The 57,671-nt window shown below is 55.1% G+C and carries 55 protein-coding genes, 1 tRNA gene and 1 riboswitch (2 of these 57 only partly in view); of the genes, 30 read left to right on the top strand and 26 right to left on the bottom strand.

The genetic code is table 11. The annotated features are described in order from the left end of the window. From arc to HMPREF1627_RS09340, 22 genes are all read left to right on the top strand, one after another. Positions 1–1,346, top strand: the 3' portion of a protein-coding gene (gene arc / locus HMPREF1627_RS09235; RefSeq protein ID WP_034503232.1) for a proteasome ATPase. It extends 169 nt beyond the left edge of the window; 1,346 of the gene's 1,515 nt are visible here — the last part of the coding sequence; its start codon lies off the left edge, out of view; it ends in the stop codon at positions 1,344–1,346. After that, positions 1,346–2,911, top strand: coding sequence for a depupylase/deamidase Dop (gene dop, locus HMPREF1627_RS09240; RefSeq protein ID WP_420705315.1), 1,566 nt, complete (start codon positions 1,346–1,348; stop codon positions 2,909–2,911). The genes arc and dop overlap by 1 nt, the downstream gene beginning before the upstream one ends. Beyond that, on the top strand, positions 2,908–3,093 hold the full coding sequence (locus HMPREF1627_RS09245; RefSeq protein ID WP_034503238.1) for a ubiquitin-like protein Pup: 186 nt from the start codon (positions 2,908–2,910) through the stop codon (positions 3,091–3,093). Before dop ends, HMPREF1627_RS09245 begins: the two co-directional genes overlap by 4 nt. Before the next feature lies 1 nt (position 3,094). Continuing rightward, the gene (locus HMPREF1627_RS09250) at positions 3,095–4,495 is read left to right on the top strand and encodes a proteasome accessory factor PafA2 family protein (protein WP_034503242.1); all 1,401 of its coding nucleotides are present in this window, start codon (positions 3,095–3,097) and stop codon (positions 4,493–4,495) included. Next, positions 4,492–5,484, top strand: a complete 993-nt coding sequence (locus tag HMPREF1627_RS09255; RefSeq protein ID WP_034503246.1) for an FKBP-type peptidyl-prolyl cis-trans isomerase — start codon at positions 4,492–4,494, stop codon at positions 5,482–5,484. The genes HMPREF1627_RS09250 and HMPREF1627_RS09255 overlap by 4 nt, the downstream gene beginning before the upstream one ends. A gap of 47 nt (positions 5,485–5,531) precedes the next feature. Beyond that, positions 5,532–6,755, top strand: coding sequence for a chorismate synthase (aroC, locus tag HMPREF1627_RS09260; protein ID WP_034503251.1), 1,224 nt, complete (start codon positions 5,532–5,534; stop codon positions 6,753–6,755). Beyond that, the gene (aroB, locus tag HMPREF1627_RS09265; protein ID WP_034503255.1) at positions 6,752–8,335 is read left to right on the top strand and encodes a 3-dehydroquinate synthase; all 1,584 of its coding nucleotides are present in this window, start codon (positions 6,752–6,754) and stop codon (positions 8,333–8,335) included. Before aroC ends, aroB begins: the two co-directional genes overlap by 4 nt. After that, positions 8,332–8,868 carry a shikimate kinase gene (locus tag HMPREF1627_RS09270; RefSeq protein WP_034503260.1) on the top strand — a complete coding sequence of 179 codons (537 nt, stop codon included), beginning with the start codon at positions 8,332–8,334 and terminating at the stop codon, positions 8,866–8,868. The genes aroB and HMPREF1627_RS09270 overlap by 4 nt, the downstream gene beginning before the upstream one ends. Positions 8,869–8,896: 28 nt before the next feature. Then, positions 8,897–9,460 (top strand): elongation factor P, encoded by a 564-nt coding sequence (efp, locus tag HMPREF1627_RS09275; protein ID WP_034503263.1) that lies wholly within the window; start codon positions 8,897–8,899, stop codon positions 9,458–9,460. Between the two features lie 2 nt (positions 9,461–9,462). Continuing rightward, complete coding sequence (nusB, locus tag HMPREF1627_RS09280) at positions 9,463–10,008, top strand: transcription antitermination factor NusB (protein WP_034503265.1); 546 nt, start codon at positions 9,463–9,465, stop codon at positions 10,006–10,008. Positions 10,009–10,440: 432 nt separating this feature from the next. Further along, the gene (gene mihF, locus HMPREF1627_RS09285) at positions 10,441–10,752 is read left to right on the top strand and encodes an integration host factor, actinobacterial type (protein ID WP_034503267.1); all 312 of its coding nucleotides are present in this window, start codon (positions 10,441–10,443) and stop codon (positions 10,750–10,752) included. Between the two features lie 31 nt (positions 10,753–10,783). After that, positions 10,784–11,341, top strand: a complete 558-nt coding sequence (gene gmk / locus HMPREF1627_RS09290) for a guanylate kinase (RefSeq protein WP_034503270.1) — start codon at positions 10,784–10,786, stop codon at positions 11,339–11,341. Between the two features lie 37 nt (positions 11,342–11,378). Then, complete coding sequence (gene rpoZ, locus HMPREF1627_RS09295) at positions 11,379–11,645, top strand: DNA-directed RNA polymerase subunit omega (RefSeq protein WP_034503272.1); 267 nt, start codon at positions 11,379–11,381, stop codon at positions 11,643–11,645. Beyond that, positions 11,623–12,861: a bifunctional phosphopantothenoylcysteine decarboxylase/phosphopantothenate--cysteine ligase CoaBC gene (gene coaBC, locus HMPREF1627_RS09300; RefSeq protein ID WP_034503274.1), complete on the top strand. Its 1,239-nt coding sequence runs from the start codon at positions 11,623–11,625 to the stop codon at positions 12,859–12,861. The genes rpoZ and coaBC overlap by 23 nt, the downstream gene beginning before the upstream one ends. Positions 12,862–12,866: 5 nt before the next feature. After that, a complete protein-coding gene (metK, locus tag HMPREF1627_RS09305; protein WP_034503276.1) occupies positions 12,867–14,054 on the top strand; it encodes a methionine adenosyltransferase in 1,188 nt (395 codons plus the stop codon). Beyond that, positions 14,051–14,650, top strand: coding sequence for a vitamin K epoxide reductase family protein (locus HMPREF1627_RS09310; RefSeq protein WP_052040918.1), 600 nt, complete (start codon positions 14,051–14,053; stop codon positions 14,648–14,650). The genes metK and HMPREF1627_RS09310 overlap by 4 nt, the downstream gene beginning before the upstream one ends. Before the next feature lie 56 nt (positions 14,651–14,706). Continuing rightward, the gene (locus HMPREF1627_RS09315) at positions 14,707–16,677 is read left to right on the top strand and encodes a primosomal protein (RefSeq protein ID WP_034503279.1); all 1,971 of its coding nucleotides are present in this window, start codon (positions 14,707–14,709) and stop codon (positions 16,675–16,677) included. A gap of 20 nt (positions 16,678–16,697) precedes the next feature. Beyond that, entirely contained in the window at positions 16,698–17,642 is a 945-nt protein-coding gene (locus HMPREF1627_RS09320; RefSeq protein WP_034503731.1) for a methionyl-tRNA formyltransferase, read from the top strand. Beyond that, positions 17,642–19,096 (top strand): transcription antitermination factor NusB, encoded by a 1,455-nt coding sequence (locus HMPREF1627_RS09325; protein ID WP_034503282.1) that lies wholly within the window; start codon positions 17,642–17,644, stop codon positions 19,094–19,096. The genes HMPREF1627_RS09320 and HMPREF1627_RS09325 overlap by 1 nt, the downstream gene beginning before the upstream one ends. Positions 19,097–19,113: 17 nt before the next feature. Beyond that, entirely contained in the window at positions 19,114–19,779 is a 666-nt protein-coding gene (rpe, locus tag HMPREF1627_RS09330; protein ID WP_034503285.1) for a ribulose-phosphate 3-epimerase, read from the top strand. A 34-nt stretch (positions 19,780–19,813) separates the two neighbouring features. Continuing rightward, a riboswitch (FMN riboswitch) is annotated at positions 19,814–19,938 on the top strand. Positions 19,939–19,994: 56 nt separating this feature from the next. Next, positions 19,995–20,765, top strand: coding sequence for an ABC transporter permease (locus tag HMPREF1627_RS09335; protein WP_034503289.1), 771 nt, complete (start codon positions 19,995–19,997; stop codon positions 20,763–20,765). 22 nt (positions 20,766–20,787) lie between these two features. Further along, complete coding sequence (locus tag HMPREF1627_RS09340; protein WP_234305308.1) at positions 20,788–21,786, top strand: ABC transporter substrate-binding protein; 999 nt, start codon at positions 20,788–20,790, stop codon at positions 21,784–21,786. Positions 21,787–21,837: 51 nt separating this feature from the next. On the opposite strand, the gene HMPREF1627_RS09345 is transcribed toward HMPREF1627_RS09340, so the two are convergent. Beyond that, complete coding sequence (locus HMPREF1627_RS09345) at positions 21,838–22,986, bottom strand: glycosyltransferase (protein WP_034503295.1); 1,149 nt, start codon at positions 22,984–22,986, stop codon at positions 21,838–21,840. A gap of 98 nt (positions 22,987–23,084) precedes the next feature. Here HMPREF1627_RS09345 and HMPREF1627_RS09350 point away from each other — a divergent pair, with 98 nt between their 5' ends. The 5 genes from HMPREF1627_RS09350 to HMPREF1627_RS09370 are packed head-to-tail and all read left to right on the top strand — an operon-like array spanning position 23,085 to position 30,009. Continuing rightward, positions 23,085–24,002, top strand: a complete 918-nt coding sequence (locus tag HMPREF1627_RS09350; protein ID WP_034503299.1) for a helix-turn-helix transcriptional regulator — start codon at positions 23,085–23,087, stop codon at positions 24,000–24,002. Further along, on the top strand, positions 23,995–24,960 hold the full coding sequence (locus HMPREF1627_RS09355; protein WP_034503302.1) for a helix-turn-helix transcriptional regulator: 966 nt from the start codon (positions 23,995–23,997) through the stop codon (positions 24,958–24,960). The genes HMPREF1627_RS09350 and HMPREF1627_RS09355 overlap by 8 nt, the downstream gene beginning before the upstream one ends. 29 nt (positions 24,961–24,989) lie before the next feature. Further along, positions 24,990–27,695, top strand: a complete 2,706-nt coding sequence (locus HMPREF1627_RS09360; RefSeq protein ID WP_034503305.1) for a DEAD/DEAH box helicase — start codon at positions 24,990–24,992, stop codon at positions 27,693–27,695. After that, complete coding sequence (gene lnt, locus HMPREF1627_RS09365; RefSeq protein ID WP_034503308.1) at positions 27,680–29,248, top strand: apolipoprotein N-acyltransferase; 1,569 nt, start codon at positions 27,680–27,682, stop codon at positions 29,246–29,248. The genes HMPREF1627_RS09360 and lnt overlap by 16 nt, the downstream gene beginning before the upstream one ends. Then, the gene (locus tag HMPREF1627_RS09370) at positions 29,245–30,009 is read left to right on the top strand and encodes a polyprenol monophosphomannose synthase (protein ID WP_034503311.1); all 765 of its coding nucleotides are present in this window, start codon (positions 29,245–29,247) and stop codon (positions 30,007–30,009) included. The genes lnt and HMPREF1627_RS09370 overlap by 4 nt, the downstream gene beginning before the upstream one ends. 66 nt (positions 30,010–30,075) lie before the next feature. Here the strand turns inward: HMPREF1627_RS09370 and HMPREF1627_RS09375 are convergent, their stop codons facing one another. The 8 genes from HMPREF1627_RS09375 to pepN all read right to left on the bottom strand — a co-directional run bounded on the left by HMPREF1627_RS09375 (position 30,076) and on the right by pepN (position 37,088). Beyond that, the gene (locus HMPREF1627_RS09375; protein ID WP_034503314.1) at positions 30,076–30,441 is read right to left on the bottom strand and encodes an RNA polymerase-binding protein RbpA; all 366 of its coding nucleotides are present in this window, start codon (positions 30,439–30,441) and stop codon (positions 30,076–30,078) included. Between the two features lie 225 nt (positions 30,442–30,666). Continuing rightward, a complete protein-coding gene (locus tag HMPREF1627_RS09380; RefSeq protein WP_034503733.1) occupies positions 30,667–31,203 on the bottom strand; it encodes a MerR family transcriptional regulator in 537 nt (178 codons plus the stop codon). 129 nt (positions 31,204–31,332) lie between these two features. After that, positions 31,333–32,091 (bottom strand): MerR family transcriptional regulator, encoded by a 759-nt coding sequence (locus HMPREF1627_RS09385; RefSeq protein WP_034503317.1) that lies wholly within the window; start codon positions 32,089–32,091, stop codon positions 31,333–31,335. After that, positions 32,088–32,522 (bottom strand): FHA domain-containing protein, encoded by a 435-nt coding sequence (locus HMPREF1627_RS09390; RefSeq protein WP_034503319.1) that lies wholly within the window; start codon positions 32,520–32,522, stop codon positions 32,088–32,090. Before HMPREF1627_RS09390 ends, HMPREF1627_RS09385 begins: the two co-directional genes overlap by 4 nt. A 66-nt stretch (positions 32,523–32,588) precedes the next feature. Continuing rightward, positions 32,589–33,350, bottom strand: coding sequence for a DUF881 domain-containing protein (locus HMPREF1627_RS09395; protein ID WP_034503323.1), 762 nt, complete (start codon positions 33,348–33,350; stop codon positions 32,589–32,591). 3 nt (positions 33,351–33,353) lie between these two features. Next, positions 33,354–33,686, bottom strand: a complete 333-nt coding sequence (locus HMPREF1627_RS09400; protein WP_034503327.1) for a small basic family protein — start codon at positions 33,684–33,686, stop codon at positions 33,354–33,356. 1 nt (position 33,687) lies between these two features. Continuing rightward, positions 33,688–34,527, bottom strand: a complete 840-nt coding sequence (locus HMPREF1627_RS09405; protein ID WP_234305310.1) for a DUF881 domain-containing protein — start codon at positions 34,525–34,527, stop codon at positions 33,688–33,690. Beyond that, the gene (gene pepN, locus HMPREF1627_RS09410; RefSeq protein ID WP_034503330.1) at positions 34,524–37,088 is read right to left on the bottom strand and encodes an aminopeptidase N; all 2,565 of its coding nucleotides are present in this window, start codon (positions 37,086–37,088) and stop codon (positions 34,524–34,526) included. The genes HMPREF1627_RS09405 and pepN overlap by 4 nt, the downstream gene beginning before the upstream one ends. A gap of 77 nt (positions 37,089–37,165) precedes the next feature. On the opposite strand from pepN, the gene HMPREF1627_RS09415 reads away from it, so the two are divergent. Together HMPREF1627_RS09415 and der are read left to right on the top strand one after the other, a co-directional pair. Beyond that, the gene (locus HMPREF1627_RS09415) at positions 37,166–38,725 is read left to right on the top strand and encodes a UDP-N-acetylmuramoyl-L-alanyl-D-glutamate--2,6-diaminopimelate ligase (protein WP_034503333.1); all 1,560 of its coding nucleotides are present in this window, start codon (positions 37,166–37,168) and stop codon (positions 38,723–38,725) included. 26 nt (positions 38,726–38,751) lie between these two features. Next, on the top strand, positions 38,752–40,233 hold the full coding sequence (gene der / locus HMPREF1627_RS09420) for a ribosome biogenesis GTPase Der (protein WP_034503336.1): 1,482 nt from the start codon (positions 38,752–38,754) through the stop codon (positions 40,231–40,233). A gap of 81 nt (positions 40,234–40,314) precedes the next feature. Here der and HMPREF1627_RS09425 read toward each other — a convergent pair whose 3' ends face one another. The 11 genes from HMPREF1627_RS09425 to xerD all read right to left on the bottom strand — a co-directional run bounded on the left by HMPREF1627_RS09425 (position 40,315) and on the right by xerD (position 50,061). Beyond that, on the bottom strand, positions 40,315–40,755 hold the full coding sequence (locus HMPREF1627_RS09425) for a hypothetical protein (RefSeq protein ID WP_034503339.1): 441 nt from the start codon (positions 40,753–40,755) through the stop codon (positions 40,315–40,317). A gap of 30 nt (positions 40,756–40,785) precedes the next feature. After that, complete coding sequence (locus tag HMPREF1627_RS09430) at positions 40,786–43,578, bottom strand: N-acetylmuramoyl-L-alanine amidase (protein WP_034503343.1); 2,793 nt, start codon at positions 43,576–43,578, stop codon at positions 40,786–40,788. Positions 43,579–43,697: 119 nt separating this feature from the next. Then, complete coding sequence (locus HMPREF1627_RS10960) at positions 43,698–43,817, bottom strand: LPXTG cell wall anchor domain-containing protein (protein WP_158705818.1); 120 nt, start codon at positions 43,815–43,817, stop codon at positions 43,698–43,700. A gap of 225 nt (positions 43,818–44,042) precedes the next feature. Beyond that, positions 44,043–44,116, bottom strand: a tRNA-Pro gene (locus HMPREF1627_RS09435). 81 nt (positions 44,117–44,197) lie between these two features. Continuing rightward, the gene (gene cmk, locus HMPREF1627_RS09440) at positions 44,198–44,920 is read right to left on the bottom strand and encodes a (d)CMP kinase (protein WP_034503346.1); all 723 of its coding nucleotides are present in this window, start codon (positions 44,918–44,920) and stop codon (positions 44,198–44,200) included. After that, positions 44,920–46,053 carry a prephenate dehydrogenase gene (locus HMPREF1627_RS09445; protein ID WP_034503350.1) on the bottom strand — a complete coding sequence of 378 codons (1,134 nt, stop codon included), beginning with the start codon at positions 46,051–46,053 and terminating at the stop codon, positions 44,920–44,922. The genes cmk and HMPREF1627_RS09445 overlap by 1 nt, the downstream gene beginning before the upstream one ends. An 8-nt stretch (positions 46,054–46,061) precedes the next feature. Further along, positions 46,062–46,811, bottom strand: coding sequence for a pseudouridine synthase (locus tag HMPREF1627_RS09450; RefSeq protein ID WP_034503353.1), 750 nt, complete (start codon positions 46,809–46,811; stop codon positions 46,062–46,064). Next, positions 46,808–47,389 (bottom strand): SMC-Scp complex subunit ScpB, encoded by a 582-nt coding sequence (gene scpB / locus HMPREF1627_RS09455; RefSeq protein ID WP_034503356.1) that lies wholly within the window; start codon positions 47,387–47,389, stop codon positions 46,808–46,810. Before scpB ends, HMPREF1627_RS09450 begins: the two co-directional genes overlap by 4 nt. Further along, positions 47,386–48,180, bottom strand: coding sequence for a segregation and condensation protein A (locus HMPREF1627_RS09460; protein ID WP_034503359.1), 795 nt, complete (start codon positions 48,178–48,180; stop codon positions 47,386–47,388). The genes scpB and HMPREF1627_RS09460 overlap by 4 nt, the downstream gene beginning before the upstream one ends. Further along, on the bottom strand, positions 48,164–49,030 hold the full coding sequence (locus HMPREF1627_RS09465; protein ID WP_034503363.1) for a ParA family protein: 867 nt from the start codon (positions 49,028–49,030) through the stop codon (positions 48,164–48,166). Before HMPREF1627_RS09465 ends, HMPREF1627_RS09460 begins: the two co-directional genes overlap by 17 nt. 56 nt (positions 49,031–49,086) lie before the next feature. Continuing rightward, positions 49,087–50,061: a site-specific tyrosine recombinase XerD gene (gene xerD / locus HMPREF1627_RS09470; protein WP_034503366.1), complete on the bottom strand. Its 975-nt coding sequence runs from the start codon at positions 50,059–50,061 to the stop codon at positions 49,087–49,089. 113 nt (positions 50,062–50,174) lie between these two features. Between xerD and tkt the strand changes: the two genes are divergently transcribed. Continuing rightward, the gene (gene tkt / locus HMPREF1627_RS09475; protein WP_034503369.1) at positions 50,175–52,256 is read left to right on the top strand and encodes a transketolase; all 2,082 of its coding nucleotides are present in this window, start codon (positions 50,175–50,177) and stop codon (positions 52,254–52,256) included. A 9-nt stretch (positions 52,257–52,265) separates the two neighbouring features. Here the strand turns inward: tkt and HMPREF1627_RS09480 are convergent, their stop codons facing one another. From HMPREF1627_RS09480 to whiA, 6 genes are all read right to left on the bottom strand, one after another. Then, entirely contained in the window at positions 52,266–53,282 is a 1,017-nt protein-coding gene (locus tag HMPREF1627_RS09480; RefSeq protein WP_052040919.1) for a YdcF family protein, read from the bottom strand. Between the two features lie 83 nt (positions 53,283–53,365). Then, entirely contained in the window at positions 53,366–53,611 is a 246-nt protein-coding gene (gene secG, locus HMPREF1627_RS09485; RefSeq protein WP_034503376.1) for a preprotein translocase subunit SecG, read from the bottom strand. Between the two features lie 117 nt (positions 53,612–53,728). Next, the gene (gene tpiA, locus HMPREF1627_RS09490) at positions 53,729–54,508 is read right to left on the bottom strand and encodes a triose-phosphate isomerase (protein WP_034503380.1); all 780 of its coding nucleotides are present in this window, start codon (positions 54,506–54,508) and stop codon (positions 53,729–53,731) included. 3 nt (positions 54,509–54,511) lie between these two features. Beyond that, on the bottom strand, positions 54,512–55,705 hold the full coding sequence (locus HMPREF1627_RS09495; RefSeq protein ID WP_034503384.1) for a phosphoglycerate kinase: 1,194 nt from the start codon (positions 55,703–55,705) through the stop codon (positions 54,512–54,514). 110 nt (positions 55,706–55,815) lie between these two features. Next, positions 55,816–56,823, bottom strand: coding sequence for a type I glyceraldehyde-3-phosphate dehydrogenase (gap, locus tag HMPREF1627_RS09500; protein WP_034503387.1), 1,008 nt, complete (start codon positions 56,821–56,823; stop codon positions 55,816–55,818). A 184-nt stretch (positions 56,824–57,007) separates the two neighbouring features. Further along, positions 57,008–57,671, bottom strand: partial view of a DNA-binding protein WhiA gene (gene whiA, locus HMPREF1627_RS09505; protein ID WP_034503389.1) — the 3' portion only. Its footprint extends 320 nt past the window's final position; 664 of the gene's 984 nt are visible here — the last part of the coding sequence; the start codon falls outside the window, past its right edge; it ends in the stop codon at positions 57,008–57,010.

Consider the following 57,671-nt stretch of genomic DNA (forward strand, 5'->3'; position numbering starts at 1 on the left):
GAAGCGTCGAGGTCTATGTTTCTGGGCGACTGATGCGTCTTGCGGTAGCGACGCAGGTTGATATCACCTCAATCTCTCCGGGGCAGCGTGTCCTGATCGACGACAAGATGGTCGTTGTTGGGGTAGGCGAATATTCACGCGTTGGCGAGCTTGCGCAGGTTGCCGAATTGATTGGTACCGATCGTGCGGTTGTCTCAGCGGAGGCTGGAAGCCATCGAATCGTTGAACTTGCAGGACCTCTTCGCCACGGAACTTTGCGTCCCGGTGAAAGCGTCTTGGTCGATACTCGTACCGCTTTTGCCTATGAGCGGGTCGTTCGTCAAGATGTCGAGCAGCTTCTTACTCCTGAAATTCCTCAGGTGACCTTTGATGACATCGGTGGCCTGGATGAACAGATCGAAACGATCCGTCAAGCAATTGAGTTGCCGCTCAGGCATCCCGAACTCTACCGCCAGTATGGCCTGCGCCCAACGAAAGGCATCCTGCTATACGGCCCTCCTGGCTCTGGTAAAACACTGATCGCGCAAGCTCTTGCGCATTCTCTGCGTGATTTCAGTTCCTCTGGTGAAGGTTATTTCCTCTCAATCAAGGGGCCGGAACTTCTCACCAAGTTTGTTGGAGAAACTGAACGACAAATTCGCGCGATCTTCGCGCGTGCCCGAGCTCTTGCCTCGGCGAAAGTGCCGGTCGTGATCTTCTTCGACGAGATGGAGGCCCTATTCCGTACTCGTGGAACCGGTATTTCATCCGATGTTGAAACCATGGTTGTTCCGCAGCTTCTTGCTGAAATGGATGGCGTTGAGAGTCTCGATAACGTCGTGATCGTCGGTGCGTCGAACCGTGCGGATATGATCGACCCCGCCGTTTTGCGTCCCGGTCGACTCGATGTTCGTATCCGCATTGATCGCCCGAACCTTTCCTCAGCACGTGAGATCTTCAAGAAACACCTTGACGCATCCGTCCCACTTCATACTGGGTCTGATTCGCTCTCTCATGATGAGATGATCTCCCGTGCGGTTGATCATCTCTATCGTCGTCAAGCTGACACAGCACTGCTGAGCGCGCGTACTCATAGCGGAGCTGAAAGAACCATCTATCTCGCGGATATTGTTTCAGGTGCCATGATTGCTGGGATTGTCGAACGAGCAAAGAAATACGCAATTCTGGACACGATCGAGAATTCCAGACACGGAATGACGAGTGAACATCTCATGCGTGGTCTCGACGATGAAATCCGAGAATCAATGGAACTGGCGACCCGTCAATCTCCGGCGGATTGGGCGCGCACAATTGGTCTCGACCAAGACATCGTTGAGATCCGACCGATCAAGAAAGAGGACGAATAATGTCTGCTCTGGTGATGAGCACAGAAACCGAGTACGGCATCTATTCACCTTCAGATCCTGGAGCTGATCCCGTTGACCTTTCGTGTCGGATTGTTGACGCCTATTCGAAGATTTCGCGCCGCGGGACTCAAAGTGAAGGTAGCGAACCTGTTCGCTGGGATTACACTGCCGAAGACCCACTCAATGATTTACGCGGAATGCGGCTGACTCGCGCGGCCGCTGACCCCTCGATGCTCACTGACGATCCCTACCACCTCGCTCCTTCGGGTGGAAGCGAAACCTTGCCACTGCCACGGCGATCGCAGGGATATTTGCCAGCCGCCGTTTCCTCAGTTCTCACGAATGGGGCACGGCTCTACGTTGACCATGCGCACCCGGAGTATTCCGCGCCTGAAACGACCAATGCTCACGATGGTGTGCTCTGGGATCGAGCCGGGGAAGTCATTGCACGACGAATGATGGCGGCCGCCCGTGAGGCGGGAGAAGACATCGTATTAGTCAAGAACAACACTGATGGCAAAGGCGCGGCATATGGTACCCATGAGAACTACCAGATCAGTCGCACCATCGATTTAGACGATCTTGTTCGAGGACTGACGCCCTTTTTTGTCACGCGTCCAGTGATCTGCGGCGCGGGACGTGTGGGCATTGGTCAACGCAGTGAAGTTGCTGGTTTCCAGCTTTCCCAACGTGCTGACTTCGTCGAAAACGAAGTTGGTCTTGAGACGACCTTCAATAGGCCGATTATTAATACCCGCGACGAGGCCCACGCCAATCCGGCCTACTACAGGCGTCTTCACGTGATCGGTGGAGATGGTAATCAATTCGATTCTTCGATTTTTCTGCGCTTGGGCACTACCGCGCTGGTATTAAAAGCGATCGAGGCCGGCCTGGGGATGGAATGGGATGCGCTTGCACTCGATGATCCGGTTCAAGAAACATGGAATATCAGTCATGATCCGACCTTGACCTACCAGGCCAGTTGCGCAGGAGGAGCGCGCAGCGCGCTCGATATCCAAAAGATCTATCTTGAACTCGTTCATGAAAGCCTCACACGCGCCGAAGTCGCCTTAAGTGAAGAGGAAGAACTCGTCATGCGCTACTGGGAGGACATTCTCAGCCGTATGTCGAGTGATCTCTTGAGCGTCGCAACGGAAGTCGAATGGGTGGGTAAGTACCAACTTTTCGATCGGCAACGTGCGCGTTTGGGCACTTCTTGGGATGACCCGAGGCTTGCTGCAATGGACCTGCAGTGGGCGGATTTGCGTGAGGACCGTTCCTTGGTTGTCGCGCTGGAGCGGGCAGGCCGTGTCAAGCGGATGTTCACTGCCGAACAGGTTGAACATGCAGCCGACTGGGCTCCTGAAAACACCCGGGCGTACCTACGCGGGTATGCTGTAAGAAATCTTCCCGCACTCGCTGCGGCCTCGTGGACTTCACTATGTGAACGCCGGGGCGATCACATGATTCGTAGGCCGCTGGTCGAAGCGGCCGGTATCGATGCCACACTTTTGGCTGATCTTGAGCGCGGTACACTGATCCGTGCAGAAGAGGAGGAAAGATGAGTCTTTCACAGTTATTTGCTGGCGGTAGCGGGCACGAAGATGACGAGGCCGCGGGCCAGATCCACGCCTCGTCTTCCGCGCAGACTGATTCTCTCGATGCACTGCTTGATGAGATTGATACCGTTCTTGAAACCAATGCGGAATCATTCGTTCAGGGATTTGTCCAAAAGGGAGGACAGTGAGGTGAGGCGCCGAGTCGTCGGCATCGAGACCGAGTATGGGCTAACCTGCGCGACGCGGTCAGGTGCACCTCCGATTCACGATGCTGATGCTGCCGCACGTTTATTGTTCGCGCCACTCGCCCTAAGTGGTCGCGCTCCCAATGTCTACCTGCGAAATGGTGGGCGTCTTTACCTTGATGTGGGAGCTCACCCCGAGTACGCGACTGCCGAATGCGACTCTTTTGAAGACCTTCTTGCCCAGCACCGCTGCGGTGATGAGTTACTCAACCAACTCAATGATCGAACCCGTGCAGAACTTGAGGGATTAGCAGATCCCGAAAGGATCTACTTGTTCCGTAACAATGTGGACTCCGCGGGCAACAGCTTCGGCTGCCATGAAAATTATCTTCTTCACCGTCGTCGTGACTTCCGGCAAGTCGCTCAAGGGCTGGTTGCCTTCTTTGTCACGCGATTGGTGCTTGTTGGTGCGGGGCACCTGAGGCGTTCGGGGAACAAACTTAGCTATTGTTTTTCACAGCGCGCGGAGCAGATGTGGGAGGCCGTCTCCTCAGCGACCACGCGAACTCGTCCAATCATCAATACGCGTGACGAGCCTTTGGCCGACGCGGGCCAATACCGTAGACTCCACGTCATCAGCGGTGACACGAATGTGTGCGAAGCGACGACATTCCTCAAAGTGGGAATGACTTCTTTGGTCTTAGATGCCGTCGAAGACGGGATGAACCTGTCAGATCTTGAATTGGCCGATCCCATGCTGGCAATTCGTCAGGTTAATCAAGACCTGTCGGCTCAAGTGAAGATTCCGATGGCACATGGTGGGGAGCTTTCTGCCCTCGACATCCAAGAGCGGATTCTTCAACGCGTGGTCGATGTTCTGGGAATTGATATCAATGATTCTTCATGCGACGCTTCGACTCGCCAAGTTATTGACCTGTGGCGACGAGCACTTGCGGCCCTACGCAGTGGTGACTGGTCGTCTGTTGATCGTGAGCTCGATTTCGCCATTAAGTTCCGTTTGATCCAAGAGTATCTCAAGCGTAAACAGACCACGCTTGATGATCCGCGAGTTGCACGTTTGCTGTTGTCCTATCACGACATTGGTCCCAACGGGCTTCGTCGCGGATTGGAAAGTAGCGGTCTCATGCGACGCCTCACAACCGAGGAACAAGTGCAACAAGCCTGCATTCAGGCGCCGCAATCAACGCGCGCGCATCTTCGTTCTTCGATCATTAATGCTGCAGAAACTGCTGGCATTGAATTGGCAATTGACTGGGTGCGCGCTTCACGAATTGATGATCCCAGTCGCTACGTTCTGATGAATGATCCTTTCGCGACCGAATCTGAAGCCGTCGATCAGTTCATCTCAGGGTTGCGCGCTCGAGACGAATTCCTTCCAGCATGAGTGAACACGCACAGAGTTTGAGTTCTCGACGTCAGCGTATGCGTGGTGCGCGTCGACAGTCGCAGCGCCCGAGGCGACGCTGGGTCTTTGCGTTTATTGCGCTACTAGTTGTGTGCGCAGTAATTGCTTCTTCTGTGTGGTTTGTCGTGCATAGGAATGCTAGCTCTGTCTCGGGCGATGCCCCTCGTTCTGTCCTCGCCTCAGTTGAAGTCTCCGGACGCGTTGGTGCGACGCCCACGGTCAAGTTGAGTGAACCGCTTCAAATTGTCAGCACAAAACATGCGATTATTTCGCAGGGAGAAGGTCGTGCGATTACCGCGGGTTCCCCGGTTCTTTTATCCGTCACTGTCTTCGATGCGCGCACGGGGGAGCTGCTTTCCCCCAATGGACGCCCACGCCTCGTCGTCGGCCGGGCCGACAATGACTCGCTGGGGGCGGACCTGGCCCGCGAAGTGACGGGACGAAGCGAAGGAAGCCGTCTCCTCATTGCTCGCCCTCTTTCGAATGCTCCGGCCTCGGACGTACCCGCAACTCCCACGACGCGTCTAAACACCGGAGAAGTCGTCGTCATCGATATCTTGCCGACCCTGGCCTCGGGGCAAGCCTCCGCGCAAGTTAATGGAAGCGGTCCGCTTGAAGTCACGATGCGCGACGAAGGCCCTGTCATCACTCACGGTGATCAGCTTCCTTCAGGCCCAACTGTCCAGCCGCTACTGACTGGTTCGGGCGGTCAGGTGCGCGCCGATGATGACATTGTCGTTCAGTATTTCGTCAGCGGGTGGAGCGATGGGATTGAACGCGAATCTACCTGGCGAACGGGTGTTCCTGAACGCGTCCGGCTCAGCGAACTTATGCCGGGTCTTCGCCCCCTTCTCATCGACCAAAAAGTCGGCTCACGTCTAGCGATCACTCTTCCCCCTGATCAAGCAACCGGTGACGATACTTTATGCATCATCATCGATATCCTGGCGACGGCTCCGGCCTCATAGTGTGGCTTCCTTGGAAGCCCTGAGCGTAAGTGTGAGAAACTACGAACATGCTCAGATGGCTTACTGCAGGTGAATCACACGGTCCAGCGCTGGTCGCAACTCTTGAGGGCATGCCTTCCGGGGTTGAACTGACCACCCAGACTATTCGCGATGCCCTTGCACGACGTCGTTTGGGCGCCGGACGTGGTGCGCGTCAGAAGTTTGAAGCCGATGAAGTGCGAATTCTTGGGGGAGTCCGCCACGGGCTGACAACTGGCGCTCCAATCGTGATTGAGATTGCGAATTCTGAATGGCCGAAATGGGAAAAGGTGATGTCCGCCGACCCCGTTTCGCCCGAGGATCTTCTCGTCGACGCTGGTAAAGGTGATGAACGCGAAGTTGCGCGAAATCGCGCGCTGACAAAACCTCGTCCCGGGCATGCAGATCTTCCGGGTGTCTTGTCTTACGATCTTGATGAAATTCGCCCGATTCTTGAGCGAGCGAGCGCACGCGAAACGGCTGCTCGCGTTGCTTTAGGAGCTTGCGTAGAGGCTTTTCTGCGTCAGCTTGCAAACATCGAACTGGTTTCCCATGTGGTTGGCGTTGGGCCATGCGAAGCGAAGTCGAGTCGCCTTCCCTTGCCATCTGATGAAGAACATCTGAATGCCTCGCCGATGCGCGCACTCGATAAGGATGATGAATCCGAATTTTTGGCATGTGTCGAGGAAACCCGCGCCGCTGGCGATACCGTTGGCGGAATCGTTGAAGTCGTGGCGTGGAATGTTCCGATTGGGGTAGGGACTCACGTTCAATCTGATCGCCGTCTTGATGCGCAGCTTGCTGCAGCCCTGATGTCCATTCAATCTGTCAAGGGCGTTGAGATCGGCGACGGATTCGCGCAATCGCGCCTGCCTGGCTCCCAGGCTCACGACGAGATTATTCGAGCCGCCGATGGAACTCTCACGAGGGCCTCGAACCGCGCTGGTGGCATAGAAGGCGGAACATCAAACGGTCAGGCGATCGTCGTGCGCGCTGCCTTTAAGCCGATCTCAACCGTGCCCCACGCTTTGAGGACGGTTGATCTTGCGACGGGTGAAGACGCACGAGCTCTTCATCAGCGCTCTGACACCTGCCAGGTGGTCCCAGGTGCTGTCATTGCCGAGGCTGAGGTCGCTTTGGTCCTTGCCCGTGCTTTGAGCGATCATGCGGGTGGTAATTCCTTGAGGGAGTGCAAGCGCAATCTTGAGGCTTACTGCGCGCATATCAGTGAGCGACTTGGACTGACGCAGTGAATGCGGCAGTGATTGTTCTCGTTGGGATGCCAGCGAGCGGCAAGAGCCGAGTTGGACGTGAGCTTGCCGCTGCACTGGGCGTCGCACACCGTGACTCTGATTCACTCATTGAAAGTAGCCAAGGGCGGAGTATCCCCGAGATATTTACCAGCAACGGCGAGGCCGCTTTCCGCACAATCGAAGAAGAGGTCATTGCTCAGGCCCTTGAGCTTCCAGGTGTTTTGTCTCTAGGAGGCGGCGCGCTTATCAGTGCGCGCACACGTGAACGACTGCGCGGTCGGTGTGTGATCTACATCGAAGCTGAACTGAGCGAGTTGCTTCGGCGCGCCGCGGGATCGACGCGTCCACTCCTCGCTGGAAACGCGGAAGAACGCCTCAAAGAGCTGTGGGAACAGCGAAAAGACTATTTCCGCGAGGTCGCGTCGGTAACTGTTCAGACGAATGCTGGTCCATCTCAAGAAGTCGTCCAGCAAATCCTTGGCGCGTTGGGAGAGATAACCATGGTTCGCACCATTCCTGTCGAAGTAGATCAGCCCTACGATGTTCTGATCGCTCGCGATTTTCCTATCGCTGCCATCACCGAGAAACTTCGTGAAAATGCGACAAAGATCTTGATCCTATGCGCGCCGCCGCTTCACACTTATGCGCTTTCTATGATGCGCAAACTTCAAGATCTGGGCTACACGGCAATCACCCACGTTCTTCCTGATGGGGAAGATGCAAAGACAATCGATAATCTTTCTGATCTTTGGGACCTCGCCGGACGCGAAAGAATTGGTCGAGCTGATTGCGTTGTCGCGATCGGTGGGGGAGCAACGACAGATGTTGGTGGTTTCCTTGCCGCCTCCTGGCTTCGAGGAATTGACTTCATTGCGGTTCCAACGACACTTTTGGCAATGGTCGACGCCTCAGTTGGAGGAAAGACCGGTATTAATACTCCGGTGGGTAAGAACCTTGTTGGGGCTTTCCACTCTCCGCGCCGCGTCATCGTCGACCTTGACCATTTGAAGACGCTGAGTGAGCAAGACTACCGAGCGGGTTTGGGAGAGGTCGTCAAATGCGGTTTTATTGCGGATCCGCGGATCCTAGAGATCGTCGAATCTGATCCTGAGGAGATCTTTGATCCGAGGGGGGAAGTTATCGCTGAACTCATCGAACGTTCGATTGCGCTCAAAGCTCGTGTAGTGAGTATGGATTTGCACGAGAGTGGCCCGCGCGAGTTTCTTAATTATGGCCATACTCTGGCCCATGCCATCGAAAAGCTTGAGAACTTCGAGTTCCGCCACGGTGAAGCGGTCGCCATCGGCTGCGTATTTGCGGCTAATCTTGCCCATCAGCGAGGTCTTCTTACCGAAGAAGACGTCCTTCGTCATGAGCATGACTTTGCTTCTCTTGGGTTGCCAACGCATTATCTCGATGCGTCAATCGAAGATCTTCTCAACGTCATGCTTTCCGATAAAAAGGTGCGTGCCGGCGTCTTGAGATTCGTGCTTCTTGATGGGATCGACAATCCTGTAACACTTCCTATTACTCCCGATGAAGTGCGCGTATGCGCTGAGTCAATGGGAATGAAGCATTGAGCTCGGCTATTACCCCTCAGCTTGTTTTGGTGGGAACTGCGGGGAGCGGGAAGACGACAATTGCACGTGAGATCGCGGCTCGATGCGGGCTCAGCCTCACTGAAGACATCGAAATCCTTCAGTCAGAGTATTCGCGTTCACTTGACGAACTCATCGCGGATGAAGACTTTCCTTTTGACCGTGCGCTCGAAGAGGCCGGTGAGCGGCTTTTGAACGGCATGTGCGATATCGCGGTGCTCTCACCATCGCAGGTGCGTCATCAAAGAATTATCGACCGTTTGATTGCTTTGAAGGAGCAGGGGAGTGCAGTTGTTCTTCTCCAGCTTCCCATTGATCAAGCCGCGCGACGCGTTGGCCTCAATGCTCCACGCTCGGTAGGGCTTGGCGCACCACGCTCGCTATTTGCGATGATGACCCGCGAATTGGATCGCACCTACCTTGAGTTTGCTAGTTTTTCTTGTGACACTGGTTTAAAAACTCCGAGTGAGGTAGCGGAGAACATCATCGTGGCGTGTAAGATGGCCACGGTTTAAACTCACCCGATTTGGGAGGACTTTTATAGTGGCTACGACAAATGATCTGAAGAACGGCCTCGTCATGGTGATTGACGGCCAGCTGTGGCAGGTTGTCGAATTCCAGCACGTGAAGCCGGGTAAGGGCCCTGCCTTTGTGCGCACCAAGATTAAGAACGTTCTGTCCGGGAAGACCGTTGACAAGACCTTCAACGCGGGCGTCAAGATCGAAACCGCTACAGTCGATCGTCGCGATATGACGTACCTGTACCAGGATGGCTCCGATTACGTTTTCATGGATGCTTCTACCTACGAGCAGATTAACGTTCCTGCCGAGGTCGTAGGTGATGCCCGTAACTTCATGGTTGAGAACCAGGACGTCATTGTTTCTCAGCATGACGGCGCGGTTCTGTTCATCGAACTTCCCGCAACCGTCGTCTTGACGATCACCCACACCGAGCCCGGCCTGCAGGGCGATCGTTCTTCCGCTGGTACCAAGCCCGCGACCCTCGAGACCGGCTACGAGATTCAGGTTCCGCTCTTCATGGAAGAAGGAACACGAGTCAAGGTCGATACCCGCGATGGCTCTTACTCCGGACGCGTGACCGACTGATAATGTCTCACAAGAAGCACCAATTCACTTCTCGGACGAAGGCTCGCAAGCGTGCTGCCGACGTCGTTTACGAGGCCGACCAGCGTGGGATGGGCAGGAATGCGAGCGTGCTGCGCGATCTCCTTCGCGAACGCAAGGTAATCACCGCCGCACTGACTCCGCTGCCCGACTATTCGATTCAAATTATCGAAGGAGTTGCCGATGAGCTGTATCGGATTGATCGGCTCATTGATTCTCATGCGCGAACGGGCTTAGATCGAGTTCCTGCGGTCGACCGCGCAGTTTTGCGCGTCGCGGTGTGGGAAATGCTGTCAAACTCCGAAGACGTTCCTCCGGTGATTGCGATTGACGAGGCGATTTCCATCGTCAAGTCGATTTCCACCGAAGAGTCTGCGGGCTTCGTCAACGCCATCCTTGACGCCATTCGCCGAGATATTCAATCACCGAGCTGGTCTCGTCAATCTGTTCAGGAATCTGAAGATGACATCGACGATGAGCTCAGTGCCGATGAAATCAACGAATTGGATGACCTCTTAGACGAGTACTAAAACGTCATCATGTGTAAACGGGGTGCTTTCGGCACCCCGTTTACACTGTAGGGGACACTTCCGACAGTGTGAGATATGCCATATTTAGTAATTTGTGTTGACGCGCATACTTCCGGTGGCCGTCACTACACATGGAACTCAACGTCTTTTCTTAATTCCGTCAATCGGTGACGGGTCGGCAAGGATGATGCGCATCCGATGCAGGTCAGCGGCAGTTTCTCGTAGACAGTAATGCGTGTAGTAGAAACTGAAGCTCTGCAGTTTTTCCGGGTTTGCGAGTCTCTGCTCCGTAATAGTCGCTCGTTGCGAAGCTGCCTCTCACGCCTTTAGCTCGTGGAAATTCGCGATTTGTCGGTTGCATTTGCACCAAAAATCATCAAGAAAGTGCGATGCTATTCCTGTCAGGGGAATCTAGAAAAGGAGCGTAGCGAGATGGCACTGCCAGATCTAACTCCGCAACAGCGAGCCGAGGCTCTGGAAAAGGCGACGCGCGCTCGTCGTCGGCGCGCTGAGGTGAAGAATGCGCTCAAATCGCGAGAGCTTACTCTTTCAGAGGTCATTGATATGGCCGCTAGTGATGAAGCAATCGCGAAGATGAAGGTGCGTTCTTTGCTTGAAGCCCTGCCCAGAGTCGGTGTGAGTACTGCTGAAGCTCTCATGAACGAGATCAAGATTGCGCCTTCTAGACGTGTTCGTGGTCTTGGGCAGGTTCAGCGAGAGGAACTGATTCGCCGCTTCGGCTGAAGTTTCGGCTTCACTGTGGCAGCATACAGGCATGTCTACTTCCAAAGTTACCGTTATCGCCGGCCCAACGGCTGTCGGCAAAGGCACCGTTATTGCACGTTTGCGTGAGCGTTTTCCTCAAGTTGAGCTTTCAATCTCAATGACGACACGTTCACCTCGCCCCGGTGAAGTAGACGGAGTGCACTACCACTTTGTTTCCGAAGAGGAATTCCTTCGGCTCGTCGATTCAGGGCAGATGCTCGAATGGGCGCTTGTTCATGGCAAGTATCACTACGGAACTCCGCGAGGGCCTGTCGATGATGCCGTGAAGAGGGGAGTCCCCTTCCTTCTCGAGATCGATATTGCAGGCGTGCGCCAAGTCCGGGAGTCATTGCCGGATGCGCAGTTCGTTTTTCTTGCGCCTCCTTCGTGGGAAGAGCTTGTTGCTCGCCTCGTGAATCGAGGAACTGAAGATGCTGCTGAGCAGGAACGTCGACTTCTCACGGCAAAGACTGAGCTTGCAGCAGAAGATGAGTTTGATGTCACTGTTGTCAATGATGATTTGGAAACCGCCGTCGAGGAACTCGCCCAAATCATGGGGCTAGAATAGAATTTAGTTCTCGCTCATTACATCAGGAGAGATTTGCATGTCCGGAATTGTTGCACAGCCAGAAGGTATCACCTACCCGCCGATCGATGATCTGCTCGAACACGTTGATTCGAAGTACGCCCTGGTGATCTTTGCGGCCCGTCGTGCACGTCAGATCAATTCCTACAACATCCAGCTGGAGCAGAACATGATCCAGTTTGTTGGCCCTGTTGTCGATACTGAAGTTGACGAGAAGCCTTTGGCAATCGCACTTCGTGAGATTGATGAAGGCCTGTTGACCCTTGAGTCAGCACCTCAAGCCTGAGCACAAGCCCGCGCACATCGTTCTCGGTGTTTCTGGGGGCATTGCTGCATATAAAGCCGTATTCCTGCTTCGCCTGCTCCAAAAGGAAGGCTTCACAGTATCGGTTGTCCCGACTCCGGCGTCCCTTGCGTTTGTCGGCAAGACTACGTGGGAAGGGTTGACTCAGAAGTGCGTGTTCACCGACGTCTTTCATGGCGGAGGCGCCGATCATGTGGAGCTTGCTCGGAATTGTGATGCGCTTGTTATCGCTCCGGCTACTGCCGACCTTATCGCCCGCATTGCACACGGACAGGCAAATGATCTGCTTACTACAACTGTCCTAGCGAGTTCGTGTCCAGTTATCGTGGCCCCCGCGATGCACACGCAGATGTGGAACGCTTCGGCGACGCAAGACAATATCAAAACCCTTCACGAACGTGGGTTTATTATCGTCGGTCCGGAGAAAGGCGATTTAGCTTCGGGGGACTCTGGCGCTGGGCGAATGAGCGAACCGGAGGATATCGCCGCACAGGTAAGCCGCATTCTTGCCTCGAGCGGCGAGCTTTTTGGCAAGAAAATCATCGTTACCGCAGGTGGTACTCGCGAGGCGCTTGACCCAGTTCGTTTCCTCGGGAATCGTTCCAGTGGTCGACAGGGAATCGAGATTGCTAAAGAAGCTGCGCGGCGTGGTGCGGATGTGACCCTGGTTGCCTCCAATATTGAAGCTTCGCTTCTCCCACGTGAGTGCACTGTTATTCCAGCTTCTAGCGCTGCTGAGATGCACTCGGTGCTTTTCGAAAAACTCCAGTCGTGCGACGCTCTCGTTATGGCGGCGGCGGTCGCTGATTACCGCCCAAAGGCTCCTGCGGCCTCGAAAATCAAAAAAGAAGAGCAGGGCGCTGCGCCGCCAATAATCCAGCTGGAAGAGACGACGGACATTCTCAAGGCCGTTACTTCTTCGCCCCAACGTCCCTCAGTTGTCATCGGATTCGCTGCGGAAACCGGCGATCCTCAGACCGTTCTTGAATATGGTCGAGCGAAAGCACGGCGGAAGAACGCCGACTACTTAGCAGTGAACGCCGTAGGGGAGAACCTCGGTTTTGGGGACGTACCGAACTATGTGTATGTGATGGATGCCCAAGGCTCCCTTGTCACCGAAGGAGGCGGGACGAAAGCCGACGTTGCCCGCACCCTAGTTGATCTAATTGCCGAACGCCTAACTACGATAGAAGCGTGAGTGACATGAGAAAATACTTTACTTCCGAATCCGTGACCGAAGGCCATCCTGATAAGGTCTGCGATCGTATCTCTGATTCCATCTTGGACGCGCTTCTCGAGGCGGATCCTCGCTCACGTGTGGCTGTTGAAACCATGGTGACCACCGGCTTGGTGCACGTAGCCGGAGAGGTTTCGACGGATGCATACGTCGAGATTCCCCAAATCGTACGCGAGCAGATTCTTGAGATCGGATATGACTCCTCCTGCATGGGCTTTGACGGAGCCTCCTGCGGCGTTTCGGTCTCGATCGGCGCTCAAAGTAGCGATATTGCCCAGGGCGTTGACCACTCACTCGAAACGCGTACATCTTCAAGCGAAGATCGCCGTGAATCACAGGGCGCCGGCGATCAAGGAATGATGTTCGGTTATGCCGCTGATGAGACGCCGGACTTGATGCCGGCTCCCATTTGGCTTGCCCACAAGCTCGCCGAACGTCTTGCATACGTTCGTCACCAGGGACTTGCCCACGGCCTACGCCCGGACGGTAAAACTCAGGTCACGCTGGCCTACGACGAACAGGGGGTTCCCCGCGAACTTGATACCCTCGTCATTTCAACGCAGCATGACCCCGAACTTTCGATGACAGACCTGGATGAGCAACTGCGAGCCTTGGTTGTTGCCCCGGTCCTTGAAGAGGCTGGCTTGGAGTTATCGACTTCTTCGATGAAGCTTTTGGTCAATCCCTCTGGGCGCTTCGTCATTGGTGGGCCCGCAGGTGATGCCGGCCTAACCGGACGCAAAATTATCGTCGACACATACGGTGGCATGGCCCGTCACGGGGGTGGAGCATTCTCAGGTAAGGATCCCTCCAAGGTCGACCGCTCTGCAGCCTATGCTGCTCGCTGGATCGCGAAGAATATCGTCGCTGCCGGATATGCCAAGCGCTGCGAAATTCAGCTAGCTTACGCGATTGGTCGCGCACATCCGGTTGGTTTGTACGTGGAGACCTTCGGAACCGGGAGCGTAAGTGATGATGCTTTGACCGAGGCCATTACTCGTTGCTTTGATCTTCGCCCGGCCGGTATCATCGAGGACCTCGATCTGCTACGTCCAATCTATGCACGCACATCCTCTTATGGGCATTTTGGTCGCAATATCTTCCCTTGGGAGCAGACCGATCGAGTATCGATGCTGAAGGATATTCTCGGATGAGCACATCTGAACTCTCGTCGCGAGCACCACACCGGGGAACTGCCATCGAAATGGCAATCTCAGGTGTGATTGGCCTGTGTGCTTCCTTCGTCCTTTCAATCGAAGCCTGGCAGCTTGCTTCCGATGATGGCCGCAGGTTTAGCTGCGATGTCTCGTCGGTCTTGTCATGTTCAGCTGTTGCTTCGACGCCGCAGGCGCGCGTGCTTGGATTCCCCAACGCTTTCCTCGGAATCTTCTTCGAGGCCATTGTGCTGGCAGTTTCTTTTGCCCTCATCGCGGGAGTTCGCTTCCCCAAGTGGTACATCCTGTGCGTCGAAGCGCTCTACACAATTGGCGTGCTCTTTGCCTATTGGCTCTTCACTCAGTCGTACTTCGTCATTCATGTCCTGTGTCCTTGGTGTTTACTGATCACGATCACCACAACACTGGTCTGGTTTGGATTGACTCGAGTGTGTATCAAGCAAGGCGTGCTCCCAGCACCGAACTGGTGGAAAGCTGTGATGAAGTCCGGTGGTGACTGGCTGGTTGCTGTTCTCGTTATCACCGCGATCCTCGCAATGATCGCCTTCAGATATGGTCCGCTTCTTTTCGGATAACTAAGATCAGAGTCAATCGGTCTCCAAATGCCAGCGCCATGTGATGAACTAGAGGCATGGTGATGGAAGAAATTGCACTCCCAGGCTTCCAGCTCGAGGATGTTGAACCTCGGCTGATCGCACGGGTGTATGTTGATACGGATCTTCCACACCTGGATCGTCCCTTGGACTATCTGGTTCCTCAAGCTTGGGAAAATATCGATCTTTCCGGATACATCGTCCAAGTTCCTTTGAGCGGATCAAAACGCGTGGGATGGGTCCTCTCATGTGAACGCGTAGATACTCCAAGTCCAACCATCCGCGAACTGATAGACGTGGTGTCCTCTTGCTCAGTAGTGGCACCACAGACGTTTTCTCTCGCTCGGTATATCGCTGACCGCTACTTGTCAACCGTCTCTGCGGTCTTAAGTCTTGCGATTCCGCCACGACGTGCATCAGTCGAAAAAGAGAAACACCTTCCCTTTGATGGAGACATCAAGACGCAGCGTGATGCCAGCGCATGGCAGCCCTACCCATACGGAACGAACTTCATTGAGCATTTAGAACAGGGAGACCATCCACGTTGTGTCTGGACTTCAATTCCGGGACGTTCCACGCAAGAAATCGCTCAACTTACCAGCGCGACATTGACGTCCAAGCGTTCAACATTGATCATTACGCCGACGCAGCGTTCGGCACAGCGTCTGAGCTGCGACCTTGAAGATCTTCTCTCGGTGCCCGTTGCGCTTTACACTGCAGAGCAATCTGCTGTTGAACGTTATCGAACTTACCGACAATGCAGCCAGGGCTCGCATCGCATTGTCGTTGGCACACGTTCAGCAGCATGGCTTCCCCTGAAAGATTTAGGTTTAATCATCATCTGGGGAGATGGAGACGACCACCTTCGAGAGATTCGCAATCCACGTACGGATGCGCTTGATATTGCGGTTGCACGCGCACACCTTCAACACGTTGCAATGGCTGTGGGCAGTTTTAGCCGTTCGGTAAAAGCCCAGTATCTTGTCATGCGCAAGTGGGCGATCTCCCTCAATCCAGAAAGAGAAGTGCTGCGTGAATCAACGGGGCGTTTCTTTGTATCCGATGACCTTGACGATGAACGCCAGGGGAGGGCAGCGCATGCTCTGCTGCCGCCCGATGCTTACGCGTGTATTCGCCGCGGCCTAACAGAAGGCCCAGTGCTCATCCTTGCCCCAAACGCGGGTTACATTCCCGTTGTCGGCTGCGAGCGCTGCGGGGCACCAGCGCGGTGCGAAGTTTGTTCGGGGCCCCTCACGCTATCGCGCGATCAGAGCATCGTTTGTGCATGGTGTTCCCGAGCAACACACAACTGGCGATGCATGAAATGCCAAGGAACCGCTTTGCGGTGGTGGCGGATCGGCTCCGAACGCATTGGTGAAGAGCTCGGACGTTCATTTACTCAGGTTCCCCTCCTTATTTCGCAGGGTATTGATGAGCAGCGCCCGGAAATCAATGCCTCGCCGCGAATCGTTGTCGCCACAGCAGGTGCACAACCCGATGCCGAATCGGGGTACGCTGCTTTGATTATTCCCTCCGCAGCCGCATTGGCCTCACGACCGGAACTTTGGGCCCCCGAAGAAGCGCTTCGCCGCTGGCTCACTACAGCAGCTCTGGTTCGGCCACAGGGCCAGATCTGGGTCTCTGCGGGATTGGATCAACCTCTTGCACAGGCGCTCATTCGCTGGAATCCCGACGAATACATCCAGCGCATTTTGGATGAGCGCCAAGTACTTCGTTTTCCTCCCACAGCTTCCATCGTTGCGATTGACGGCCCAGAAGATCAGCTCAACAGCTTCTGCAAAGAATTACCCGCTGAGCTTATCGGTATTGTCGACGCACCACGCAGCGATAGACGCACACCGAATCAGGGAATACGTCGTGCGCTCATTCGATGCAATACCGAAGACTACCCACAGCTTGCACGTGTCCTGCGAGAGCGCTCGGGTGTACGTTCAGCGCGTAAACTCTATCCGCTACGACTGACGCTCAATCCCCCTGAGCTGTTCTAAAGAACCGCTAGACTATGCCTGTGCGAATTGTTTTTGCTGGTACCCCCGAAGCGGCGTTACCAACCCTCAATGCCCTAGTCGCCTCTTCTCATGAAGTCGTTGGAGTGATTACACGACCGCCTGCGCGAAGCGGCCGCGGACGTACGCTGGTTCCGTCTCCTGTGGCATCACGCGCAGCGGAGCTCGGTATTGATCTGTATGAAACTTCCTCACTCAAGAGCGATGAGGCCTATGAGCGTATTGCTCATTGGAAGGCTGATATCGCAGTCGTTGTTGCCTACGGCGCATTGATCCCACTGCGTATTCTCAACATGTTGCCGCACGGTTGGCTCAATCTGCATTTTTCGAATCTTCCTGAATTTCGCGGTGCAGCCCCGGTTCAATGGGCGATCCTTTCGGGGTGCGAAGAGACTGCTTCATGCGTATTTCAGCTCGAAGAGGGCCTCGATACAGGCCCCGTGTTCTCGCGACTTCCCATTGCTATCGCGGATCAAACCAGTGGTGAGCTCCTTGAAGAAATGGCGGTTGCCGGCTCCCGCCAAGTCGTAGAAGTCGTCGATTCGATTGACTTGGGCAGCGCGCACTCTCAGCCGCAGATTGTCGATCCAACTGTTGAGCTTCACTATGCCCGGCGTCTAGAAGTTACTGACGGGGCCGTCTCCTTCACTGACAGTGCTCGGCAGACGTGGCAGCAGATTCGAGCTGTCATTCCAAGCCCCGGTGCCTTTACGCTCTTGAATGGCCAACGGCTCAAGCTTGGCAAAGCTTCTCTGACCGACATCCCTACTCCCGGCCCTGGACGTTTGATCGTTTCGAAGAAGAGCGTTCTTGTTGGGTGTGCAGATTTCTGCCTCGAACTTGGAGAAGTCGCCCCCGCGGGCAAGAAATGGATGGAAGCTGCCGCTTGGGCACGTGGTGCCAGGTTGAATGACGATGATCGTCTAGGCGAAGGGCTTGAGCACTGATGGCAACGCACAGGTATTCGGACGGTTACCGCTCTTTCCGCGAAGCAGATGCACCGAGGCAAATCGCTTACGAAGTTCTGCGCCTAGTACGCGAAGACGATGCCTACGCGAACCTTGTACTTCCCAAGGTGCTTAAGGAGTTTGAGCATCGTGAGCACATCGATCAACGAGATCGTGCTTTCGCGGTTGAACTCACGTATGGTTCACTGCGCGAACAAGGATTCCTCGACTGGGTGATTGCCCGGAATTCCTCCCGTCCTCTTGCACAGATTGAGGGCGCTATTGTTGACATCCTTCGTTTGGGAACCTATCAGCTCTTGCGTATGCGAGTACCCGACCATGCCGCGGTTTCCCAGACCGTAGATTTGGCGCGCCAGTATCTCAGCGCGGGGCCTGCAAAGTTTATTAACGCTATTTTGCGTTCGATTATCCGAGAAGGCGATGACGCCCGGCGTGAAGCATTAGACGCGTGCGATGAGACTGAGCGCCTTGCAATCGAGTATTCGCACCCGCAATGGATGGTCGAAGAATATACGAAAGCACTCGTGGCGAATGGCTGCGAGGCCTCGGAAATTCGTGAGCTTTTGGCGGCGAACAATCGAGCGCCCTACGTTTCCTTGGTTGCGCGCCCGGGTTTAATCGATGTTGATGATCTCGCTGATCAATGCGGCGAGTATTTACATACACGTATCGCTGATGGTGAGGTTTCGCCTTATGCGATTCTCCTCGAATCTGGCGACCCTGCACGTATTCCCGCAATCCGGCAGCGTAGGGCTGCGGTTCAGGATGAGGGCTCGCAGCTTGCGGCAATTGTCACTGCTTCTATCCCGGTGGAAGGCTCGGATGCTCAATGGCTTGACTTGTGTGCGGGGCCTGGTGGAAAAGCGGCGTTAGTTGCAGCGCTTGGCGGTGCTCGCGGAGCGTACCTTATTGCTAATGAGATTCACCCACACCGCGCACGTCTCGTTGAACGTACCCTCGAACACCTCGATAACACAGAGGTGGTCTGCGCTGATGGAACACAATTCGGTGGAGATGCCTCCCGTTGGCAGTTGGGATCTTTCGATCGCGTCATTATTGATGCGCCCTGCTCTGGTTTAGGCTCGATGCGTCGACGTCCGGAGTCCAGGTGGCGCAGGCAGCCCGAAGACCTCGAGCAATTAGTGACAATCCAAGAGCAGCTTCTTGACCGAGGAATTGCTTTGACCAGAAGTGGCGGTGTGATCGTCTATGTAACCTGCTCGCCGGTCATCGCTGAGACACATGAGCAGATTTCGCGTGTGCTCTCAGGCGGTCAGGTTGAGCTGATTAATCTTGCGCCTGTAGCTGCACAGATAACGCCACGCCCCCTCGACCTTCCCCAAAGCCAGGGCATTGCTGCCTCAACACTCCAGCTGTGGGAACACCGTAACGAAACTGACCTTATGTTCATTGCTGCACTCAGAAAACTCTAAGACCGCCAGGAGATACCATGACGATCCCCGTCATTTCGCCATCGATTCTCAATTGCAATATCGCTCGACTCGAGGATGAACTCACGAAGATTTCGAGCGCTGATATCGCCCACGTTGATGTCATGGACAACCACTTTGTTCCGAATCTGACGTGGGGGCTTCCCGTCGTCGAGGCCTGCGTTCGAACCGGTATTATGCCCATCGACGCGCATCTCATGATTGCGGACCCCGACCGCTGGGCGCCCGCCTATGCCGAGGTTGGCTGCGCATCAGTGACTTTCCACGCCGAGGCCGCGGGGGCGCCGATCCGAACCGCTCGAGAGATCCGTCATTTTGGAGCGCGAGCTGCTCTTGCCCTCAAGCCTTCAACAGATATCGCTCCCTACATCGATTTGCTTCCCGAGTTCGACATGATTCTTGTTATGACTGTTGAACCTGGATTTGGGGGTCAAAGTTTCTTAGATACGATGCTTCCCAAGATCCGCAGGACTCGCGAAGCAATTGATGCTTCCGCACTCGATCTTTCAATTCAAGTTGATGGGGGAGTTTCTCGCTCGACGATCGAGCAGGCCGCTGAAGCAGGAGCGACAAACTTTGTTGCGGGTTCTGCAATTTTCCGCGCTGAAGACGCATATGAAGAGATTGCAACTTTGCGTTCTCTTGCTCACTCACACATGCACTAGAAATGACACCCGCATCGCGGCGTGCCACAATGATCGTGTACTTCGGGGTCGGTGTAAGTCCGAGCCGGCGGTGATAGTCCGCGACCCGCAATACCTATTGCGGTTGAACTGGTGAAACTCCAGTACCGACAGTTAAAGCCTGGATGGGAGAAGTAGTTGAGCGGGTTTGTACCCCGCTGAGCGGCTGCATAGCTCGAAGTGCGGGAAGGAATACCGTGAAGCGTCGAGCCTCTCGCCGTCTCATTGTTTTCGCCCCGCTGCTTGTTCTTGCATGTGTTGTCCTTATTTGGTGGGCCATCACTGCGTGGAGCGGGATTCAAGCGTGGCGTCTTCCTTCGCCGTACGCCGTCCTCGCCCGAGGATACTCCCTTATTCAACAGTCCTCTCTCTGGCTCGCGTTTGCACGTACAGGCGGAGAGGCTCTAGTCGGCGGACTCGTCGGCGTGTGTATCGCACTGCCTCTGAGCTACTGCATCTTCCGTTTTCAGACGCTATCGGATGCGATTGAACCTCTTCTTGGGGCCTCTCAAGCGCTCCCTGCGGTTGCCCTCGCTCCTTTTTTGGTGCTCTGGTTTGGATACGGTCTTGTTCCGATTTCTATGCTTTGCGCATTGATCGCTTTTTTCCCGATCCTCATTTCTGCGCTTGTGGGTCTTCGATCTCTTGATCGTCAGGTCTGTGAGGCTGCTCAGCTCGATGGAGCGGCCGGCCTCACGATGGCTTTGCGAATTGAGATTCCACTAGCCTCACCGGCAATTCTTGCTGGAATTCGTAACGGTTTCACCCTCTCAATTACGGGTGCAGTCGTTGGCGAAATGGTGATGGGAGGAAAAGGCCTCGGAATGTTGCTCTCACAAATGCGAACGAATGTCGACACTGCGGGAATGTTTGTTGTCATCATTCTCCTGTGTCTCCAAGCGGTACTGATCTACTTGCTCATGTCTGCTTGGGAAGCGCGGGCACGCGTCATGGTGGAAACCGACTAGTACGAACATGTGATTGGAGAGCATGATGCGTCCTGTATTACGTAAGGTTGCCGCACTCGCTGCGGGAGTAATTCTACTTGGCGGCTGTCACGGTGGAACTCACTCAAGCGGTGCAACTGTTATCGGTCTAACCTACGTTCCAAATGTCCAGTTTTCTGGCATCTACCTTGCCCTAGACAATGGGAACTATTCTTCCCACAAACTCAACGTCGAGCTTCGTCATCACGGCAACGATGAAGGCGTTTTCACGGCGCTCGTGAGCGGAGATGAACAAGTTGTTCTGGCAACCGGCGACGAAGTCGTCCAAGCGCGCTCTCAGGGAATGGACGTCATCTCGGTAGCGACCTATTACCGCGAACAACCCAATGTGATTCTGACGAGGAAAGACACCGGAATTAAGACCGTCGGTGACCTTAAAGGAAAGAAAATTGGGATCCCGGGGGAGTACGGATCTTCTTGGCTCGCTCTTCAGGCGTACCTTGCAAGCGCTAACATGACGACTTCTGACGTCAACGTTATGTCGATTGGCTATACCCAGACCTCTGCTTTGAGTAAGGGGGACGTCGACGCAATTGTCGGTTTTGCCAATAACGAGGCCGTACAGCTTTCCGCCGCTGGAGTTGATGCACAGGCGGTGGAATGTGACTGCACTATTCCACTCGTGTCAGCTTCTCTGGTGACAACACCCCAGTGGGCAAAAGATCATGCGAACGAACTTAAAGAGTTGCTGGCAGCTACTCAGGAAGGCATGACGACTGCCGTCGAACACCCTGATCAAGCCTTTGCAGCGACCGAGAAACGCGATACGACACTGAGCGACGAGAAAACTCGAGAAACAGCGACGAAGATTCTGACTGCGACGAATCTGCTGATTCTTGGCGCGAATTCGACAGTTTCGCTTGAACAGGATACGAGCAGATGGAACGAAATGCTGAGCTTTATGTCATCGGTTTCCGGGCTGCTTCAACAAGATGTGTTGCTTGATCAGGTGATGACTAACGATTACGTACCACGGTCGTAGTTCTAGTATTTTCCCGCGTGCCCTCAGACAGCCGATTGTTGTCTGAGGGCATTAGCGTGCGTGCGAACGATACGTTCGCACAAGCAAAGACTCCATAGCATCAATGCTGTGCGTCATGCTTAGTCTCCGTGCCCGCTCGTAATGTTTCATTCCCATATCGCGGCCTTCGCGAGGATGGTCCAGCCAATAGTCAATGAGCCGGGCAAGTCTCACTGGATTGTCGTAGGGAAATACGCAGCGTTCATCTTGTGCATATCGCCAGGTTGAAGACTCTTCAGATCGCGCGATCAAAGGCGTGACTCCTCGTGCCATCGCCTCAAGAGCTGCAAGCCCTTCAATCTCGACTCTGGCGCAGTGAATATACAAATCCGCACGGTCAAGAAGCCCTTGTAGGTCCTCGTGCGAAAAGAAGCCAAAATGAACAGTGGCAGCTAAGGGAGAAGCAAGACGACGCAGGTTATTCTCAAGGGGGCCGCGTCCTGGCAAATAGAGATCAATTGCTGGTGCATGTCGCGAGTATGCAAGAGCACGCAGCAGGACTTCATGGTTCTTTTCTGGCGCGTACCGTCCCGTTGAGACGAGAGTAAACCTGTGCGGTGCCTGCGATGTTTTAATCTCCGCGCGCGAAGATGACGGTAGATCAGCGCGAATCCACGCGTTCGGTAATCCATTTGAGAACGCCTCAATTGGAACCTTGTACCCAAAGCGCTCTAAACGTCCCTTGACCGCCTGAGTTGGCGCATGAATGCAGTCGCAGGCTGAATAGACCGACGAGTAGAACAAAGAATACAAAGCGCGATTGATGCTCGGACGGTTCAATGCCGGGAACGGAGCAAGGAAATTCTCCGGATAGACGTGGAAACTCCCGACAACAGGGATCCTAGCCCGCCGTGCCTCCCGAACCAGGACGGCGTTCGCGGGCAGAGGATCTTCAACGTAGACGATATCTGCCCACTGGAGTGCAGCTTTGATCGCGCGAAGATCCGGGCGCGCGATGCGGAAGTTTTGTGCATGGATATATGCGTTGAGGATAGGAATACGCAGCTCTGGAAGCGGGTACTCCAGTGAAGATTCCTCACCGTAAGACAGAACTTTGACCTCGTGCCCACGCTCGCGCAACCCTTGACAAAAATCTCGGGCGGAACGCGCAAGACCGTTGGTGAGGTTCGTATAGTCACTTGCCGAAAGAAGGATCCTCACAGCCAACTCCCGTCGTCTGACCGTGTCTTTGCTCGCCGATAGAACCAAGGCACACTAGGCTGAAGCTTGGATTAATTCTGTCACAAGGAGGAGGCATCGTGGAGGGGAACGATACCAGCGTACGAATCCTCGATCTTCTCTTTGACCTCACCTCTGCAGAACGTGGGCGTTCGCGGTCTCAGATTCGTCGGCTCACTCACTATCGCGCGCTCAGTGATGACGCTTTCGATTCTGCTTTTTCGCGGGATAAGAACACCCTGAAGCGGGTTGGAGTTGAGATTACCGTCTGCCGCCGAGGAGACGAGGCGATTTACCGAATTGCGGCACAGTCTCAACAAAGCGTGGACTTCAGTGCCGACGAGATTGCTCTCATCGACCTGGCAGCATCTGCTTGGCAAACTTCCGATGCCACTCAGATTGCAGCGACGAAACTCCGCGCGCATATGGGCTCCCATTCCCACGAGGCCATCCAGCTTCGTCTTTCGGGCTGTGAGAACGTGCTGCCTCTCTACCAAGCCATTACAAGTGAAAGCGTGGTCTCATTCGTCTATCGCAGTCCAAAGTCAACGCAAACTCGAGCAGTAGAGCCGTGGAATCTTGTGGTCTCTGGCTCAGCGATCTATCTTCAAGGCTTCGATCTTGACCGCGAAGGCGAACGAACTTTCAGGCTTTCCCGAATCCTTGGGCTGATCGAGGTTCTCGGAGAACCCGGGGACGCGCGCACTCGTTCACCCCGCAGTGAAACTATTGATATTTCGCGCCCGCTGCAGCCGGTCTTTGCCGTGCGTGGGGCATCGGCTGCATTCCAAGAAGCACAGATTCATGATGTTCCTCTGGAAGAGGGGACAGGGGAGTGGCAGCTCTACACTGGCCACCTCGCTCCCTATCACTATTGGCTCCAGTTCGTTCTTCTCCACGCCGCCGATTGTGTTCCGCTCTCTCCAGAGCCTTTTGTCAAGGATCTTCGATCCCGCCTCGAAAAGGCTTCTCACCGCAAAGAGGTGAGTCATGCCTGAAGAATCCCAACTGCAGGTGGCGCGCATTCTCGCCATGGCCTCGTGGATCAATGAGAATCCCGGTCACACCGTTCGCCAAATCGCACAGCACTTTGGGCGTACCTCCCGCCAGGTGCGCAGAGATATCGAGTACATGGGCGAGATTGGCGACTCGATGCTCGATCGTTCCTATGGAATCGACTGGCAGCTCTACGACGAACAAGAGATCCTCGTGATGCGCGGGAGTACCCTTCCCTCGTTGCCTTCATTCACCCCTGTCGAGGCAGCAACTTTGCTTGTTGCTTTACGTGCGCTTTCTCCCTACTTGCGGGAGGTCGAGAAGGACGCGCTGTTGACTGCTGCTGCGAAGCTCTCTCGCCTCGCACAGGAACTGGCTACGTCTTCTTCTGAGGATAGGGAGATTATTCAGCTACTTGGTGAGGAACCGGTCCTCGCAAAGAGCGCAGAAGGCGACACGGTTGCACAACTTCGCGAGGCCATCGCAGAGCGTCTTGAAGTTACATTCACATATCAGACGGGTCAGATACACGCCCCTCGTCACGTATTTCCGCTTGGGCTCCGTCGCCTGGCTGATGCGTGGATTCTCGATGCCTGGGATCCACAGCGAGAGGTCCATCGAAGCTATAACGTCACCCATATCGATTCACTACAGATCGGCGGGCGGCGGCCTCGGGTTGCGATTCCCGATGCCGAGGCTCCGCAATCCCTTACCCTCACCGTCACCCAGGGTGCACGGTGGCTCTGTGAAGACTACGAGTGCACGCTGCTTAAAGAAGACGCTGACACTGTGACGCTGAGTCTACCGGTGTGGAATGAAGCGTGGGTTCTTGCACTGCTCTGTGATATTTCGGCAGATATCATTGAATGCCCGGCCTCATGGTGTTTACGAATGGCTACTTACGCTACGCAGGCGCTTGAGAACTGGGACCACTTTCAAGAGATGAGGAGCGGTGAGTGAGTCCAGCACGGAAGCGACGTCGCGCATCAATGGACGCACAAGAACCGAATGAAAGCCAGTGGTCTCCCGCACAGGGAATGCAGGCTTTTAGACGCCAGCAGCGTATTGATCGGTCTTTCCGCCAGAAGTACGTCGATACATTGAGTTTTAGGCCTGACGAGTTCCAAATCCAAGCGATGGACGCGCTTGAAGCTGGGCACAGTGTCCTTGTGGCAGCGCCGACCGGAGCTGGGAAGACGGTTGTTGGTGAGTTCGCTGTAGCGCTTTCATTGTCGAGCGATTCACGTGCTTTCTACACAACACCGATTAAGGCACTTTCTAATCAGAAGTTTGCTGATTTTCAGAAACGTTATGGCGAGGAACGAGTCGGCCTCCTCACCGGCGATACGTCGATTAATCCTGATGCGCCCATCATCGTCATGACCACCGAAGTTTTGCGGAACATGATTTACATGGGTGCAGACTTGAGCACGCTCAGTCATGTTGTGCTCGACGAAGTGCACTATCTTGCGGATCGTTTCCGCGGCCCGGTCTGGGAAGAAGTGCTTATTCATTTGCCCCAGCACACGCGGGTGGTGGCGTTGTCCGCGACCGTGTCGAACGCCGAGGAGTTTGGGGAATGGATCGGCCAGGTTCGTGGTTCTTGCGAGGTCATCATCTCTGAAACACGTCCTGTTCCCCTGTTCCAACACATGCTCGTTGACGGCGAACTCTACGATGTCTATGCGCCCTCACGTCGAGGCACTGGACAATCCGAGCGGCTCAACCCAGAACTTCTCTACGCATGTTCACCCCAGGGACGACGTCTGAGTCAACGCCGTTTTCGTTCACGTCCCGCAACCGTGATCACTTTAGACCGAGCAAATCTACTACCGGCGATCGTTTTCATTTTTTCCCGTGCGGGCTGCGAGGACGCGGTTAGTGAAGTCCTTGCCTCCGGAGTGAGTCTGACGACTCGTTCCCAGGCTGAACGTATCCGCAATATTGCACAATCAGCGGTGAGCTCTATCCCCGTTGAGGACTACGCAGTTTTAGGGATTGATCCGTGGATTCGTGCCCTTGAGAGGGGAGTGGCTGCGCATCACGCGGGGATGCTCCCACTGATGAAGGAAACGGTTGAAAAGCTCTTCACAATGGGGCTTTTGCGCATTGTCTATGCCACAGAGACTCTTGCTTTGGGTATCAATATGCCTGCGCGTTGTGTCGTGATTGAGTCTTTACAAAAGTGGAACGGTGCCGAGCACGTCCGTTTATCGGCCGGCGAGTTTACGCAGCTTTCAGGACGTGCAGGGCGGCGCGGGATTGATATTGAGGGCCATGTGGTCGTCAGTGGGCGTCGCGACATTGCCCCCGAGGAAGTTGCTGCCCTGGCGTCGAAACGTACTTATCCGCTTGTGAGTGCATTCCATCCGACATACAACATGGTGGTTAATCTGCTTGCGCATTCCACGCGCAAGGCAACGAGAAAAGTCTTGGAATCGTCTTTTGCCCAGTTCCAAGCCGATTCCTCAGTCGTGCATCTCGCTCAGAGCGCGCGCGCTCTTGAGAAGGACTTGGATTCTTTAGGAGAGCATGTTGAGTGCTCTCGAGGCGATGCCCACGAGTACTTCAGTATGCGTGATCGTCTCGCACGCCTTGAGAAGGAAGCGTCTCGTGAACATACGAGCGAGCGCAGGAGGCAAGACCAAGAGCTATTCCGCTCTCTGAGGCCCGGTCAGGTTTTCGATATTGGTGCCAAACGTAAGGCCCGCCGATACCTCGCGCTCGAACTTCAGCATTCCGCGGGCATGCGTCCCTTGCTCAAGACTTTGGGAAGCGATGGGCGTTTCCATACCTTGAGTTTGGAGGACTTGAGTGGAAGCCTTGAACTTGTTGCCGTGCTACGCGTTCCTCCTTCCGAGGCGTTACGTCGCCATCGGGGACGCGAAGAGTGGGCGCATCGTATCCGCGAACTTCGAGCCAGCGGAAAGGCGAAGAAGAATTCCTCACTACAGGCATTGCCGATTGATCGTGAGATCGCCGCACTTCGGGCAGATATTCGACGGCACCCAGTCCACGCATGCCCGCACCGTGATGAACATGCGCGAGCGGGGCATACGTGGGCGAAGAAGAATGCTGAGTATGAGAGGCTTCTCAAGCGGATTGACGGTCGAACAAACTCTGTCGCATCTCAGTTTGACCGCGTATGTGCGGTTCTCGACCGCATGGGATTTTTAGTTGATGATCGCGTGATGCCTTCCGGCGAAGTGTTAAGACGTGTCTTTGGCGAACGAGATCTTATTGTTGTCGAAGCTCTTAAACACGGGGTTTGGGACAATCTTTCGGCCCCAGAGTTGGCTGCAATTGCCTCAACCTGCGTTTATCAATCACGGGGAGAAGAATCTGCCGGGGTTGAGCCGTGGACGGCAAGTTCGACAGCTCTCGCCCGTGCGTGGGAAGAAACATTCGCCCTGTCACAATCGGTTATTTCGATAGAAAATGAACTCGGTGTTCCTTCAACTCCAGAGCTTGATCCCGGACTTGCACAAGCGGTAATCGCATGGGCGAATGGCGCAACTTTAACGACAGCAATTTGGGGGACACCTCTTCTTGCCGGCGATTTTGTCCGTTGGGTTCGCCAGGTCGTGGATCTCCTTGATCAGCTCCGTCATGTTGCTTCACCTGCTCTTGCCGCCAAAGCGCGTGATGCGCGCCAGCTTCTTCTGCGAGGAGTCGTCACGTGGGACGCCGAGTAACACGAGGTTTTCGTCTCAGCCTCTTTGATTGCGCGGTATGTCTATTAGCCGGATGCGGCTTGTGGGCATCATTCCCAGATCTTTCCATCGCTATTGTCATGATTCCCTCGGCAGCGCTGATGATTTCGCGCGTCGACCGAGTCGGCGCGTGGCGCGCGGCCTTATATATGTTTCTTGTGGGGCTCGCATTTTGGCTTCCGCTTATTCCATGGACCGCTCAGGCAACCGGAGGGAGCGTTCTGCCATGGATCGCCTTGAGTGTCGTTGAAACATTGTTCTTCTCGTTATGGGGTGCGATTTATAGCGGACTCATGCGTTTATCCTGGGCGCGTTTCACGCTCGGGCAGGTGGTTGTAACCGCAGTTTCTTGGGTGGGTGTCGAACAGATACGGAGTCATTTTCCTTGGTCAGGATTCCCCTGGGGCAATCTTGCTTATCCCCAGGTTGCAACGCCTCTAGGTCACTTGGCTCCCTGGGGTGGGGAAGTCCTTGTGAGCGCAGCAGTCATTGCATGCGCTGTATGTCTCCGGCGCGCATTTGATTTCACCCAGCGTGGAGGCCTGCACTGGTATTCGCGCCCGCTCGCCTTGGTTGGTGCTGTTGCGATCTTCTGTGCACCAATCGTACTTCCTTTGCATTCCTCACAAGAAAATGGCGCGCTCACAGTCGCAGCTATCCAGGGCAACATCGAGCTTCCTGCTCTCGAAACCTATGCTCAGCCCGGGAAGGTCACGGGAAACCATGCGCGTTTAACGAAAGATCTAGCTGCGTCGAAGGACCACGTCGATCTTGTCATCTGGGGGGAGTCCTCAACGGATCGCGATCCACTTTATAACCGCCTCGTCTCAGGGCTGATTGGATCCGCAGCGCAAGATGTCCAAGCACCGATCCTGGTGGGTATTACGCGTGTCCAAGACGATCGTCGCTACAACTACATGGGCGTATGGTATCCGGGTTCAGGCTTGAGCGAGTCCTATTACGGCAAGCAGATCCCTGTGCCTTTCGGTGAATACATTCCAGCGCGCTCAATCATTTCGCGTCTAGCAACTGAGGCTGCACAAGTTGATATCGATCTCGAGGCTGTGGATAACTCTTCGCGTTTCGATGTCACTGTGCAGGACGGGCGAGTGGTACCTCTAGCGATGGGAATCTGCTTTGAGGTCGCTTACGAGGATCTCCTCGGCGAAGGCGTCGCTTCCGGTGGCCAGATAATCGTTATTCCGTCAAATAATTATCATTTTGGGCTTAGTGCCGAAGGGTCACAACAGACTCAGATTGCGCGTTTTCGTGCGATCGAGTTTTCACGTTCCACGGTTCAGGCTTCAACAACTGGAAATTCGATAATTGTTCGTCCTGACGGAAGCGTTGTCGCTCAAAGCGGTAGGATGCAATCTGCGATCTTAACCGCCGAGGTACCACTGCGTTCTTCTCTAACCTGGGCTGCGCGAATAGCGCCATATTCCGCTAAAATTAGCTGGGCATCAACTGGAATTCTTCTGGTGTTGCTGTGCATGCAAACCATTCGTCGATCACAAGGGAAACGCCGCTCATGACGAACTCTGAACAGATGTATGAAACCGGCAGGGGAGTAGTGGCAGTTATCCCCACCTACTGCGAAGTGGAGTCCCTTCCCGGTTTGCTCTCACGCGTGCATGCTGTCCTTCCTGAGCTGAGTGTTTTGATCGTTGATGATTCTTCGCCCGATGGCACGGGGGAGTGGGTTCGTGAACAGATGGAATCAGATTCTCGTCTTCATTTACATACGCGCCCTGCAAAGTCGGGACTCGCAACCGCTTATGTTGAAGGCCTTGGACGGGCACTTGAGATGGGGTTCGATTACCTCATTCAGATGGATGCCGATGCCTCGCACCGTCCAGAGGATCTTCCTAAGCTTCTCGTTCGCGCGGCTGGTCCAGATCATCCGGATATGGTGATCGGCTCTCGGTGGGTTCCCGGAGGAAAGACGAACGGGTGGGCGCCTTGGCGCGTGGCGCTTTCGCGTGCAGGAAATGCGTATATCAACTTCTGGCTCGGTACGAGAATCAAGGATGCGACCGCAGGCTTGCGCGTTCACAAGGCTTCTTGGTTGCGCGAAACGGCCATTCTTGACAAGGTTTCGACCGTCGGTTTCGGGTTCCAAGTCGAGATGACGACAATGGCCGAGGCGATGGGGGCAACGATTGTCGAGGTGCCTATTACCTTCGATGAACGTGAATTGGGAGAATCAAAGCTCTCGGGGTCGATCTTTGTCGAGGAGCTTGTCATGGTGACAAAGAATGGCATTAAGCGAAAGTTTTCGCGTCGCAAGAAGTAGAAATAAAAAATCTGCGCCCGTCGAAAAGGACGAGCGCAGATTATGTCAAGTCGTGCAGCTAGGGTATCAGCCCTTACGGTAGTGTCCTTCAAGACGAAGGCGTCCCTCCCGTAGAAGAGTCAGCTGTTCTTGAAGAACTTCTTCAAGCTCTTCAATTGAGCGGCGCTCAAGGAGCATGTCCCAGTGAGTACGGGCAGGCTTTGCAGGCTTTTGCTCTTCATCCTCGGTAGCTTCACCGATCAGTTCTGCCATCTGCCCACAGCGGCATTCCCACGTAGCCGGAGGCGTTGCCTCAGAGGCAAAAGGAACATCAAATTGGTGTCCATTTGAGCATAGGTACTGAGCTGTAAAGCGATCCGCAAAGACGACTCCATCCTCGGACTCCATCGACTTCGCACCGATTTGCATTCCGCGTAGCGCGCGATCTGCCACCTTGATCCTCCCACAGTATTGATTGAATGAATAGAAGTTTAGCCGAAATCGTCACATGCGGCGAGAACGCCAGCATAAATAAAAGATACATCCCGATCCGATAATGTACATTATGTCAAGTAATGTCGATCAGGAAAGCAAACCACGAGATTTTGGTTTCTTACCACTTCCCTATACGAAACTACAGCGGAAAACGCAAAGGCAGGCGCAGCCTCGGCAATGGGATTAGGAAACTGAACGCCTCAGCGCACGACGTGCGGCAAGCTCATCGACCAGCACATTCTCTTCAGCGCGCTCGCTCGGGAGTTCGGCCAGCGAACCTTCCAACTCTCGCCAGACGCGACCGACTGCAATACCGAATACACCCTGGCCCCCCTGGAGAAGGTCAATGACTTCATCGGTTGAAGTGCATTCATAAACCGAAGCGCCATCGCTCATGAGAGTGATGGAAGCAAGATCATCCACGCCGCGACGATGAAGCTGCGTAACAGCCGTACGAACCTGTTGAAGAGAAACACCTGCGTCAAGCAGTTTCTTCACAATCTTCAAGACCAGGATGTCCTTGAAGGAATAGAGACGCTGCGAACCTGATCCACGAGCAGCTCGAACCGATGGCTGAAGCAGGCCAGTACGTGCCCAGTAATCGAGCTGACGATATGTAATTCCGACCGCGGCACAGGCAACGGGACCGCGGTAACCCACATCGTCGCCATCGCGACCTTCCAAGGGGTCACCAAAGAGCATAGGCTGACGCCCCTGCATGCCATCCAGCGGTTCTGCGCTCACGAATGCTCCTTGATACGAAAGAATGACGATCTGAGGTTAAGACTACGAACATGAAGGACGAGGGTCAATCAACAACACGGCGAGCCTTCAAGTTCAAGTTGAAGGTTACACCCCGCCGTCAGTCAATTGCGAAATCGCCACGCGCAACATTTCTTGATGCAAATGAGCGAAGCGCTCCCCTAGCTCAAGACAACGCGCATTTTGTCGCTCTCGATCAACAGCCCGATCGCGCGGAGTCTGCGACAAAACGGTTTGGTCAATGAGATCTGCACTGCGCTCGGCACCCTGACGAACTGAGCGTAATGTGCGTGCGTCTACGCCCATCGATTCAAGCTCACGAATCTGTAGCACGACCTGAACGCTACGAGCCGGAAAATAGCCTGCAATATCGGAGGAAATTAATCCCAAGGTCACATAACGCTCAATGGCACTCAAGTCACAGCCGGTCAGATCAGCAAGATCAGCGGCGGGAATCGCACGACGATTACCGACGGAGACAACCTTTCCCTCCGAGGCAACAACTTGAGCGGCTCGGCGCTGAGAGACTTCGTGGCCAGCATCAAGCGCGCGGAGCTGATCACGAATGACATCCAGAGGCGAATATGAATCTCTCTGGCTTGCCAGAACATAGCGAAGGCGTTCGATATCAGCACGGGAATACTTGCGGTACCCGGCCAAGGTTCGCGCGGGGACAACGAGGCCCTTATCTTCAAGGAATCGAACCTTTGACTGTGTGATAGCAGGAAACTCCCCTTTCAGGCGCTCGACAAGCTGCCCGATTGAGAGTTCCGGCTCACGACTGATACCGCGAGGCCACGGCTCGATCGTTTCTTCCGTGACCTTGCGCTGTGCGCGCGCGTTCATTGGACTTGCGGTGAAGGCTGGTAGGTCAGACGATACTTGCCAATCTGTACCTCGTCGCCTGCGTGCAACTCACACTGGTCGACACGCTCACGATTGACGTAGGTGCCATTCAAAGAACCCGAATCACGCACGGTATGCCCACCGTCACGAGAAAGGAACTGGCAATGCTTACGAGAAACAGTGACGTCATCCAAGAAAATATCGGCACGCGGCGAACGACCCGCGTTAGTGACCTCTGCATCCAAGAGGAAACGCGCGCCCGAGTTCGGACCACGCTGAACAATGAGCAGCGCGGAACCCGCGGGAAGGGCGTTAACAGCATCCTGATCGCGCGCAGACAAAGGCAGAGGCGCATCCACGGCCTCGTCAACAGTGTTCAGACTGAAGACGGAAGTTGCCGTCGGGTCGAACTCCTGGCGCTGGTTTTCCATCACATACTCCAGTTCATAGGGACAATAGGCTCAGTATAGTGTGGCGGCGTCACCTTCGCGAAGGATCTATTGAACTTCTTTGGCAAATTCAGGGACCTTCGGTGTCGACGTCGAGGAAATTGTGAGGTCTTTAATCTGCGTGATCGTCACTGACGCGCCCTTGGCGCGCATCTGAGCAGCACTACCGGCTTGAATCTCGAGCGCGGTCGAAATCGTCTGTGAATCCCCAATCACTTTCCAGACATAGGGAGAAGTAATTTCCTCGCCGTCAACGCGAATCACTCCCCCATCACTCGTAAAACTCGAGGCGATAGTGATGCGATGTCCGTTGATATCCACCGCCTCAGCACCCGCATTGCGCAATTCTCCCATCGCCATCACAAAGTGCGTTGAGCTGAGCGAATGCGTTGAGTCAGCGATGACCATTTCGATTCCGGGGCCGTGCACCGCGACCTGCCCAGAGTTGATCTTCGCCTGTTCCTCAGCTTTCTTTGCTGCAGCCGCAGCTGCCTCTTCCTTTTGAGACTCGTCTTGAAGCTGGCTGACTTGAGATTCCAATCGTCCGCGTTCCACGCGCAAGTTCTGTTCTTGAACCGAAAGGTTGTCAAGGAGCTCAACCAATTGCTCTTGGCTCAGAGAACTCAGCGGATCCGTGCGCTGCGCCCGCACCTGAGTGACCAAAGCGATTCCCAAAATCAGGCAGATTACAAAGAGGAGAAGGTGAGTTCCGCGGGGAACGGCCAAGATCGCCGCGCGTAGGCGCGTGTGGATTGGTTGCAGAGGCTCTTGAGCCTGCGGGGCATCCTCGTGTTTAACGTGCTGTCCCATCGTTTAGGCCTTAAAGATCAAACGTCGAATGGAGGCCGTGTTCGAGAAGATTCGGATTCCCAAAACCACCACGACTGCGGTAGTCATTGCCGAACCGACCCCAAGCTGTGTCCCCAAGAAGACCAGCAGACAAGCAACGACGACATTCCAGAAAAAGGACATCACGAAGACACGATCGCGGAAGGTCCCTTCAAGCCATGCGCGCCCGGCCCCCAAAAGAGCATCGAGTCCAGCCACGACCGCGACGGGAAGGAATGGCTGCAGCCACGTCGGAACAGTTGGGTCAATTAAGACACCCACAACAATTCCGAAAATCAATCCAAGTACCGCTAACACCTCAGTGCTCCCCCTCAACAGTCGTACTCCAACGAGTCGACCGATTCTCTCGCGCGCTCAGAGTCATTTCTTTGACTGACTGCGCATTCAGTGTAATTCCCGTCAGTGATTCTGCACTGGAAAGATAGTCCCCCGTTGAGCCTCGAACTAAAGACAGGGACAACTCGTTGGCATTCCCGATCGCCTCAATGTTGTATGGCGAAGAAATGGCCGTCACGTCAACAAGAATTGTCGAGCCCGCAGTACGGATGAACGAGCCAGGCCCGATTCGCTGGCCATTGACGCTCACGGCTTCGGCCCCGGCGCTCCACAATGCGTTGACAACCATACGGATATCTTGATCACGGACCTGACCCTTATCGCTTTGCCGCGATGAAGAAGCTCCGGGGGCGTCTGTCAGTGTCACTTTTAACCCCGGGCCACGTACCTCGGTATCGGCATTCGCAAGATTGGTTGCCTCGTCTTGAAGGCCCGAATTCGTGTTTTGATCGTGAGAAAGCTCTTTTACCCGCGCGCGTAGTTTTGAGACTTCTCCGTCGAGAGAGGAAATCTGTTGCGTCTGTTGCTGAGCATGGCTGAGCAAAGATGAGTGCACTTCGCTTAGGGATTGGGCGCGCAATCCCCGGATTGCAATGCCACTGCCGATACCGAGTGCAATGGCAATCAGTATCGTAATGGTTTGCTTGAGGACACCAGCCCTACCACGCACTGGTTCATCGTGGTAAGCGCCGTAGCCCGCGTCAAGAGGATTCTCGAGAATCGCCTTGAGTAAAGACATCGACGCGGCGGGATCTACCTGTTGCTGAGTCCCTTGAGTCTCTTGCGTGTTGTCGGTACTCATTGCCACTGTTTCTGGCGTGCAAAAGCACGCTCACAATCGTCGAGTTTCTCTGTAACAAGGCGGGCAAGCGCAGCAGCGGCGCTTTCATTATCGGTGAGCCATTGACGAGTCAAAGCGAGGAGGTGCTCGGCCTCGTCTGGACGGTCAGAATCAAGGTTCATGGGGAAACCGGCATTGATGTAGCGCAGTCCCAATCCCATTGACGCGCGCTCCCAGAATGACGAGAGCTCAGCAAAGAAGTGATCGGTGTATTCCTTGCCTTCCCACGAGGATGCATTGAGTCCTTGCAAAGATGCACTCAAATGATGATTCGACAGCTCCAGCGACAAGACTTCCTTCCAGACGGCCTCGCGAATGGAGGCGTTGGGAATCGAAGAGCGCGCACGAACCCACCGAGTCTTGTTCTCCCCCGTCGGCGACTCATCGAGCCACGCATCAAGTTGCTTTTCATCAACGAGGCCACGCGCCGCCAGTGCACAGCGGACGACCCACGCGCTCTCCTCCCCCGCGATCAGAGGAAGCAACTCACCCTCTTCGCCTCGCGCAAGGGCAACAAGCGAATCCGAGTAGCTTGTGTCTGCTCCAGCACTCCACACATCGACAAAGAGATGAAGAAGCGAGCGCGAACGATCCAAGGAGGTTGCGCGCATGGCTTGCGCAATTGCCTGGAGGATCTTGCTGTCGTATTCTCCTCTGACATGTCCTGGCAAGAAAGTGCGAGATTGAGCGATTGTCGCCAGAAGACGCTCAAAAATCGCGTCTTCCTTCTCCGCAGTCATATGGGTCAATGCAGCGTCAATATAACGTCGGGGGTCGAGTTCTCCTTCGCGTACAGCAGCAAAGAGATGCGACCAAATGACTGCTCGGGTGATCGTTTCTTCGATACGTGAAACTCGGCTCAAAGCGGTTTGAGTCGAGCGCTCATCCAAGGTTCCAATCGCGTAGGTCAGATCGTCGTCATTAACAACGATCAGCTGGAGCATATCGGCGCCGCCCGGGACTGAAAACTCTTCGGGAACGCTGAGTAACAGATCCCTTCCCTCAATGCGAACGCGATCCTTGCTGATGCATTGAAGGGCGTCGCCCCGAGATGTCCAATACGAGATGTTTAGGCAGTGAGGACGCGCAAGGCCCTCTTGCAAAAGAGTAAGAGAGGTAACCTTTCCGTCTTCATCACTTGTTGTTCTCACAGAAAGCTTCGAAGGCCCCGTGGTCAAAAGCCACGCATCTTTCCAGGATGCAAGATCGTAACCGCTTGCCTCTTCCAACGCGGTTAAAAGGTCGTCAAGACTCGTCGCACCGTTCGCGTGGCGCTGGAAGTACAGTCGGACACCTTGATAAAAAGCATCTTCGCCGACCCAAGCAACGAGTTGCTTGAGTACCGAGGCCCCCTTTGCATAGGTGATGCCATCAAAATTATTCGTCGCAGCCGGAATATCGGGGATGTCGGCAACGATCGGGTGCGTTGTCGGGTATTGGTCTTGAGCGTAGGCCCACGCTTTACGGCCAATGGCGAAGGATGCCCACTCCCCCGTGTAAACAGTTGCTTCCGCTGCCGTCGTCGTTCCTTGATTTTCGGCAAAGGACTCCTTCAACCACAGGTTGTCCCACCAAGCAGGAGTTACAAGATCGCCAAACCACATGTGGCACATTTCGTGAAGAATCGTATTCGCTCGTTTTTGTCGAAGAGCGAAAGAGGGAGTATCGCGGCTGAGATAGCTCTCCGTGAAAGTCACGCATCCTGGGTTTTCCATTGCCCCGAGGTTATATTCGGGTACAAAAATCTGGTCGTAGCTTCCCCAAGGATAGGTATATCCATAGTGGGCGTGATAGTGATCGAGGCCGGCGCGCGTAACCGCCAGGATATCGTCGCTATCCATCGCCTCGGCAAGCGCCTGCCGACACATCAGACGTAAGTCGAGACAGGCCGAGGCGCCGTCTCCCGCGCTGCCTTCCCAGGTTCCCCCATCAACAATGGCCCATTGCCCGGCGACAACGGCCGTGATGTAGCTCGACAGCGGTGGCGTCGTTGAAAAGTCCCAACGTGTGTTGCTCTCTTCCAGATCAGTAGTCGTCGCAACACCATTCGAAGTGACGACCCAAAAAGATGGGGCGATCACATGGAATGTCCACTGGGGCTTGATGTCAGGCTGGTCAAAACACGGCCATGCCCGGTGAGCGTCTTCTGGTTCAAATTGTGTGTAGAGGTAGTAACGACCGTCTTCGGGATCGCGATAGCGATGCAGTCCCTCCCCCGTTGTCGAATATCGACACTGAGCATCAACACTGATAGTGATTTCTTGGTCTGTTGGCAGTTCGTGGAGGTCAATCCGCTCGCCATCATGCGTGTATGGGACTGCGATTCCATTAACACTGACCTGCTGAACAATCCCCGCGCAATCGATGAAAAGATCGGGGGTGGCAGTCACAAGCGTCATATGCGAACACACAGGGAAATGCGACTCGCGTGTCGCTCCGGACAGATCGAGGGACACATCAATGTGTCGCACCTTTATGGAAGCAGAGCGTTGACGGGCATCTTCACGGGTCAGGACATACATGGTGCCATTCTAGGTATTTGCCTACCGAGGTGTCGATGAAAGAGCTTTTCATGAGCCAAGAAGTTAGGCTAAACGGTATGACACAAGCCAATGAAATTCGTCCTAATAACCCCGCCATGCCTCTTACCCAGGCACTCGAAGGCATTGAAGACGTGGATTGGACCTTGTGCCCCGATCCCGAGCTCCCTGTCAATGGCGTGAGCGTTTCTTCCACCGATATGGAAGAGGGCTGGATTTTTATTGCAATTCCGGGCCTCGTCCAGCACGGAATTCGTTTCCTTCATTCGGCGCTCAGCTCCGGTGCCTGCGCTGTCGTTACCGATCCTGAGGGGGCTTCGCGCGCCTGCGCGGAGTATCCAAGTCTTCCGATCGTCGTTGTTCCCGACCCACGCCAGGCAAGTGCCCTCATCGCTGCGAATGTCTATCGCCACCCGGCCTCGTCACTCAAAACTGCTGCGGTCACTGGAACGAATGGCAAAACGACGACTACCTATCTTCTGCGCTCCATTCTTCGAGGCGGCTTTAGGGATCCTGCGCTGTGTGGAACAGTTGAGATCCGGGTAGGAGATCTACTGATCAATTCCGAGAAGACCACGTCTGAGGCTCCCGAAATCGAAAGAATCCTCGCCCTAGCCCGGCAAAAAGACTGCGGGGCCGCAATTGTCGAGGTTTCCGCTCATGCGCTCAGCCTGAATCGTATCGACAACATCGTCTTCGACGTTGCAGCTTTCACAAATCTTCAGCACGATCATCTGGATTACTACGGCGACATGGAATCCTACTTCGCTGCCAAGAAGAGCCTATTCACTCCTGTGCACTCCAAGCAGGGCGTTGTCTGCGTGGACGATGAGTGGGGCCAGCGCCTCGCGCGAGAGAGCGAAGTCCCTGTGACGACAGTTGCAGTTTTTTCTCACCACGAGGCCGATTGGAAGGTTCGCAAGGTTACTTTCGATCGCGGCATCCCCGCCGTCACCTTTGACCTTGAAACGCCTCAATCGCATATGCGTACCATTCGCATGCCGATGCTCGGCGAAGTCAACGTTCAAAACGCCGTCGTGGCTTTGGTCAGCGCAGTCCAGATGGGCACCGATTTTGATGCTGCTGTTCAGGCGCTCGAGAATGCGGAGCAGGTCCCCGGACGCATGACTTCCGTCAACCCGGATCCGGGTAATCAACCGCTCGTCATTGTCGACTTCGCCCATACTCCTGAAGGTCTTGAGTGGACTCTCAAGTCAGTTCGCGAACTGACTCGCGGCAAGCTCGTCCTGGTCTTTGGAACTGATGGTGACCGTGACGCAACGAAGAGAGAACCCCTGGCCGCAATCGCCGCGCAGCTTGCTGATGTCTTGTGGGTGACCGACGAGAACCCACGATCGGAAGATGCTTCTTCTATTCGTCGCCAGCTTCTTTCCGGAATTCGCTCGGTCCGCCCTGATCTTGAGAACGTCATCGAAGTTCCGACCTGCCGCCGCGACGCCGTTCGCGAAGCTATTCTTGCTGCCCAGGCCGGAGATATCGTTGTGATATCGGGTAAGGGCGCTGAATGGTACCAAGAGATCCGTGGAATTAAACATGCCTACAATGACGTTCCTGTCGCACAGGAAGTGCTCGCGCAAGACATTCGCGCGCGCCTCTAAGGCATTGCAACCGATAGGATAAGTCTGTGAGTGAAGAGCACATCGACATCCAAGACCCCTATGACGAAACTCAGGGGGAGCTTCGTGCACGCGCGATGCGTGAATCCCTTGATCAATTTGACCTCGATGAAGAAGACCTCGCCCTATTAAACGAGGAATTCGACTACGGTGACGAGGTCGAAGACGAGTTTGGCCTCCCGGTTCTTGCTGTCATTGGTCGGCCAAACGTCGGTAAGTCGACGCTGGTCAATCGTATTATTGGAAGGCGCGAGGCCGTCGTTCAAGATACTCCCGGAGTAACTCGCGACCGCGTGTCTTATCCCGCCGAGTGGGCGGGTCGCCGTTTCACACTTGTTGACACCGGCGGCTGGGAAATCGATGTAAAAGGTATTGATCGTTCCGTTGCCCAGCAGGCGGAAGTCGCGGTTGATTGCGCTGACGCAGTCCTCTTCGTTGTCGACGCGACGGTCGGAATGACTGACACCGATGAGCGTATCGTTTCAATGCTTCGACGCAGCGGCAAGCCGGTCGTATTGGCCGCGAACAAGGTCGACTCAGCTATGCAGGAAGCCGAGGCAGCTTATCTGTGGTCCCTTGGCATGGGAGAGCCTTACGCAATCTCTGCCCTACACGGGCGAGGAACCGGCGACCTGCTCGATGCAGTCATGGCTGTTCTTCCTACGGAGTCCGCTGTCGCTTCGGCTCTTCCTGAAGGCGGTCCCCGTCGCGTTGCTCTCATCGGGCGCCCGAATGTCGGTAAATCATCATTGCTCAATGCCTTGGCTGGCGCTGAACGCGTTGTTGTGAATGAACTGGCAGGAACGACTCGCGACCCCGTTGACGAACTCATTGAGCTCGACGGTGAGAAATGGTGGTTTGTTGACACCGCTGGCATCCGTCGCAAGATGCATCGAACGACCGGCGCTGACTACTATGCATCGATCCGTACCCAGGCAGCTTTGGAGAAGGCAGAGCTTGCGTTGATTCTTTTCGATGCTTCAGAGCCGCTGACGGAGCAAGACATTCGAGTCGTGCAGCAGGCAGTTGATGCTGGCCGTGCGGTCGTTATCGTCAATAACAAGTGGGACTTGGTCGATGAAGAGCGTCAAGCCCAGCTGAAGGCTGAGTTGGAACGCGAGCTTGTGCAAGTCGCTTGGGCTCCGCGCATTAATCTTTCAGCAAAGACAACGTGGCACATCAACCGCCTCACGCGTGCCATGGATACGGCTCTCGAGAGCTGGGAAACACGCATTCCGACTGGTCGTTTGAATGCCTTCCTAGGTGAACTGGTTGCAGCGCATCCGCACCCTCTTCGCGGTGGGAAGCAGCCTCGCATCCTCTTTGCGACTCAGGTATCAAACATGCCTCCACGTTTCGTCATCTTCACGACTGGATTCTTAGATCCCGGATATCGCCGATTCATCGAACGTCGTCTGCGAGAAGACTTTGGCTTTGAAGGATCGCCGATTCAGATCTCGGTACGTGTGCGCGAGCGTCGTCGTCGCTAGTCTGATGGACATGAGTAGTGGTGTGGCCTCCCATCGGGGAGGCCACACCACTAGTATTAACGGCACTCAAACCATCAGTGCTCAGTCATCAGTTTCTTTGGAAAGCTCGATTTTATACCGGAAGATTGTACTCATGTACGTTCCCGTGCGCCGATTAAGAGATGCTGTCGCATCGATGAGGGGCGTCATGGATCCGGCCCTTCGCGAATTCAGATCTTTCAGAATAGGCATCGCATAGTATGCGTTCTTCTTGTTCTCCAGATCCATGAACCACTTGCCACCGAGATGATGACGATAGGTCTCGCCGATGTACACAGTGAGTAGATCGTGCATCCGCGGATCGTTAATGAGGTCTTGAGGCGATGAGTAATGCGCAAGCATCCACTCTTCAAGGGCATCAATAGACTCAACTGAGAAGTCAAGATTCAGACCGTTTTCCTTTGCGAATGTATCGGTCATGTAGTCCAGCTTGTCAGAAATGAAGAAAATCCATTCCTGAAAGTCTTCTTGCGTGTACGCCATCATTGCCTCATCTACGCCGCCGGGGCAGAATTATGAGGCGATTCTACCGCCCTCAAAGTATTGAACTCTACTACCTCCGGACCAGAATTCATCACTGGTGGGATAGCCGTAGCCTCCGCGTTCGTATCCACTGCGACCGTAGGCCTCGAAGATGTGTCCTCGTACAAAGTGCGAACCGGTAGTAGGTGACCAGTAGGCGGTTCCCTTGTCGAAGAGTTGAAATACTCCTTTACCGGAGTTTGTCTCAGCACTCCTTGTAACGCCCAATACTTTCGCGCCTCCGAGGTCTCGGTAGGCGTTTGCAATGCCGGTGCCGTAACGCAAGACGTAAGTTCCTGAATCCGAAGACCAGGTAATTACTCCACCTTCGAATTCTTGCGCGCGTCCGGATCCCGCGGAGTATTCATCGCTCAGCGGGTAGCCAAGGAACCCTCGCTCGTATCCGGATGCACCATAGGCACCAAAGATTCCATTACGCACGAAGTGCGTTCCTCCCTCGGCGGTCCAATACGCAGTTCCATACTCGAACACCTGGAAGACGCCTTTCCCGGAAGGCGTTTCAGCCGTAGTTGGCAGGCCAACGACTTGTGCCCCTCCGAGGTCTCGGTAGGCGTTTGCAATCCCGGTGCCGTAGCGCAGAACGTACGTACCGGAGTTCGAGGTGCTGATCACTCCACCTTCGAATTCTTGCGCGCGCCCCGAGGCAACTGCGTATTCATCGCTGGTGGGGTATCCCAAACTTCCGCGTTCATACCCAGTCGAACCGTACTTGTCGAAAATACGACCGCGCACGAAATGCGTGCCGTTCTCTGCCTTCCAGTAGGCGGTCCCCTTCTCGAAGACTTGGAAAACACCGCTACCAGAACGAGTCTCATTGGACGTCGCAGCACCCAGTACCTTCGCGCCACCTAATTCTCTAAAAGCATTAGCAATGCCAGTGCCATAGCGAAGCGTATGGCTACCGGAATTTTGGGTCCACGTGATTGTTCCACCTTGGAATTCTTGCGCGCGTCCAGAGCCCGCAGAGTATTCGTTGCTTGTTGGGAACTTTAAGACGCCTCGCTCATAGCGCTGGTTACCGTATTCGACGAAAATCTTCCCGCCAACAAAGTGCGCATCGGTCTGCGCAGTCCAGTACGCGGTCCCGCGATCGAAGAGTTGGTAGACACCGGGAGCACTTGCTTCCTCATTCGATTTGGGATTGCCCATGAGCGACTTGTTGTCATTCCATAGTCCCCAGATCGCGCCCTTCACGGTGTAGGAAGCCGGACGATTATTCGCCGCCGAGGCCGATTGGAAATCCTGCGCACCATTCTGCGCGATCTGACGAATTGCTGGAAGCTTCGAGTATCCGGCATCTCCCGGGCAACTCGTCGGGTAAGTGTCTCGGTGGCCTGAGATACGGGCAAGATTGATGTAGGTGCCGGCCCGATATTTAGGGTTGGATCCCTTGGGCCTAAAGCCTGCAGATTCGGACATATTTGTCACTCCTGCACGCCTGAGCTGCCATCCTGCAAGAGCACCGACAGTATTAAGGGTTGCTTGAGACGGCGCCTCGGATTGATAGGTTCCCATCATCGAGATCCCCATCGTCCCGGAGTTAAAGCCCTGATCGTGAGCACCAGCGACCATCTTGCCGGCCGGTGAGGAGAGTGTCCCTTTTCGTCCCTCGAAGGCGCGTCCCCACTTATCGACGAGGAAGTTATACCCGATGTCTCCCCAATCCAAGGTGACCGCATGATAGTGATAGATTCCGCGAACAATCGATGCTGATTGGTCCATTGTGTAGTTGTTCGTCCCTGCGGTGTGGTGAACAACAACATGGCTTGCCGTGAAGTACTCCGGATCCCAGTCAAGGTAGGACTCATCTGCTCCCCAACCGCTCCTGCTGGTTACAGCGACCGGCAGCCCATTTGGCTGAACAGTTGCGGGGAAAGCGCGAGCAAGTTTCGTTCCGTTAAGCCCACGAGCCTGACCGGAACCTACGCCGGAGGTGATCACGCCAGAGCGTGCATTATCAGTCTCGACTGCCTCTTGATCGACATCGGTGTTCTGGGCAGAAAATTCTGCCTCTCCCCCTTCGCCACTTTGAGCAGCGGGAGAAGACTCGATCTGAGAGGCAAAGCTCGGCGAGTTCTCTTGAACGGAGTCTTGGTTGAGATCGGTATTCGCGGCCGGGACCGAGTCAAGATCATTCTCGCTCAAAACGGTTTCGCCTTGAGGATTTTCGGGAACCATTGCGACTTCGAGGTCCGAAGGAAGGTCAGATTCCTTTCCAGTGACGCGAACCTGAATCGCGTCGGCACCGGCGGTCACAAAGGGATCAGTTCCTCCGCGAACATTATGTCCGTCAACGCGGTCTTTACCTGCGCCACCATCGCCATCAGTGAGGTACCACTGGCTCCATTCGCCCCGCTCGCGTACGCGGATGTAAATCTGGGTGCCTGAGGCAAGGCTGTCTTTCCCACTCCATGACAAACCTGTGACCAAAAATGGATCAACGCTCAAGGGCTGCGTCAAAATCGCGGCATCTTGGCTTGGATCGAAGCTGCTTGTCCCCTGGCCTTGCAAAGTTGCGCGAGAAATCCGCGTTAGCGCGTGTCCACTTCCGATGTTGACCGTCTCGAGGCCGGCTTGCGCAAGCTGCGTGGGTTCGCCTTGCGCGCGGGTCAAAATGATCTTTTGGACCGGACGTTCCTGCCCAGACGAGGCCGCGGCGTGACTTGCCGCTTGCGCGCTACTTTGGGGGGCTGCAGTAGCTGCCGCTTGTGGAACTACCAAGCTTGCGAAGGCAATGCCCGCCGCAAGAGAAACTAATCGCATCGAAAAACTCCGTCAGTGATGATGGTTTGTCACTTTCGTAACACTATACACATCTGTCACATAAACAACAGTAATTAGTGGAAGGCCTCACACGATGCGAGCAGGAATTTATGTGGAAATCAGATTCTCGTCATTCGCATCGCTCCTGCAGACCCGAGCAGGAGTAAGCCAACGAGAAGATAGGGCAGAATTCCCCTTCCACCGGTATAGGGCAAGTGGCCCACTTCAAGATCAAACACCTGAATAGCGGGGTGTTGTGTAGTAAGACCATCACAAGACGAAATGAGCGTGACTGTCTTAGCTCGCTGCGCGACTGGGGCGAGAAGCTTGCGTCAGCGCGCCGGTCGTAGGTGCAGGATCGGCATCGTCGGCCGCTGCAATATCCCTAGCGCGCGAAGGTAGAGCACATGAGAAGTAAACCCCATAAACAAAAATCAAGACCGATGACTCGGTCCTGATCACTGTCGGGCTGGCGGGATTTGAACCCACGACCCCTTGACCCCCAGTCAAGTGCGCTACCAAACTGCGCCACAGCCCGTTTTAATCACCTGTATTTTGGCGACTCGGATAGTCTAGCCCAACTCGCCTCAAAAACTCCAATCGAGTACAGCGACCCCCGTCACATTCGCGAGTGAGCCACGCCAGAATCGGCTGGGAGTAAGGCAAGAACAGCTTCCAAAACTCCCTCGATATCAAGCTCTGAGGTATCGACTAATTCGATTCCGGGACCGGGAGTGAGAAACTCACTGACCGTTGAATCAGATGCGTCGCGGTCCACAATCTGCGCGCGTACCTTCGCCAAGCTTTCAGCGCTGTCATCACCAAAAAGTTCGCGCGCACGCCGTTTCATCCGGGCCAGTGGCGACGCCACAAGCAGAACTCGTAGATCAGCCTCGGGATAGACCACCGTCGTAATATCCCGCCCCTCAGCAACCATGCCCGAGCCGTCGGCGCTAGCCTCGGCCATACGCTTACGTTGCTGCTCGGCCATCCACGCGCGCACAAGAAGATTAACCGCAATCTTGGGTACGGCCTCGGCAATTCTAGGGGTGCGGATCAGCGAGGTCACTTCCCTCTCACCCACGTAGAAGTGAGGATTCACGGGGTTTGAATCAGCGCTCAAATGCAGACTTGGCAAGAGTCCAGCAACCGCCTCGTGATCATCAAGATCAACTCCAGTCTCCAGGGCCACCAGCGTGAGGGAACGATACATTGCGCCCGTATCCAAATAGCCAATCCCGAGGCGCTCGGCAAGAAGCTTGGCGATCGTCGACTTCCCTGAACCTGCAGGACCGTCAATCGCGATCGTTAAGCCGTGGCGACGAGGTGTACTTTCCATCATTAGTCTCCGCTTCCTGTATTCCAGCCTCGTTCTTCAAGCTGTTTCACCGTTGAAGCAAGGATTGATGGGTCAAGACTGATCCTTGCGACACCCATCTGAGCTCCAGCGGAGTGCTCCAAAGAAAGGTCTTCGATATTGACGCCAATCTCGCCGAGTTCTGTGAACAATCGACCAAGTGAACCAGCGGTATCGGGGACAAAAACGTCAAGCACCGCATAACGGGTTGGAGCGCCACCGTGCTTGCCGGGAATCCGCGCAACTCCCCTGTTCCCCAGGTCCATGACCCGATGAACTGCGCCGACGCTCCCCCCTTCGAGGGGACCCCGCTGGGCAGCCGCATCGAAATGTTCAATGAGGTCATCAAGATCCCCGCGAATTTCACGAAGAACCTCAACGACAGGCCCGGCATTTCCGGCCAAAATTGCCGTCCAGAGTCGAGGATCAGAAGCCGCAATGCGCGTCGTATCACGAAGTCCCTGGCCAGACAGCGAAAGCGCAGACAGCGGCGCATCAACCAAACGGGCGGCGAGCATCGAGGAAACAAGCTGGGGAACGTGTGAGATTAAGGCGACCGACTGGTCATGAGTACGAGCATCCATCTCGATCGGGAAAGCTCCAAGATCAACGGCAAGCGAGCGGATCTCCATGACAGCGTCGGGAGTTGAGTAACGATTAGGAACAATCACCCACGGACGCCCGTAGAACAGGTCAGCATCAGCCGCCCCAGCCCCGCTTCTTTCCCGCCCCGCCATCGGATGGGAACCCACATACCGACTGGGAATATCCGCACCGCGCCGCTTGGCCTCGTCAAAAACTCCGTCGCAGACAGCGGACTTCACAGAGGCAACATCGGTAACCACTGCCTGCGGATAGCGAAGCAAGGCATCAACAACGCAGACATCGGCGACATCAGGGGGCGTCGATACAATGACGAGGCGTGGAGAACACGGATCGTCTTGGGCGATCAAAGTACCCGCACCCAGGTCTTGCGCAAGCCTTCCAGCAGTTGGTGAAGCATCCCGAAGGTATACCTCAACTCCCCCACTGCGAAGCGCCAAGGCTATCGATGTACCGAGTAAACCGGTTCCGATAATGAGAACGGGACCGTTCGTCGCTAGAGTGCGCTCCGACACGGCGCTTCTCACAGACCGACGACATCGTAGAGAGCCGCCAACTGCGGGCCCTTCACTCGACGCATCGTCCCCGGTTGGAGGTGATCCAGACGGATCGGTCCGAACTTCGTACGAACCAGTTCGCGAACCGGGTAGCCAACCTCGTCCATCAAACGGCGAACCAGACGATTACGACCTTCATGGACGACAATCTCAACCGTTGTAATGTCGCCGTAGGTTTCCATCGTTCGGAAGGAATCCACTGCAATCGGACCGTCTTCGAGTTCAATACCTTCCATGAGGCGACGACGAACGCCCGGTCTAACCTCTCCATGAACCCTGGCGACGTAGGTCTTCGGGATCTCGTAGGAGGGATGAGTTAAGCGGTTCGCAAGCTCACCGTCATTGGTGAGAAGCAGAAGTCCTGAAGTATCAATATCCAAACGTCCGACATGGTAGAGACGTTCCGGGTAGTCGACCAACAGATCGGCAAGAGTTGGCCGCCCTTCAGGATCGGACATCGTCGAAACCATTCCGACAGGCTTGTTGACAGCCATGACAATCGGCCGATTCTCTTCAAGAATGATGCGCTTGCCATCAACGTGAATCGCTTGGGTTGTGGGATCGACACGCATACCTTGGCCGCGCACGACCTTACCGTCAACTTGCACGCGCCCCTGGGTAATCATTTCCTCAGCAGCACGCCGAGAGGCAACCCCCGCACGTGAGAGGACCTTTTGCAGGCGAATGCCGTCTTCGCTATAGGATTCGTTTCTCACAGTGTCTCCTCAAGTTCGTCCAGCTCATCTGATGCTGGAAGGTAGGGTGCTAATGGGGCCAATTCGTCAAGGGAATTCATCCCCATCCGTTCAAGAAAAACAGCGGTCGTCGCATACAAGCGAGCTCCCGAAGAAGACTGGCCAACTTCTTCGACAAGTTCGCGTGCCAGTAAAGTCCGAACAACTGCGTCAACGTTGACGCCACGAATCTGCGAAATGCGCGCTCGTGAGATCGGTTGACGATATGCGATGACTGCAAGCGTCTCTAGTGCTGCTTGAGACAGTTTAGATTGTCCAGTCCCAACAATAAACTGCGACACCAGCGACTCCCAGCGCGCAGAAGAATAGATACGCCATCCACCGCCGAATCGTCGGAGTTCGAAGCCATGGTCACGGCCCCCCTGCGCGCCCGAGTATTCGGCAGCAAGCATGTGGAGAACACTCTCCATATCCTCGGGGGAAAGGTTCAGAACCCGCCCCAATTCTTCGGAGGTGACAGGTTGATCGACGACCATCAAAATTGCTTCCACGGGAGCAAAAAGCAGCTGCGCTTCTTGGGGGCTAATCGCCTCACTCATGCGTCTTCCTCCCATTCGTCGACCTGAGGGTCGATTCCATTCCAGACGATCTGAAGCGGAGCCAAAGCTCTTTCCTGTTCAAATTCAATTGCCCGGCGCCGATACAACTCTAAGATAGCCAAGAATCGCGAGACAACCACGGCGGTATCGCGAGCGTCCTCAATCAGCTGAGCGAAAGTCGCTCTCCCGTGAGCAGTTAGAAAGGCCACGACATTGCGAGCCTCGCGGGCTACCGGCACCTGCGCCTCGTGAAGGTGAGTAACTTCCACGCTGGGGGGCTGAGCGCTCAGCACCTCAGCGAAACAACGCGCAAGATCCTCCGGAGTTGTTTCGAAGCGCAACTCCGGCAAGAGACGCGCAAAACGAGCTTCGAGCGGGACGCTTCGGGCAATGAGGCCCATATGGGTGTCCAATCGCTCAGCAAGCGCAGCCGACGCGAGCTTGAACGCACGATACTGCAAGAGCTTGGAAAAGAGAAGATCTCGCGCCTCTAAATCCTCTGCGCTTATTGATGATTCCTCGTCGTAATCGGGAAGCAAACGCGCGGCTTTCATATCAAGAAGAGTTGCCGCGACGACAAGGAATTCAGTCGTCCGCGACAAGTCCGGAAAAGCCCGCATGTGCGCAATAAACTCATCCGTCACTTCAGCCAAAGCGACTTGCGTAATATCAAGTTTCTTGCGTGAAATAAGCTGGAGAAGAAGGTCGAAAGGACCTTCAAAGACCCCAAGCGACACCTGAAACTCGTCAAGTGCCGCTTGGGTGAGTGTGCTGTCAGGCGACGTCTCCACGGGCGATAATCTCTCTGGCAAGACGTCGGTATGCTCGCGCGCCCGGGTGGTTTGGTGCGTAGGTCGTAATCGGAACCGTTGCAACAGAAGCATCAGGGAACTTCACGGTACGCGCAATCCGCGTGGTGAAGACCAAGTCTCCGAAGGCCTCGTCCAGTCGTTCAAGAACTTCGCGCGAATGTAAGGTTCGCGTATCCACCATTGTCGCGAGGATCCCATCGATCTTCAGGCGAGGATTAATCCGGTCACGGACAGTCTCGATAGTCTCGACAAGAAGTGCAACACCACGCAGCGCGAAGAACTCAGCTTCCATGGGAACAATGACACCGTGCGCTGCCGTCAGCGCGTTGACGGTAAGCAATCCCAGAGAGGGCTGGCAATCGACCAGAATGACGTCGTAATCATCGACGACCGCACGCAAAACGCGCGAGAGCGCCGATTCTCGAGCAACCTCATTGACGAGTTGCACTTCGGCAGCGGACAGATCGATGTTCGCCGGGACAATATCCAAGCCAGGAACCGAAGTATGGCACAGAGCCTGATGAATATCTTCCTTCGGATTCATCAGGAGGTTGTAGATGGTGTGCTCCATATCCAGTGTGTTAATACCCAGTCCAACTGAGGCAGCACCCTGAGGATCAAAATCAACGATGAGTACGCGACGGCCATACTCGGCAAGTGACGCCGCAAGATTAATGGTGGTCGTCGTCTTTCCGACCCCACCCTTTTGATTACACATCGCGATAATGCGCGCGGGTCCATGTCCCGTCAAAGGAGCCGGGATCGGGAAATCCTGTTCTTCGTCGACAGGTAGGTCCCCGGTAAGCGTTGGCTGAGATGGATTCGTCACGCCTACTATCCTAGTGCATCATCAAAGCCATGCGCGTCCCCTACCCGCGGGCAGTCTCAATTCTTTCCTTCTTCCGAGGCCGCGTGAACGATCGACGCAGGATCGACGTTTGCGCGTGGATGCGCCGAGCGATACATCTCCTTCAAAGTCGCAATTGTTACCTTTGTATAGATCTGGGTCGTTGACACCGAGGAATGCCCAAGTAGCTCTTGCACGTCACGTACGTTTGCGCCGCCTTCCAAAAGATGGGTGGCAAATGAGTGACGCAGGGTATGCGGTGATACAGCAACCTCAAGATTGGCTCGCGTTGCCGCACGCTGAATAATCTCCCAGGCAGACTGGCGTGACAGTGCCCCTCCCCTGTTATTGAGAAACACATTGGGGCAGCCTCTTCCTTTCGATGCATAAAGAGGGCGCGCACGTACCAAATAGGCCTCGAGTGCTTGCTGTGCCATCGAGCCAAGCGGGACTAGACGTTCTTTGCGTCCCTTGCCGAAAAGACGAACGATTGGGAGTTCTTCATCCAGATCGAGGTCGTCAATTGCCAGCGAAACCGCTTCACTCACCCGAGCTCCGGTCGCATACAGCGTTTCTAAGAGCGCCCGGTCCCGTAAGGAACGCGCATCATCGCCGGTGCCTGCAGCTTCAAGCAGAGCCTCAACCTGCTCAATCGTCAAAGCCTTAGGCAAGTGTTCTCCAACTTGAGGGAGTCGCACCTGGGCACTGGGGTCGTGTGAGGCAATGCCTTCGCGGAGGATGTATTTATGAAAAGAACGGATTGCAGCAAGAGCACGTGCCACTGATGAAGGCGCGGCCTTGCCCCCATCAGTTCCACTACTCAAATAAGCGAGATAGTCTTCGATTTCCTGCTCACTTATTGCGTCATAGGTGCAGTGGCCTTGCTGAAGCTGATATTCCAAGTAGCGTTTAACATCTCGGCGGTAATTCGACACGGTATGTGTTGACGCGCCTTTTTCAACGCTCAGAAACGCGAGCCACTCATCGCGCTCCCTCTCAAAGGTACTAGCCACGCGCCCATTGTATGGACCGCTTCGATGCTGGCCAGGTATTTCCAAGTTACGCGTGCCGAACCGCTACACTTGGCCTTACAGGGAGGTCACGTCAATTGCCAGGAGGTTACACCGTGCCCGCGTTATGGAATGAGCTCGATAGCCGCGCCGTTTCCACCGCCAAGATTCTCGCCGCAGACGCCGTAGAACGAGTAGGAAATGGACACCCAGGAGCGGCTATTTCACTCGCTCCCGCAGCCTATGCCCTTTACCACCGCCATATGCATCTTGATCCTCACGACCCGCAGTGGCTGGGTCGTGACCGTTTTATTTTGTCTTCAGGGCATTCATCTCTCACGCAGTATCTTCAGCTTTACCTCGCAGGGATGGGGGTTGAGCTTGAGGACCTTCAAGCTCTACGCACAGAGGGTGCTCTCACCCCCGGCCACCCCGAGTACGGCCACACTCCAGGCGTCGAATTGACCACCGGCCCGCTGGGAACGGGTATTGCCTCTGCTGTTGGTTTCGCAATGGCAGAACGGTTCACCCACGGTCTGCTGGATCCCGCAACTCCATATGGCGAGTCCGTTTTCGATCACAAGGTCTACGTCATCGCTGGTGATGGTTGCCTCCAAGAAGGTGTTTCTGCGGAGGCTTCTTCGCTCGCAGGTACGCAAAAGCTTGGCAACCTCATTGTTTTGTGGGATGACAACCGTATCTCGATTGAAGGCGACACTGATATTGCCTTCAGCGAGGACGTTTTGGCGCGCTACGCCGCGTACGGATGGCATGTTCAGCGCGTCAATTGGCTCAGTGAGGATGGTTCCTACACCGAAGACGTTACGGCTCTTGATACTGCTTTGGAAGCGGCTCGCGCGAATACCGAGCAGCCTTCGATCATTGCGCTTCGTACCGTAATCGGGTGGCCGACTCCCGAGAAAATGAACACCGGTGGAATCCATGGCGCCAAGCTGGGAACCGACGCTCTTCGAGGACTTAAAGAAGCCTTGGGTGCTAACCCCGATGCAAGCTTCGATGTTGACGAAGAAGCTGTCGCTTATGCACGCAGTCAATTTGCCGCTCGCGCGAAGCAGCTGCGCGAAGAGTGGGACCAGCGTTTCTCTCAGTGGCAAGAACAGAACCCAGAAAAGGCTGCGCTACTTGCCCGTCTTCGTCAGGGTGAAATGCCAAGCGATTGGGAATCTTCATTCCCAACCTTCCCTGAAGGCCAGGCACTGGCAACCCGATCGGCCTCGGGAAAGGTGCTGAACGCGATTGCACCAACGCTTCCCGAACTGTGGGGCGGATCTGCTGACTTGGCCGGATCAAATAATACTTTCCTCAACGGATTGACGTCTTTCCTCCCCGAAGGGACCTACTCGCGTTCATTCGAAGCCGATCCCTTCGGTCGTAACCTCCACTTCGGAATTCGTGAGTTCGCCATGGCGTGCGCGATGAACGGTATCGCCGCAGATGGCTTGACCCGTGTCTACGGTGGAACTTTCTTCGTCTTCTCCGACTTCATGCGTGGCGCGGTCCGTCTTGCTGCTCTCATGGATCTTCCAGTCACCTACGTGTGGACGCATGATTCAATTGGCGTTGGAGAGGATGGTCCGACCCACCAGCCCATCGAGCACCTGGCTGCCTATCGCGCAATTCCGAATCTCGCAGTCGTTCGTCCTGCAGACGCTGCCGAAACTGCCGAGGCCTGGAAGGCTACCCTCCTTCAGCGCCACCCGGTTGGTCTCGTTCTGAGCCGTCAGAACCTGCCGAACCCTGCTCGCGGGGAGGGAAAAGAACTTGCAGGTGCCGAAGGCCTGCGCCGCGGAGCTTACGTGCTTGCAGACTGCGAGGGAACTCCCGATATCCTTCTCTTGGCTTCGGGTTCTGAAGTCGCACCTACTCTGCAAGCCCGCACACTCCTAGCCGAAGAAGGACTTCGCGTCCGCGTGATCTCGGTGCCCTGCATGGAGTGGTTCGAGGCCCAGGACGAGGATTACCGCGAATCGGTCCTCCCCTGCGCGGTCCGTGCGCGCGTCGCCGTCGAGGCTGGAATTGCAATGCCGTGGTACCGATGGGTTGGCGACTGTGGCCGAATCATTTCGCTCGAGCACTTCGGCGAGTCAACGGAAGGCAGTCGTCTCTTCGAAAAGTACGGCTTTACCCCTGAAAATATCGCAGCAAAGGCTCGCGAGAGTTTTGCTGCAGCTCACTGAGGGCATGGCCTACTGACTGGGCAGGAAAACCCGCAGTAGCTGACCAAAATACGGCGCAAGGACACTGGTTACCCACATGATCGTCAGGATCACATAGGGCATCCAGTGTTCTTTCGTTATCGCGATAAACTCGCGAATAAAGGCCGTCGGAAAGTAGTATGAGGCGGTTCTCGAACCAACCCCGTCTCCTTTGAGACCGACATGCGAAGCATAGAGTGCCGTGCGAAAGACGTGATAGTCCGAGGTGACAAAAGCACAGCGGTAGGGTGTCGCTTGACGCGCATCCAGAAGATTCTTGGCAAAAACGAGGTTCTCCATCGTTGTCGTTGATTGATCTTCTGGAAGAATTGCCTCCCGAGGAACCCCTAGGCGGAGCATGTAACGACTCATCGCCTCGGCTTCTGAAATAACCTCGTCACTGCCCTGCCCGCCAGAAGGAACCAAGATGGCGGAGCATCCCTGAGCACTCCAAAGTTCGAGTGCTTTATCAATTCGGCCCCGCAGAAGGGGCGTCGGCTCTTCACCTTTTAAACCAGCACCGTGAATGATGATGTAATCGAAGCGTCGCTTCCGTGGAAGTTTGCGATAGAACCAGGAATACACGAGTAGCGCAACAAAACTGAAGAAGAACCACAAACCGAGCACCAAGAGCAAAGCTGAAAGAGAAACGACGACCCTTGAGTGGCTTATTCCAATAGCCACTGGAATTCCGATAATCCAGGCGACAATTGCCAACGCGAAAAGTGCGGGAAGAACGTTTGGAAGAGAAAAGCCCTCTCGCCGAATGACAATCCACGCATTAACAAGCAAGAACCCCACGGTAATGATGGGTGCAAATGGGATTGCAATTCCCAAAAGAAGGACTATCCCGATCTCATCGGTGTAGATCGCACACGCACCGAGTGCGAAGACCAGCATCAACAAGAAGAAAATCGCATTCTTGAACTGTCGCGGCTCTTTCCGATAGGACCACGTAAAAAGAATGCACCAAAATATGGCAGGCGAAAAGACCAGTAAGGCACTCATTAATCCGCTCAGCATAAGCTCATGCTATCGCAGGGTAAAAAAATGCTGCATCCGCAGGCGGATGCAGCACGATGAAGAACGTCTTAGGCAGCGAACTTCGTCAACACGCCGAAACCGACGATTGAAACCGCCCAAATCAGAAGAATAGCCAAAGTGATCCGATTGAGGTTACGCTCTGCAACGCCAGAAGATCCTGCGGAAGAAGAAATACCGCCGCCGAACATATCCGAGAGGCCGCCGCCCTTTCCCTTATGCATGAGAATCGTCAGGGTGAGCAGGATGCTGGTCAGCGTAATGATGACGATCAATGTAATTTTCAGAGCTGCCACGTTCTTCTTCCGATTCTTTCAGATACTTCAACGCTGAGTAGTCTAGCGAATAACCAAAGGATAAAGCCAGCGGTGCGCCGAAGTGTTGCTTCTTCGGCGCACCGCTGAATTAATGGATCACAGTTCCTGGAAGCGTGCCATGGCTGCGAAGGAATCTGCCTTCAGCGAAGCTCCACCGACAAGTGCACCATCAACATCAGGCTGGCTCATGAGCTCCTTAATGTTTCCGGGCTTTGCGGAACCGCCGTACAGGACTCGGGTCGAGTCAGCAGTCGCATCACCGTAGTCTGCGCGGAGAGCCTCACGGATGGCCCCGCACACTTCCTGCGCGTCATCGGCGGTTGCGGTTTCGCCGGTGCCAATTGCCCAGATGGGCTCGTAGGCGATGACGATCTTCGCAACGTCTTCCCCGCTCCAGCCTACGAGGGCAGCGCGAACTTGACCGAGGACGAACTCAACGTGAGTTCCAGCCTTACGGACATCAAGAGCCTCGCCGCAGCACAGGATCGGAGTCATGCCAGCATCAAAGGCCTTGCGTGCCTTCTGTCCGACCAACTGATCGGATTCATTGTGGTACTCACGACGTTCTGAGTGTCCGACAACAACGTAAGAGCAACCCAGCTTGGTCAGCATCTCAGAGGAGATTTCCCCGGTGAATGCACCATTGTCATGGACAGAAATATCCTGTGCGCCGTACTTGATCTGAAGCTCGTCAGCGTCAACGACGGTCTGAACGGTGCGAAGATCAGTGAAGGGAGGGATCACTAGGACCTCGCAGCGCGAGTAATCGAAGTTGTGATCCGAGAGTTCCATTGCCAGACCCTGGACAAGGTGATTGGCCTCGAGGTGATCGAGGTTCATCTTCCAGTTACCGGCCATCAAAGGGGTACGTGTCATTATTCAGTCCTCCAAAACTGCAATACCGGGGAGAACCTTGCCTTCAAGAAGTTCAAGAGAAGCTCCGCCACCGGTAGAAATGTGAGAGAAAGTGGATTCGTCGAAACCAAGGTTACGAACAGCAGATGCCGAGTCACCGCCACCGATGACGGTGAAGGCGCTGCCTTCGCTCATAGCGCGCGCAACTGCCTTCGTTCCTTCAGCAAAAGCCGGGAACTCGAAGACGCCCATGGGGCCGTTCCACACAACGGTCTTTGCAGACGCGATCGCATCTGCAAAGAGTTCGCGGCTCTTCGGGCCGATATCGAGGCCCATCTGATCAGCCGGGATTGCGTCAGCGTCAACCACAGTTGCGGGAGCGTCGGCGGCGAACTCCGGAGCAACGACAGTGTCAACGGGGAGCAGAAGCTCGACGCCGTTCTTCGCAGCGGTCTCCATGTAACCCTGCACCGTAGGAATCTGATCCGCTTCGAGAAGAGACTTGCCAACCTCATAGCCCTTTGCAGCCAAGAAGGTGTAAGCCATACCGCCACCGATGATCAGCTTGTCAGCCTTGGACAGCAGGTTCGCAATAACTCCGAGCTTGTCGGAAACCTTCGAGCCACCGAGGACCACGACATAGGGACGCTCGGGATCGTTGACGGCCTTGCCCAAGGACTCAATTTCCTTGACAACAAGAAGACCAGCGGCGCTGGGAAGAAGCTTGGCGACATCGTAAACGGAAGCCTGCTTGCGGTGAACAACGCCGAAACCATCCGAAACAAAAGCATCTGCGAGCGATGCAAGCTGAGCAGCGAAAGCTTCACGCTCAGCGTCATCCTTCGAGGTTTCTGCTGCGTTGAAACGTACGTTCTCCAGCAGAACAATTTCGCCGGGTTGAGCGGCAGCGACAGCTGCACGCGCACCTTCGCCAACAGTATCGGAAGCAAGGGTAACCTTCACGCCGGTGAGTTCTTGGAGTCGGCGAGCAACCGGTGCCAATGAGAAAGCGGGGTTGACCTGTCCCTTGGGACGGCCAAGGTGAGCTGCGATTACGACCTTTGCGCCACCATCGAGAAGCAGCTTAATGGTAGGAAGCGCGGCACGAATACGGCCATCGTCGGTAATGTTCTGGTCGCCGTCGAGGGGGACATTGAAATCCGAGCGAAGCAGAACGCTCTTTCCGGAAAGGTCACCCAGGCTATCGATCGTCCTCATGGAATTCTCCTCATATCGTAAAGAATTGAACTGGTGAGTAGTGAACTGGGCCCGTATACGTTTGCACGTACACGGGCCCAGAACTTAGTACATCACGCTCAGCGCGCCTATCAGGCGAGCTTGGAGCCGACCAGTGAGGTCAGGCGAACGAGAGCGTTCGAGTAGCCCCACTCGTTGTCGTACCAGGAGAGAACCTTAACCAGGTTGCCGATAACCTTGGTCTCGGTTGCATCGAAGATCGAGGTGTGGGGGTTGCCCACGATATCGGTCGAAACGATCGGATCTTCGGTGTACTCGAGAACGCCCTTGAGTTCGCCCTCGGCAGCGGCCTTGACGGCAGCCTGAATAGCCTCAACCGAGACCTCCTTCGAAGCAACGAAGGTCAGGTCGGTCAGAGAACCGGTCGGGGTGGGAACGCGGACTGCGAGTCCGTCGAACTTGCCCTTCAGTTCGGGCAGAACCAGAGCAACAGCCTGAGCCGCACCGGTCTTGGTGGGGATCATGTTGAGAGCTGCTGCACGTGCACGACGCAGATCCTTGTGGGGAGCGTCGAGAACGCGCTGGTCACCGGTGTAGGAGTGGATGGTGGTCATGATGCCGCGCTCGATACCAAAGTTCTCGTGGAGAACCTTGGCCAGAGGAGCAAGGCAGTTGGTGGTGCACGAAGCGTTGGAGATGATGTTCATGGTGGCGGGATCGTAATCGCCATCGTTCACACCCATAACGAAGGTGCCGTCAACGTTCTTTGCAGGCGCCGAAATGACAACCTTCTTTGCGCCGGCTGCGATGTGTGCAGCTGCCTTCTCACCATCGGTGAAGAAACCGGTGGATTCGACGACAACCTCAACACCGAGCTCGCCCCAAGGCAGGTCGGCAGGATCGCGCTGTGCGAGAACCTTGATGTGCTTTCCGTCAACGATGATGCCCTCATCGTCGTAGGAAACCTCACCATTGAAGCGACCCATGATCGAGTCGTACTTCAGCAGGTGTGCCAGAGTCTTATTGTCGGTCAGATCGTTAACTGCAACGACCTCGAGATCTGCGCCCTGCTCAATTGCAGCGCGGAAGAAGTTACGACCGATGCGGCCGAAGCCGTTAATGCCAACGCGGGTGGTCACTGTTGTCCTCCTGCTTGTGCCCCCTGCGGGACACACTTTCTGTATCAACCATGAAGATGCGGTTTGCATCTATGGCCCGCAGTGCTCTGCGGTTCCAGTACTCCTAATCTACACCCTCACTGCCACAGATGAGGGTGAACTAAGTCCTTAGAGAGCTGAGCCACATTATGCTGAAAGAGAGATCTCAGTCACCGTCGAGCATGTCAAGAGTGAGCGCGGACTCGGTATCAGGGATTCCACGATCGTGCGCTACCTTGTCCGCCATCGCGAGAAGCCTGCGAATACGTCCCGCTACTGCGTCCTTCGTCAAAGGAGGATCAGTGTGTTTCCCCAGTTCCTCAAGCGAGGCCTGCTTAAATTTAATGCGCAGTTCACCCGCTTCGCGCAAGTGCTCAGGGACATCATCGCCAAGAATAGCGAAAGCGCGCTCCACTCTTGCGCCGGCGGCGACCGCAGCGCGCGCACTGCGCCGAAGGTTAGCGTCGTCAAAATTAGCAAGACGATTAGCCGAGCCACGTGCCTCGCGGCGTTCACGCCTCTGTTCCCATGAGCGATGAGTTGCCGGGGCTCCAAGCGCCCGAATCAGCGCACTGATTGCTTCAGAGTCACGAGCTGTCACTCGATCCGAACCGCGCACTTCTTTGGAGCGAACAACCGCGCCAAGCTTGCGCGCCAGTCCGACCATCGCCAAGGCAACCTCTGGTCCCGGACACGTGATTTCCAAAGATGACGAACGCCCGGGTTCCAGAAGTGAGCCACGCGCGAGGAAAGCTCCACGCCAGACCGCTGCAGCCTCGTCCTTGCCTGCTGCAACAAGCGCCGCCGGCAGCCCGCGGACCGGCCGCCCC

The sequence above is a fragment of the Actinomyces sp. S6-Spd3 genome (assembly GCF_000758755.1).
GTDB lineage: Bacteria > Actinomycetota > Actinomycetes > Actinomycetales > Actinomycetaceae > Pauljensenia.

What these genes read in the sequence shown, in the direction of transcription:
- dop (WP_420705315.1), top strand. Translation starts at nt 1,346, where the DNA reads ATGTCTGCTCTGGTGATGAGCACAGAAACCGAGTACGGCATCTATTCA.
- HMPREF1627_RS09245 (WP_034503238.1), top strand. Translation starts at nt 2,908, where the DNA reads ATGAGTCTTTCACAGTTATTTGCTGGCGGTAGCGGGCACGAAGATGAC.
- HMPREF1627_RS09255 (WP_034503246.1), top strand. Translation starts at nt 4,492, where the DNA reads ATGAGTGAACACGCACAGAGTTTGAGTTCTCGACGTCAGCGTATGCGT.
- aroC (WP_034503251.1), top strand. Translation starts at nt 5,532, where the DNA reads ATGCTCAGATGGCTTACTGCAGGTGAATCACACGGTCCAGCGCTGGTC.
- nusB (WP_034503265.1), top strand. Translation starts at nt 9,463, where the DNA reads ATGTCTCACAAGAAGCACCAATTCACTTCTCGGACGAAGGCTCGCAAG.
- mihF (WP_034503267.1), top strand. Translation starts at nt 10,441, where the DNA reads ATGGCACTGCCAGATCTAACTCCGCAACAGCGAGCCGAGGCTCTGGAA.
- gmk (WP_034503270.1), top strand. Translation starts at nt 10,784, where the DNA reads ATGTCTACTTCCAAAGTTACCGTTATCGCCGGCCCAACGGCTGTCGGC.
- rpoZ (WP_034503272.1), top strand. Translation starts at nt 11,379, where the DNA reads ATGTCCGGAATTGTTGCACAGCCAGAAGGTATCACCTACCCGCCGATC.
- metK (WP_034503276.1), top strand. Translation starts at nt 12,867, where the DNA reads ATGAGAAAATACTTTACTTCCGAATCCGTGACCGAAGGCCATCCTGAT.
- HMPREF1627_RS09310 (WP_052040918.1), top strand. Translation starts at nt 14,051, where the DNA reads ATGAGCACATCTGAACTCTCGTCGCGAGCACCACACCGGGGAACTGCC.
- HMPREF1627_RS09315 (WP_034503279.1), top strand. Translation starts at nt 14,707, where the DNA reads ATGGTGATGGAAGAAATTGCACTCCCAGGCTTCCAGCTCGAGGATGTT.
- HMPREF1627_RS09325 (WP_034503282.1), top strand. Translation starts at nt 17,642, where the DNA reads ATGGCAACGCACAGGTATTCGGACGGTTACCGCTCTTTCCGCGAAGCA.
- rpe (WP_034503285.1), top strand. Translation starts at nt 19,114, where the DNA reads ATGACGATCCCCGTCATTTCGCCATCGATTCTCAATTGCAATATCGCT.
- HMPREF1627_RS09340 (WP_234305308.1), top strand. Translation starts at nt 20,788, where the DNA reads ATGATGCGTCCTGTATTACGTAAGGTTGCCGCACTCGCTGCGGGAGTA.
- HMPREF1627_RS09355 (WP_034503302.1), top strand. Translation starts at nt 23,995, where the DNA reads ATGCCTGAAGAATCCCAACTGCAGGTGGCGCGCATTCTCGCCATGGCC.
- HMPREF1627_RS09360 (WP_034503305.1), top strand. Translation starts at nt 24,990, where the DNA reads ATGGACGCACAAGAACCGAATGAAAGCCAGTGGTCTCCCGCACAGGGA.
- HMPREF1627_RS09370 (WP_034503311.1), top strand. Translation starts at nt 29,245, where the DNA reads ATGACGAACTCTGAACAGATGTATGAAACCGGCAGGGGAGTAGTGGCA.
- HMPREF1627_RS09380 (WP_034503733.1), bottom strand. Translation starts at nt 31,203, where the DNA reads ATGCAGGGGCGTCAGCCTATGCTCTTTGGTGACCCCTTGGAAGGTCGC.
- HMPREF1627_RS09385 (WP_034503317.1), bottom strand. Translation starts at nt 32,091, where the DNA reads ATGAACGCGCGCGCACAGCGCAAGGTCACGGAAGAAACGATCGAGCCG.
- HMPREF1627_RS09390 (WP_034503319.1), bottom strand. Translation starts at nt 32,522, where the DNA reads ATGGAAAACCAGCGCCAGGAGTTCGACCCGACGGCAACTTCCGTCTTC.
- HMPREF1627_RS09395 (WP_034503323.1), bottom strand. Translation starts at nt 33,350, where the DNA reads ATGGGACAGCACGTTAAACACGAGGATGCCCCGCAGGCTCAAGAGCCT.
- HMPREF1627_RS09405 (WP_234305310.1), bottom strand. Translation starts at nt 34,527, where the DNA reads ATGAGTACCGACAACACGCAAGAGACTCAAGGGACTCAGCAACAGGTA.
- pepN (WP_034503330.1), bottom strand. Translation starts at nt 37,088, where the DNA reads ATGTATGTCCTGACCCGTGAAGATGCCCGTCAACGCTCTGCTTCCATA.
- HMPREF1627_RS09415 (WP_034503333.1), top strand. Translation starts at nt 37,166, where the DNA reads ATGACACAAGCCAATGAAATTCGTCCTAATAACCCCGCCATGCCTCTT.
- HMPREF1627_RS09425 (WP_034503339.1), bottom strand. Translation starts at nt 40,755, where the DNA reads ATGGCGTACACGCAAGAAGACTTTCAGGAATGGATTTTCTTCATTTCT.
- HMPREF1627_RS09430 (WP_034503343.1), bottom strand. Translation starts at nt 43,578, where the DNA reads ATGCGATTAGTTTCTCTTGCGGCGGGCATTGCCTTCGCAAGCTTGGTA.
- cmk (WP_034503346.1), bottom strand. Translation starts at nt 44,920, where the DNA reads ATGATGGAAAGTACACCTCGTCGCCACGGCTTAACGATCGCGATTGAC.
- scpB (WP_034503356.1), bottom strand. Translation starts at nt 47,389, where the DNA reads ATGAGTGAGGCGATTAGCCCCCAAGAAGCGCAGCTGCTTTTTGCTCCC.
- HMPREF1627_RS09480 (WP_052040919.1), bottom strand. Translation starts at nt 53,282, where the DNA reads ATGAGTGCCTTACTGGTCTTTTCGCCTGCCATATTTTGGTGCATTCTT.
- tpiA (WP_034503380.1), bottom strand. Translation starts at nt 54,508, where the DNA reads ATGACACGTACCCCTTTGATGGCCGGTAACTGGAAGATGAACCTCGAT.
- HMPREF1627_RS09495 (WP_034503384.1), bottom strand. Translation starts at nt 55,705, where the DNA reads ATGAGGACGATCGATAGCCTGGGTGACCTTTCCGGAAAGAGCGTTCTG.